The sequence below is a fragment of the Oceanobacillus luteolus genome, assembly GCF_042678205.1.
Classification (GTDB): domain Bacteria; phylum Bacillota; class Bacilli; order Bacillales; family Amphibacillaceae; genus Oceanobacillus; species Oceanobacillus luteolus.
In genome coordinates, this window is sequence record NZ_JBHUDE010000034.1 from 1 (window position 1) to 57,671 (window position 57,671).

Annotated in this window: 63 protein-coding genes, 1 pseudogene and 1 riboswitch (1 of these 65 running past the window's edge); of the genes and pseudogenes, 52 read left to right on the forward strand and 12 right to left on the reverse strand. The window is 38.1% G+C overall.

Annotated elements, in window-relative coordinates; genetic code table 11:
- Positions 1–85 precede the first annotated feature (85 nt).
- Together ACFSBH_RS06455 and ACFSBH_RS06465 are read right to left on the reverse strand one after the other, a co-directional pair.
- Positions 86–307, reverse strand: coding sequence for a hypothetical protein (locus ACFSBH_RS06455; protein WP_251517720.1), 222 nt, complete (start codon positions 305–307; stop codon positions 86–88).
- A gap of 1,388 nt (positions 308–1,695) precedes the next feature.
- On the reverse strand, positions 1,696–2,262 hold the full coding sequence (locus ACFSBH_RS06465; RefSeq protein WP_379596634.1) for a TetR-like C-terminal domain-containing protein: 567 nt from the start codon (positions 2,260–2,262) through the stop codon (positions 1,696–1,698).
- Between the two features lie 374 nt (positions 2,263–2,636).
- On the opposite strand from ACFSBH_RS06465, the gene ACFSBH_RS06470 reads away from it, so the two are divergent.
- Together ACFSBH_RS06470 and ACFSBH_RS06475 are read left to right on the forward strand one after the other, a co-directional pair.
- Positions 2,637–4,580, forward strand: coding sequence for an efflux RND transporter permease subunit (locus tag ACFSBH_RS06470; RefSeq protein WP_379596697.1), 1,944 nt, complete (start codon positions 2,637–2,639; stop codon positions 4,578–4,580).
- Positions 4,580–6,394 carry a YhgE/Pip domain-containing protein gene (locus tag ACFSBH_RS06475; RefSeq protein ID WP_379596636.1) on the forward strand — a complete coding sequence of 605 codons (1,815 nt, stop codon included), beginning with the start codon at positions 4,580–4,582 and terminating at the stop codon, positions 6,392–6,394. Before ACFSBH_RS06470 ends, ACFSBH_RS06475 begins: the two co-directional genes overlap by 1 nt.
- An 83-nt stretch (positions 6,395–6,477) precedes the next feature.
- Here ACFSBH_RS06475 and ACFSBH_RS06480 read toward each other — a convergent pair whose 3' ends face one another.
- Positions 6,478–7,335 (reverse strand): metallophosphoesterase, encoded by an 858-nt coding sequence (locus tag ACFSBH_RS06480; protein WP_379596638.1) that lies wholly within the window; start codon positions 7,333–7,335, stop codon positions 6,478–6,480.
- Between the two features lie 90 nt (positions 7,336–7,425).
- Positions 7,426–7,989: a YkoP family protein gene (locus ACFSBH_RS06485; protein ID WP_251513167.1), complete on the reverse strand. Its 564-nt coding sequence runs from the start codon at positions 7,987–7,989 to the stop codon at positions 7,426–7,428.
- Between the two features lie 321 nt (positions 7,990–8,310).
- Between ACFSBH_RS06485 and ACFSBH_RS06490 the strand changes: the two genes are divergently transcribed.
- The 8 genes and pseudogenes from ACFSBH_RS06490 to ACFSBH_RS06525 all read left to right on the forward strand — a co-directional run bounded on the left by ACFSBH_RS06490 (position 8,311) and on the right by ACFSBH_RS06525 (position 14,494).
- Positions 8,311–8,859 carry an NADPH-dependent FMN reductase gene (locus ACFSBH_RS06490; RefSeq protein ID WP_251513165.1) on the forward strand — a complete coding sequence of 183 codons (549 nt, stop codon included), beginning with the start codon at positions 8,311–8,313 and terminating at the stop codon, positions 8,857–8,859.
- A gap of 159 nt (positions 8,860–9,018) precedes the next feature.
- Positions 9,019–9,501, forward strand: a complete 483-nt coding sequence (locus ACFSBH_RS06495) for a YbaN family protein (protein ID WP_251513163.1) — start codon at positions 9,019–9,021, stop codon at positions 9,499–9,501.
- Positions 9,502–9,662: 161 nt separating this feature from the next.
- Positions 9,663–10,419, forward strand: a pseudogene (locus ACFSBH_RS06500) (methionine ABC transporter ATP-binding protein).
- Positions 10,412–11,074 carry a methionine ABC transporter permease gene (locus ACFSBH_RS06505; RefSeq protein WP_251513159.1) on the forward strand — a complete coding sequence of 221 codons (663 nt, stop codon included), beginning with the start codon at positions 10,412–10,414 and terminating at the stop codon, positions 11,072–11,074. The pseudogene ACFSBH_RS06500 and the gene ACFSBH_RS06505 overlap by 8 nt, the downstream one beginning before the upstream one ends.
- Before the next feature lie 23 nt (positions 11,075–11,097).
- On the forward strand, positions 11,098–11,937 hold the full coding sequence (locus ACFSBH_RS06510) for a MetQ/NlpA family ABC transporter substrate-binding protein (protein WP_251513156.1): 840 nt from the start codon (positions 11,098–11,100) through the stop codon (positions 11,935–11,937).
- Positions 11,938–12,195: 258 nt separating this feature from the next.
- Complete coding sequence (locus ACFSBH_RS06515; RefSeq protein WP_251513155.1) at positions 12,196–12,342, forward strand: hypothetical protein; 147 nt, start codon at positions 12,196–12,198, stop codon at positions 12,340–12,342.
- 54 nt (positions 12,343–12,396) lie between these two features.
- On the forward strand, positions 12,397–13,578 hold the full coding sequence (locus ACFSBH_RS06520; protein WP_251513152.1) for an acetyl-CoA C-acetyltransferase: 1,182 nt from the start codon (positions 12,397–12,399) through the stop codon (positions 13,576–13,578).
- A 100-nt stretch (positions 13,579–13,678) separates the two neighbouring features.
- Positions 13,679–14,494 carry a metallophosphoesterase gene (locus ACFSBH_RS06525; RefSeq protein ID WP_251513150.1) on the forward strand — a complete coding sequence of 272 codons (816 nt, stop codon included), beginning with the start codon at positions 13,679–13,681 and terminating at the stop codon, positions 14,492–14,494.
- Between the two features lie 19 nt (positions 14,495–14,513).
- On the opposite strand, the gene ACFSBH_RS06530 is transcribed toward ACFSBH_RS06525, so the two are convergent.
- On the reverse strand, positions 14,514–14,651 hold the full coding sequence (locus ACFSBH_RS06530) for a hypothetical protein (protein ID WP_251513182.1): 138 nt from the start codon (positions 14,649–14,651) through the stop codon (positions 14,514–14,516).
- A 109-nt stretch (positions 14,652–14,760) separates the two neighbouring features.
- A complete protein-coding gene (locus ACFSBH_RS06535) occupies positions 14,761–15,213 on the reverse strand; it encodes a flavodoxin (RefSeq protein ID WP_379596643.1) in 453 nt (150 codons plus the stop codon).
- Between the two features lie 381 nt (positions 15,214–15,594).
- Here ACFSBH_RS06535 and ACFSBH_RS06540 point away from each other — a divergent pair, with 381 nt between their 5' ends.
- From ACFSBH_RS06540 to ACFSBH_RS06550, 3 genes are read left to right on the forward strand one after another with little or no spacing between them, the layout of a single operon-like run.
- A complete protein-coding gene (locus ACFSBH_RS06540) occupies positions 15,595–17,619 on the forward strand; it encodes a methyl-accepting chemotaxis protein (protein ID WP_251513146.1) in 2,025 nt (674 codons plus the stop codon).
- 27 nt (positions 17,620–17,646) lie between these two features.
- Complete coding sequence (locus ACFSBH_RS06545) at positions 17,647–19,656, forward strand: chemotaxis protein CheW (protein WP_379596645.1); 2,010 nt, start codon at positions 17,647–17,649, stop codon at positions 19,654–19,656.
- Between the two features lie 13 nt (positions 19,657–19,669).
- On the forward strand, positions 19,670–20,134 hold the full coding sequence (locus ACFSBH_RS06550) for a chemotaxis protein CheW (RefSeq protein ID WP_251513142.1): 465 nt from the start codon (positions 19,670–19,672) through the stop codon (positions 20,132–20,134).
- A 40-nt stretch (positions 20,135–20,174) separates the two neighbouring features.
- On the opposite strand, the gene ACFSBH_RS06555 is transcribed toward ACFSBH_RS06550, so the two are convergent.
- On the reverse strand, positions 20,175–20,669 hold the full coding sequence (locus tag ACFSBH_RS06555; protein ID WP_251513180.1) for a DUF1572 family protein: 495 nt from the start codon (positions 20,667–20,669) through the stop codon (positions 20,175–20,177).
- Between the two features lie 95 nt (positions 20,670–20,764).
- Positions 20,765–22,102 (reverse strand): gluconate:H+ symporter, encoded by a 1,338-nt coding sequence (locus ACFSBH_RS06560; RefSeq protein ID WP_251513140.1) that lies wholly within the window; start codon positions 22,100–22,102, stop codon positions 20,765–20,767.
- Positions 22,103–22,453: 351 nt separating this feature from the next.
- Here ACFSBH_RS06560 and ACFSBH_RS06565 point away from each other — a divergent pair, with 351 nt between their 5' ends.
- The 5 genes from ACFSBH_RS06565 to ACFSBH_RS06585 all read left to right on the forward strand — a co-directional run bounded on the left by ACFSBH_RS06565 (position 22,454) and on the right by ACFSBH_RS06585 (position 26,789).
- Positions 22,454–23,635: an MDR family MFS transporter gene (locus ACFSBH_RS06565; RefSeq protein ID WP_251513137.1), complete on the forward strand. Its 1,182-nt coding sequence runs from the start codon at positions 22,454–22,456 to the stop codon at positions 23,633–23,635.
- The gene (locus ACFSBH_RS06570; protein ID WP_251513135.1) at positions 23,632–24,369 is read left to right on the forward strand and encodes a Cof-type HAD-IIB family hydrolase; all 738 of its coding nucleotides are present in this window, start codon (positions 23,632–23,634) and stop codon (positions 24,367–24,369) included. Before ACFSBH_RS06565 ends, ACFSBH_RS06570 begins: the two co-directional genes overlap by 4 nt.
- A gap of 175 nt (positions 24,370–24,544) precedes the next feature.
- Positions 24,545–25,072: a folate family ECF transporter S component gene (locus tag ACFSBH_RS06575; RefSeq protein WP_251513132.1), complete on the forward strand. Its 528-nt coding sequence runs from the start codon at positions 24,545–24,547 to the stop codon at positions 25,070–25,072.
- A gap of 83 nt (positions 25,073–25,155) precedes the next feature.
- On the forward strand, positions 25,156–26,100 hold the full coding sequence (locus ACFSBH_RS06580) for a hypothetical protein (protein ID WP_251513130.1): 945 nt from the start codon (positions 25,156–25,158) through the stop codon (positions 26,098–26,100).
- A 212-nt stretch (positions 26,101–26,312) separates the two neighbouring features.
- Entirely contained in the window at positions 26,313–26,789 is a 477-nt protein-coding gene (locus ACFSBH_RS06585; protein ID WP_251513128.1) for an IDEAL domain-containing protein, read from the forward strand.
- Positions 26,790–26,817: 28 nt separating this feature from the next.
- On the opposite strand, the gene ACFSBH_RS06590 is transcribed toward ACFSBH_RS06585, so the two are convergent.
- On the reverse strand, positions 26,818–28,851 hold the full coding sequence (locus ACFSBH_RS06590; protein ID WP_251513126.1) for a penicillin-binding transpeptidase domain-containing protein: 2,034 nt from the start codon (positions 28,849–28,851) through the stop codon (positions 26,818–26,820).
- Between the two features lie 215 nt (positions 28,852–29,066).
- On the opposite strand from ACFSBH_RS06590, the gene ACFSBH_RS06595 reads away from it, so the two are divergent.
- Both ACFSBH_RS06595 and ACFSBH_RS06600 read left to right on the forward strand, forming a co-directional pair.
- Entirely contained in the window at positions 29,067–29,339 is a 273-nt protein-coding gene (locus ACFSBH_RS06595) for a 2TM domain-containing protein (RefSeq protein WP_251513124.1), read from the forward strand.
- A 99-nt stretch (positions 29,340–29,438) separates the two neighbouring features.
- Entirely contained in the window at positions 29,439–29,735 is a 297-nt protein-coding gene (locus ACFSBH_RS06600; RefSeq protein ID WP_251513122.1) for a hypothetical protein, read from the forward strand.
- Positions 29,736–29,803: 68 nt separating this feature from the next.
- On the opposite strand, the gene ACFSBH_RS06605 is transcribed toward ACFSBH_RS06600, so the two are convergent.
- Positions 29,804–30,736, reverse strand: a complete 933-nt coding sequence (locus tag ACFSBH_RS06605) for an LCP family glycopolymer transferase (RefSeq protein ID WP_251513120.1) — start codon at positions 30,734–30,736, stop codon at positions 29,804–29,806.
- Positions 30,737–30,924: 188 nt separating this feature from the next.
- A complete protein-coding gene (locus ACFSBH_RS06610) occupies positions 30,925–31,524 on the reverse strand; it encodes a class D sortase (RefSeq protein ID WP_251513118.1) in 600 nt (199 codons plus the stop codon).
- 434 nt (positions 31,525–31,958) lie between these two features.
- Here ACFSBH_RS06610 and ACFSBH_RS06615 point away from each other — a divergent pair, with 434 nt between their 5' ends.
- The 9 genes from ACFSBH_RS06615 (at position 31,959) to ACFSBH_RS06655 (ending at position 37,096) form a co-directional block, all read left to right on the forward strand.
- The gene (locus ACFSBH_RS06615; RefSeq protein ID WP_251513116.1) at positions 31,959–32,591 is read left to right on the forward strand and encodes a CalY family protein; all 633 of its coding nucleotides are present in this window, start codon (positions 31,959–31,961) and stop codon (positions 32,589–32,591) included.
- A gap of 118 nt (positions 32,592–32,709) precedes the next feature.
- Positions 32,710–33,294, forward strand: coding sequence for a TasA family protein (locus ACFSBH_RS06620; RefSeq protein ID WP_251513113.1), 585 nt, complete (start codon positions 32,710–32,712; stop codon positions 33,292–33,294).
- A 103-nt stretch (positions 33,295–33,397) separates the two neighbouring features.
- Complete coding sequence (gene tapA, locus ACFSBH_RS06625) at positions 33,398–34,213, forward strand: amyloid fiber anchoring/assembly protein TapA (RefSeq protein WP_251513111.1); 816 nt, start codon at positions 33,398–33,400, stop codon at positions 34,211–34,213.
- Positions 34,210–34,791 (forward strand): signal peptidase I SipW, encoded by a 582-nt coding sequence (gene sipW / locus ACFSBH_RS06630; RefSeq protein WP_251513109.1) that lies wholly within the window; start codon positions 34,210–34,212, stop codon positions 34,789–34,791. Before tapA ends, sipW begins: the two co-directional genes overlap by 4 nt.
- 14 nt (positions 34,792–34,805) lie before the next feature.
- Positions 34,806–35,459, forward strand: coding sequence for a CalY family protein (locus ACFSBH_RS06635; RefSeq protein ID WP_251513107.1), 654 nt, complete (start codon positions 34,806–34,808; stop codon positions 35,457–35,459).
- A gap of 97 nt (positions 35,460–35,556) precedes the next feature.
- Positions 35,557–35,642, forward strand: a riboswitch (cyclic di-GMP riboswitch).
- A 24-nt stretch (positions 35,643–35,666) separates the two neighbouring features.
- The gene (locus ACFSBH_RS06640) at positions 35,667–35,795 is read left to right on the forward strand and encodes an anti-repressor SinI family protein (protein WP_251513104.1); all 129 of its coding nucleotides are present in this window, start codon (positions 35,667–35,669) and stop codon (positions 35,793–35,795) included.
- Positions 35,796–35,875: 80 nt separating this feature from the next.
- Entirely contained in the window at positions 35,876–36,208 is a 333-nt protein-coding gene (locus ACFSBH_RS06645; RefSeq protein ID WP_251513101.1) for a helix-turn-helix domain-containing protein, read from the forward strand.
- A 91-nt stretch (positions 36,209–36,299) separates the two neighbouring features.
- Positions 36,300–36,788 carry a VanZ family protein gene (locus ACFSBH_RS06650; RefSeq protein ID WP_251513099.1) on the forward strand — a complete coding sequence of 163 codons (489 nt, stop codon included), beginning with the start codon at positions 36,300–36,302 and terminating at the stop codon, positions 36,786–36,788.
- Positions 36,789–36,940: 152 nt separating this feature from the next.
- The gene (locus ACFSBH_RS06655; protein ID WP_251513098.1) at positions 36,941–37,096 is read left to right on the forward strand and encodes a hypothetical protein; all 156 of its coding nucleotides are present in this window, start codon (positions 36,941–36,943) and stop codon (positions 37,094–37,096) included.
- 69 nt (positions 37,097–37,165) lie between these two features.
- On the opposite strand, the gene ACFSBH_RS06660 is transcribed toward ACFSBH_RS06655, so the two are convergent.
- The gene (locus ACFSBH_RS06660; protein WP_251513097.1) at positions 37,166–37,813 is read right to left on the reverse strand and encodes a YigZ family protein; all 648 of its coding nucleotides are present in this window, start codon (positions 37,811–37,813) and stop codon (positions 37,166–37,168) included.
- Between the two features lie 169 nt (positions 37,814–37,982).
- Between ACFSBH_RS06660 and ACFSBH_RS06665 the strand changes: the two genes are divergently transcribed.
- From ACFSBH_RS06665 to ftsE, 23 genes are all read left to right on the forward strand, one after another.
- Positions 37,983–39,125, forward strand: a complete 1,143-nt coding sequence (locus ACFSBH_RS06665; protein ID WP_285853635.1) for a sensor histidine kinase — start codon at positions 37,983–37,985, stop codon at positions 39,123–39,125.
- Between the two features lie 58 nt (positions 39,126–39,183).
- Positions 39,184–39,879: a response regulator gene (locus tag ACFSBH_RS06670; protein WP_379596655.1), complete on the forward strand. Its 696-nt coding sequence runs from the start codon at positions 39,184–39,186 to the stop codon at positions 39,877–39,879.
- A gap of 200 nt (positions 39,880–40,079) precedes the next feature.
- Positions 40,080–40,922, forward strand: a complete 843-nt coding sequence (locus tag ACFSBH_RS06675) for a DegV family protein (RefSeq protein WP_251513095.1) — start codon at positions 40,080–40,082, stop codon at positions 40,920–40,922.
- Positions 40,923–41,106: 184 nt separating this feature from the next.
- A complete protein-coding gene (locus ACFSBH_RS06680; RefSeq protein ID WP_251513094.1) occupies positions 41,107–41,484 on the forward strand; it encodes a hotdog domain-containing protein in 378 nt (125 codons plus the stop codon).
- A 17-nt stretch (positions 41,485–41,501) separates the two neighbouring features.
- Entirely contained in the window at positions 41,502–42,908 is a 1,407-nt protein-coding gene (locus ACFSBH_RS06685) for an ATP-dependent helicase ComFA (protein WP_251513093.1), read from the forward strand.
- Positions 42,909–43,055: 147 nt separating this feature from the next.
- Complete coding sequence (locus tag ACFSBH_RS06690) at positions 43,056–43,589, forward strand: ComF family protein (protein WP_379596658.1); 534 nt, start codon at positions 43,056–43,058, stop codon at positions 43,587–43,589.
- A gap of 47 nt (positions 43,590–43,636) precedes the next feature.
- Positions 43,637–44,050 (forward strand): TIGR03826 family flagellar region protein, encoded by a 414-nt coding sequence (locus ACFSBH_RS06695; RefSeq protein WP_251513089.1) that lies wholly within the window; start codon positions 43,637–43,639, stop codon positions 44,048–44,050.
- 95 nt (positions 44,051–44,145) lie between these two features.
- Entirely contained in the window at positions 44,146–44,406 is a 261-nt protein-coding gene (gene flgM, locus ACFSBH_RS06700) for a flagellar biosynthesis anti-sigma factor FlgM (RefSeq protein WP_251513087.1), read from the forward strand.
- A gap of 45 nt (positions 44,407–44,451) precedes the next feature.
- Positions 44,452–44,940, forward strand: coding sequence for a flagellar protein FlgN (locus ACFSBH_RS06705; RefSeq protein ID WP_251513085.1), 489 nt, complete (start codon positions 44,452–44,454; stop codon positions 44,938–44,940).
- 64 nt (positions 44,941–45,004) lie between these two features.
- The gene (flgK, locus tag ACFSBH_RS06710; protein WP_251513083.1) at positions 45,005–46,480 is read left to right on the forward strand and encodes a flagellar hook-associated protein FlgK; all 1,476 of its coding nucleotides are present in this window, start codon (positions 45,005–45,007) and stop codon (positions 46,478–46,480) included.
- 9 nt (positions 46,481–46,489) lie between these two features.
- A complete protein-coding gene (gene flgL / locus ACFSBH_RS06715; RefSeq protein WP_379596661.1) occupies positions 46,490–47,377 on the forward strand; it encodes a flagellar hook-associated protein FlgL in 888 nt (295 codons plus the stop codon).
- Positions 47,378–47,468: 91 nt separating this feature from the next.
- A complete protein-coding gene (locus ACFSBH_RS06720) occupies positions 47,469–48,026 on the forward strand; it encodes a DUF6470 family protein (RefSeq protein WP_251513078.1) in 558 nt (185 codons plus the stop codon).
- A gap of 25 nt (positions 48,027–48,051) precedes the next feature.
- A complete protein-coding gene (gene fliW, locus ACFSBH_RS06725) occupies positions 48,052–48,498 on the forward strand; it encodes a flagellar assembly protein FliW (protein ID WP_251513076.1) in 447 nt (148 codons plus the stop codon).
- The gene (gene csrA, locus ACFSBH_RS06730) at positions 48,492–48,722 is read left to right on the forward strand and encodes a carbon storage regulator CsrA (protein ID WP_251513073.1); all 231 of its coding nucleotides are present in this window, start codon (positions 48,492–48,494) and stop codon (positions 48,720–48,722) included. Before fliW ends, csrA begins: the two co-directional genes overlap by 7 nt.
- Positions 48,723–48,785: 63 nt before the next feature.
- Positions 48,786–49,157: a flagellar protein FlaG gene (flaG, locus tag ACFSBH_RS06735; RefSeq protein ID WP_251513071.1), complete on the forward strand. Its 372-nt coding sequence runs from the start codon at positions 48,786–48,788 to the stop codon at positions 49,155–49,157.
- 12 nt (positions 49,158–49,169) lie between these two features.
- Positions 49,170–50,657, forward strand: coding sequence for a flagellar filament capping protein FliD (fliD, locus tag ACFSBH_RS06740; RefSeq protein WP_379596665.1), 1,488 nt, complete (start codon positions 49,170–49,172; stop codon positions 50,655–50,657).
- Between the two features lie 20 nt (positions 50,658–50,677).
- Complete coding sequence (gene fliS, locus ACFSBH_RS06745) at positions 50,678–51,073, forward strand: flagellar export chaperone FliS (protein ID WP_379596667.1); 396 nt, start codon at positions 50,678–50,680, stop codon at positions 51,071–51,073.
- Complete coding sequence (gene fliT, locus ACFSBH_RS06750) at positions 51,070–51,426, forward strand: flagellar protein FliT (protein ID WP_251513065.1); 357 nt, start codon at positions 51,070–51,072, stop codon at positions 51,424–51,426. Before fliS ends, fliT begins: the two co-directional genes overlap by 4 nt.
- A gap of 270 nt (positions 51,427–51,696) precedes the next feature.
- Positions 51,697–52,251 carry a ribosome hibernation-promoting factor, HPF/YfiA family gene (gene hpf / locus ACFSBH_RS06755; protein WP_251513062.1) on the forward strand — a complete coding sequence of 185 codons (555 nt, stop codon included), beginning with the start codon at positions 51,697–51,699 and terminating at the stop codon, positions 52,249–52,251.
- 321 nt (positions 52,252–52,572) lie between these two features.
- Positions 52,573–55,092 (forward strand): preprotein translocase subunit SecA, encoded by a 2,520-nt coding sequence (gene secA / locus ACFSBH_RS06760; protein ID WP_379596670.1) that lies wholly within the window; start codon positions 52,573–52,575, stop codon positions 55,090–55,092.
- Between the two features lie 260 nt (positions 55,093–55,352).
- A protein-coding gene (gene prfB, locus ACFSBH_RS06765; RefSeq protein WP_251513176.1) for a peptide chain release factor 2 occupies positions 55,353–56,454 on the forward strand; the annotation gives its coding sequence in 2 pieces (ribosomal slippage) (positions 55,353–55,424 and positions 55,426–56,454; 1,101 coding nt in all).
- A gap of 155 nt (positions 56,455–56,609) precedes the next feature.
- A complete protein-coding gene (cccB, locus tag ACFSBH_RS06770) occupies positions 56,610–56,972 on the forward strand; it encodes a cytochrome c551 (RefSeq protein ID WP_251513058.1) in 363 nt (120 codons plus the stop codon).
- Positions 56,973–57,234: 262 nt separating this feature from the next.
- Positions 57,235–57,671, forward strand: the 5' portion of a protein-coding gene (gene ftsE / locus ACFSBH_RS06775) for a cell division ATP-binding protein FtsE (RefSeq protein ID WP_379596672.1). 250 nt of this gene lie beyond the right edge of the window; only the first 437 of its 687 coding nucleotides appear in the window; it begins with the start codon at positions 57,235–57,237; its stop codon lies beyond the right edge, outside the window.

The following is a 57,671-nucleotide window of genomic DNA, read 5'->3' on the forward strand; positions in this document are numbered from 1 at the left end:
GTGGTGCAGAAGGGAAACCCATTCAGTGGGCCTTTTAGGCCGAGGCCGGTAATAGAGGCTTTCAGCCGCAGAGCAAACCACCAGTTCACACTGGTGGTTTTGATTCATTTTTATGGAATAGAGGGCTGAATAATAAGTAAACAAGTGTTATCGCTATGCAAATTAAAATTGTGTGACTCACTATCGTTGGTTCTCCCACTATAGCTGCGATGATATCGCTTAAAGAAAAAGGAAGAATAAGTGGTACGATAAATAGACCGATGAGCAATCCGGATAATGCATAAAAAAGATATTGTTTTTTACTCAAACGCCTTCACCCCTATTATCTTTGATTGGTTTCAAGCTTAAGTAGATACAGTATTTCGTTAAATAAACATTAACTCATTTTTAGTAAAATTACAACAATATAATGATTTCTTTCTATTAAGTAGGTTCAGATAATAACTAGTGTGATAATAAATTTAGAAAATAAATAGAAAAAGGCCACTATCCAACCGTTGGATAGTGGNTCGGGTCCAGCTGATTCATCTTACAAAAGTGTAGAAAGAAATCTTCTGCAAGCTGTCGTTCTTCGGCATCACTTTTCAAGTCAATTATATCTTTTAAGATTTGGGCTGCCCATAAATTATCAAAGTAGCGATACTTACCGGTATTCCAAGTCATTCGATGTGGGTATTTTTCATTAATATAATAATTCCAGAATAGCATCTTTTCGGATTCTTCTTCTGTCAGTTTTATTTTAAATTTGGAGTGGGCAGGAACCATACCATCTTCAGCAGTCTTTCCGACAAATGTTTCACCTACCATGTATAATCCTTCAATCGTGCGTTTTTCCTCATTTTCTTTCGGGTCACGTTTGGTAAGCAGAACAATACTGTTTTGGTGCAGACGAACAGGCTTATTTGGCTGTCCTTTATTTTTTCCGCTTTTAATTTCACCAGAGTAGATTTCCCAATCAGTAAATACTTGCTCATCTTCCGATTCGTCGAGCCAAAAGACGAGTTGGGAACTTTCATGGAGTTTATGGTTTTTTAACATTTTTTTAAGTTCATTTACGCGTTGTTGCTCTAAATGTCGTTGTGCTTGTTCCTCTTCCCGTTTCTTTTCTAATATTTCTTGTTTTTCTTCGAGCTTGATGATCGTTTGTTTCAACGTAGCGTTCGCTGATTCATCTTTGAGCTTTAAAAATTTACCAAAGGCATCAGGAAAAACAAACTTCTTCGTTTCCTTATTAAAATCAATCGTAACAAATTTTTCGTCTTGGTCGACAATATTCCCTTCACCAAAACTCTTGTGCATAACTTCTTTGTCAATCAGATTCATTTTTCCACTCCTTTGATTTTCACATGACTTTTTCTTGGCGACCTTCAAATAGAGTAAGTATCGTTATAGCCAATATCTTATGGAATAAAAAAACCGCACCAAATTTGATCTGCAAAGAAGATGCGCCAGAAAGAATTATAGTCATAAAATTATTACATCTATATTATATCATTATTTTCCAAAACACACAAGTTATCTATTGACTCCATTAAATAACCTATTGTATAATATAAAATTTACATAAATGTAATCTTATGAATGCGCTCACGGAAGTTATTTTCAAGGCATTTTTCATATAAGGCAGGTGACTTTCTTTATGTATAAATTGTTCTATTGTAAATCTTTTCTCGCTTAAAAAGTAGGCCAGTTATTCTATGCTTGTCCATAAATTCCGTGATTAATCAAGTTGTTGATTAGCTCCGCCATTTCTTTTGGTGATTCCGAACGTCCCTCAGATAACCAAATTTTTAAGACTTCAATACTCCCGCTAATAATAAACTTTGAAACATATTCAGGGAGATGGGTGTTCTTTTCCTCTGAAGTCATTTTATTCATCATAAATTGCTCCGCGACATGTCTTACTTTCCGTTCAAAGGATAATTCTCCACTTTTATTTAATAAGATTTGCAACTCCTCGTGTTTTGCTGAAAAGTATTGAATTAATTTTTCCGTCATCCGCAAAGCATCTTCTTTTTCCTGTAAATTGTAGGTGTGGAGATATTTCCTCATGTCTGCGATGATCTCATCTTCTATCGTCTCCAATAGTTGAAATGGGTCCTGATAATGTGCATAAAAAGTAGAGCGATTTATATCGGCTAGCTCGCAGATTTCCTTGACGGTGATTGAGGAAAATGTTTTCTGTTTTAACAGTTTCAGTAAACTGTCTTTTAAAACCATCCGTGTATATTTTTTTCTTCTATCTAATTTTTCAGATGTCATGATTTTGTCACCTTTCTTTTATAGGATATCCAACAGTTTAAAAAATTATGTTGATTAATGAACATATGTTAATAAACTGTCTGTTGATTATCCAACACCGTGTTTTATATAATGTTATCGTGATGTTTTTTAGTTGTAAAGATTCTTATGTATAAGCGAGCAGTAATTCCTCAAGACTATCAAACTTGCGGAGGGATTAATCCGTACATGCTTGATTGCCTCAACTAATATTCATTTACTATCTTAAGAGAGGATGAGACACAATCAATATTGCATCTTGGATTATTGAAAAAAGAAAAGCAATTGTCATTACGTTTGTCAGTATCGCTGTGATTAGTGTCTTTCTCCAATTCTTCGTATCTGTCAATTATAATATGGTGGATTATTTACCGGACAATGCTCAATCGACTGAAGCGTTAGAAGTCATGAAAGAAGAATTCGACGGTGCGATACCTAACACAAGTGTATTGATTTATGATGTTTCGATACAGGAGGCATTGGTATATAAAGAAGAGCTGGCAGCGATAGATGGAGTTACAGATATCGTTTGGCTGGACGACGTAATCGATATAAAGACTCCGATAGAAATGGCTGATCAAAGCTTAGTAGAGAGCTATTATCATGATAACCATGCTCTATTTTCTTTTGTAGTTGAAGATGGGGAAGAAGTACGTGTTACGAATGAGATATACGAGCTTATCGGTGAGGAAAATGCTATGGCAGGGGAAGCTGTTGATACAGCCACTCAGCAGAACATGGCATTCACGGAAACAATGTATGCAGCAGCATTGCTTATCCCGATTATTATCATTATTCTCGTCCTATCGACGACATCTTGGGTAGAGCCACTATTTTTCTTAACGGCTATAGGAATCTCTGTCCTTATTAATCTCGGAACCAATATATTTATTGGAGAAATTTCCTTTGTGACCCAATCGGTTGCACCAATCCTTCAATTAGCAGTATCACTGGACTATGCGATATTCCTGTTACATAGTTTTTCAGATTATCGGGAGAAGGTGTCTGATCCGAAGGAAGCGATGCGGCTTGCAATTAAACGTTCCTTTCCGGCGATTGCTGCCAGTGCATCAACAACGTTTTTTGGTTTTATCGCCTTAAGTTTCATGAACTTTGAAATTGGTTCAGACCTTGGATTTAATCTTGTTAAGGGAATAGTTTTCAGTTTTATCAGTGTCATGGTCTTCTTGCCGGCGTTGACAATCATCTGCTATAGATGGATTGATAAAACGCAGCATCGTCCGTTCATTCCAAAACTGAATAAAATTGGGAATGGAGTTTTGAAATTAAGGATTCCAGTCACGATAATTGTATTTATTTTAATCGTGCCTGCATTCCTCGCTCAAAGCGAAACCAATTTCATTTATGGTATAGGTGACCAGCCAGAGACAACAAGACAAGGTACTGATATTAAAAAAATTGAGGAAGAATTTGGAACAAACAATCAAATTGTTGTCTTGCTGCCTCGAGAGGATCTTGGGAAGGAAGAATTGCTCGCACAAGAATTGGCTGACCATCCAGAAGTGAAAAGTGTGGTTAGCTACGTGACAACTGTCAGTGCCGCAGTCCCGCCTGAATATTTAGAGGAAGAAATAACTCAACAATTTTATTCGGACAGCTATAGTCGATTTATTTTAAATACAACGACGGAAGTGGAGGGGGAACAGGCCTTTGCGTTCATAGAGGATGTCAGCGATACGGTTGGAAACTATTATGATGATTACTACATGCTTGGTGAAAGTGTGACATTGTATGATATGAAGAATGTCGTTCAAGAAGATAATACATTCGTAAATACAATGACAATCGTAACCATCGGACTGGCATTACTCATCGCCCTGAAGTCCTTATCTTTACCGATTGTACTTCTGCTCACGATTCAAGCTGCGGTTTGGATAAATCTTGCTATACCATATTTCACAGAATCACCATTTGTTTTCGTCGGTTATTTAATCGTAAGTACGGTACAGCTTGCAGCGACAATCGATTATGCTATTTTACTTACGGAGGATTATACAATTAAACGTAAAGAGATGCCGGCATTGCAAGCAGTCAAACAATCATTGAATGATAAATTTTTCTCAATTATCATTTCGGCCTCCATCTTATCAAGTGTTGGATTCATTCTCTGGCTTACATCAACAAACCCAATTGTATCATCCATTGGACTTCTATTAGGAAGAGGCGCACTGTTGGCATTTATCCTAGTTATTGTGTTCCTGCCAGCATTGCTCGTATTTTTAGATAAGATAATTGAAAAAACAACGTGGAAAGCGAACTTTTATAAGGAGGAGAGATGATGCGAAATTTGAAAAAGAGCTTCATAGTTTTTATATGCTTGCTTCTCTTCTTGCCGACTGTAACTCCTGTGACTGCTTCGCCGAATGAAGAGGAGAACACGGAAAAGACAGGGAGAGTGAAAGGAAAGGAAGAAGTCGTGTATGCGACACTTAGTCCTGTTGGTGAAGAAATAGAGTTATATGTAGTCAACAGTCTCGAGGTTTCGGAAGCAGGACGTATCATTGATTACGGTAATTATGGGGCTTTAAAGAATCTCACTGATTTATCGGAACTGAATCAATCGGGTGATGCTGTTGAAATGACAGCTTCTGAAGGGAAATTCTATTATCAAGGAAATTTAGATGATGCCGAATTGCCTTGGGATATCGGAATCACTTACTTATTGGATGGAAAGGAAATAGATCCTAAGGAACTTCCTGGTAAGGATGGCGAATTCGAAATAAAAATTGAAACAAACGCTAATGAGACAGTAAATCCTGTGTTTTTCGATAACTACCTATTGCAGATTTCCTTTGCATTTGATGGGGAGAAAACGAAAAACGTCGAGACGGAAGAGGGGGTGTTAGCCAATGCTGGTAAAGATATCCTCGTAACGTTTACTGTCATGCCAGAAGAGGAAGCAGTCCTCTCTGCCGCAGCTGATGTAACTGATTTTGAGCTCAGCAGTATTGATATTAACGCTATACCACAAAGTATGTCTATTGAAGCCCCGGATACAGATGAATTCACGGAAGATATCGTAACTTTGGCTGATGCGCTTGAAAGTATTGATGAAGGTGTGGTGGAATTAAGAAACGGTACGGCAGACCTGTATGATGGCACAAAAGCGCTTCGTCAAGGATCAGCTGAATATAAAAAAGGTATTACTGCACTGGATAACGGTTCTAATGAACTAGTTACCGGTTCATCAGCAATCAACGAGGCACTTGCAACGATCCATCAATCACTTTCAAAGGCGGAAGATATGGACCTCGGTGAAATCAATCAAGTGGTGGAAGGATTATCAGAGCTTGCAAATGCATTAAGAGAAATTGAAAGTGGCTTGGTTGTGTTAAAGGATAACTACGGAAAAGCTTACAAAGCACTAGATGGAGCAATCGAAGGAATTCCAGCCCATCATTTAGCTGAAGATGAAATAGGTGCATTGCTTCAAAGTGATGCCAACCAGGAAACGGTAGGTAAATTGCTTGAAGTGTATGAAGCAGCTTTGACTGCAAAAGGTACGTATGATCAAATCAAACAGGCTTTTGAAGCGGTTAATGGCACTTTGAGTACGGTGACGGATTCCCTTTCAACCATGGCCGATTCTATGGAAGAAATGGTGGATGGATTTAGTGGCTTACTAGAAGGGATGGATTTTTCTAGTGGAATGAAGGAATTGCAAGAAGGGATTTCTACTTTATCAACAAATTATAAAGAGTTCCACAAAGGTCTTGTTGCCTATACAGATGGGGTGAATGAATTATCGACAGGTTATGAGGAGTTGGATAAAGGAATCGTTGAATTAAATGAAGGAAGCGGACAGTTGGCAGGTGGAGTATCTGAGCTCCAGGCCGGCACTTCTGAACTGGCGGATGCAACAAGAAATATGCCAGACCAAGTGACTGAGGAAATTGACAAACTCCTAGACCAGTATGATAAATCAGATTTTGAACCGATGTCGTTCGTTTCAGAAAAGAATGAAGAAGTGAATTCTGTTCAGTTTGTATTGAAGACTGAGCCGATTGAGAAAGAAGAAGCAGTTGAAGTGGAAGAAGTGAAAGAAGAGAAAAGCTTCTGGCAAAAATTATTAGATTTATTTTCTTTTTCATGAATCACATGTCCCCTTTTTAAAGGGGACATTTTTTTCTTTATTCATAGAAATACCCGACCTTATTATAGGTCGGGTATAATAGTTTAACCTGCAATAGTAGCTTCGCCAGCTTCCTTTTTCACTACGTCATCTAACAGAATGTCGTGATACGTAATTTCCGGCTGACTCCCAAAACGAATATTAATCCCGGTTTGTCCTAGACCTTCACTAATATAAAAAGGCGCACCTCTAAAGTGATGGAGACCTTTCACCATCTTCATCCGGGCGAGTTTTCCCATTTTCACGAGGTGGTACGGTTTAGGCCAATGGATTTGTCCGCCATGGAAATGTCCAGATAAGAGATAATCAAATCGGTGTTCTGCCATATGAAGCACGATATTTGGATCATGAGTTAAAACTAAATGATAGCCTTCCCCAACATTCTGATAGGATTTTACAAGGTCACTACGACCAGTGCTAAAATCATCGATTCCGATTATATTGACTGCTTTTCCATTTACCTCAATCATTTCACGTTCATTTTGCAGTGTCTTAAATCCGTGTTCATGAAATACTTCTTTTAACTTTTTAAAGTTGCGTTCCCTTAAGACATAATCATGATTACCGAACACTACATAAGCGCCGTAAGTTGGCTGGAGTTTCTTTAATATATTCAAATAAGGAATGAGTTTTGGAATTGTCCATTTTCTATCAAGAAAATCACCAGTCAGCGCAATGAGGTCTACTTGCTTGTCGGAAATTTTTTTATATAATTGATCAGGTGTAATCGATATATTTTCTAAATGCATATCCGAAACATGAAGAATACGTATTGTGGGAGAGTGGGAGGATGGGTTTCCTAGTTTCGTATAATTGACCGCTACGTCTTGCGTGTTTTTGTAGCCTTTATATAAGATATAGCTGATGATAACGATAAACATAATTAAAAGTCCATAAAACATATTTCTCCACCTCCATACCATTCATTATAATAAAAAAGTCAGCCACTTTTTAGTTGTAATATATGGAATAAAGAGGGGGAGAAATGGATTTTAAAGGTTACCCAGATATCTGTTTAGTAATACTTCTTTCGACATAAATAAGTATTTTGGTTCTGGAACGGTGATGGAGCATTTCTTACTGGATAATAGATGAATCGAAAAAAAGGCTACTTGTTTAAAAAGCTTATAAAAACGGTTTTGAATCGTGAATGATTCGAATCCAAGTTTTGCACCTTTGTTTAATACAGAGATTCCAATCAACCCTTTAATCTTGTCACTATATTGTTTCCCTTGAATATAGTGAGCGATGGCTGGTAGGGAATCTTGAACACTTTTGTAAATTATATATGCTTTTCGAACGTCACTATCGTAGTTTTGAATTTGCTTTAAGATTTTAATATTATGCAGATGAATCTTTAATAAACAGTCATTCTTATGAATTACAGTGCCATCGGACAATGTAATGCTCCTGCCCTTATACTTGGTTAATCGTACGCGCATAATGGTACGTTCCCCGAAATCATCTGGTACATAGTCAAGGCGGGTAATACGGAAGTAAATCGGATCCATCAAGTCCCATAGCAAAAGGCTATTTTTTTTGAGTATTGTCCACACTGTTTTAACTCCTTTCGGAAGAAGATACTCTCAATAGTATTTATGTCCATATTTTTCTTTGCCATTCGAAAATTCATCGGTCTTGATCTCTTATTAAGGATACATGAAAGGGTGCTATACAGTGATTCAAATTGTTATTTGTTATTGGATTTTCAGAACTTCCAGTAATCCATAATGAGGTGGTGGTTTGGAAAAAACAAATAGTGAGTGGATGTTGAATTAATAAAGTATAAAATAAAAGGTCACATTAATTGACTTGTTATTATAAGTAACCTAATATTATATTGTAATTAAAATTATTCAGAAAAGGATGATAGCGAAATGACAAAAGTTGGTATCGTTGTAGGAAGTATTCGTAACAATTCTTTCTCAGAGGCTCTAGCGAAGAATATTGTGGAGCTTTTCCCGGAAGGATATGAAGCAGAGTTTATCGAGATTGCTAATCTGCCTTTATATAACCAAGACTCGGATGAGAATATTCCGGAAGTGTACACTAATTTCCGCAACAAAGTAAAAGCTCTGGACGCAGTTGTATTTGTTACTCCAGAACATAACCGTTCTATCCCGGCTGCACTAAAGAATGCTCTCGACGTTGGTTCTCGTCCATATGGTTCAAACGTATGGGATGGCAAACCTGCACTAATCGTGAGCCAATCACCAAGTAACTTAAGTGGATTCGGTGCAAACCATCACTTGCGTCAAGTGCTTGCATTCTTGAACATGCCAGTTGTCCAACAACCAGAAGTTTACATTGCTAACGTACACGAATTATTGGGTGAAGATGGTAAGATCACAAATGAAGATACCGTAGGCTTCCTACAATCTGTTGTAGACGCTTATGTAGATTTTGTAAAGCGTCACCAAGCTTAAGAAGATAATATCATAAACCATCCCATATTAAAGGAAATGGCCTGCAGACCATTTCCTTCTTTTTTTAATTAACCACATACTTGTTCGGTGATATTCATAAACATGTCATAAAAGAGTGTACTTGAACCTATCAATATATTTTATAATGGAGATGGGCAGTTGAATAGGTTGGTATATATGACTTCAGCCCATTTATATGGTAAAATAGATATGAATTTCTATAGAAATAAGGTGATTGCAATTAGTAATATTAGACGAGCAATATATATTATGCTAGGACTTATTTCATTTGGTGTCGGAGTCGCTGGTACAATATTACCGGTATTGCCGGGCGGTCCATTCTTCCTTTTTGCTTCCTATTGTTTTGCGAAGAGCTCTCCACGCTTGGAAAGATGGTTTAAAACGACATCCTTTTATAAACAATATGTCGATCGTTATTTTATAAAAAAATATATGACAAGATGGGAAAAAATTCGTATTAATATAATAGCTGACTTTTTTATTATTCTTTCCGTCATATTGGTTGATATTCTCATTGTACGGATTATCATGATTGTTTTAGCGCTTATTAAACACTGGTATTTTATTACTCAAATTAAGACAATTAAACCGGAAGAAATTGAACTTGTCACGACAAAATAAAAAGTGGGACATTCAGGAATTCATAACCTGGTTGTTCCACTTTTTGTTGTTCTTTGGAATAGTTCATTACTACCAAATAGACCTTTTATAAAGAAAAGTATTTGATTTTTCATTATAATGGTTGTAGTTCTGTGTATTTTTTGCTGGAAGGTGTGAGAGCAATGATTGAATTAACAAATGTTACGAAGACCTATACCCAAAATAATATGCCATTCCATGCGGTTGACTCTGTTTCCATCTCTGTTGGCAGCGGGGATATTTATGGGATCATCGGTAGAAGTGGGGCAGGAAAGTCCACGTTATTACGAATGATTAATTTATTGGAAGTACCGACAAGCGGTTCTGTACTTGTAGATGGTCATGATTTAACTAAATTATCAACAAAGAAATTACGTCTTGCAAGACAGTCTATCGGGATGGTCTTCCAACATTTTTAATCTTGTATCTAATAAAACAATTTTGGATAATGTACTTGTTGCATTGGAACTGGCCAACTATTCGAAGAAAGACAGAAATGAGCGTGCAATGGAGACATTACGCTTTGTTGGATTAGAAGAACATGCAACAAAGTATCCCGGTCAACTAAGTGGCGGGCAGAAACAGCGGGTAGGAATCGCTAGAGCTCTTGCCAATAAGCCAAAGATATTATTATGTGATGAGCCGACCTCAGCTCTCGATCCAAATACAACCCGTGAAATACTTGGTGTACTTCAGAAAATCAATAAACAGCTTGGTGTAACGATCGTTATTGTCTGTCATGAAATGGATGTAATAAAAAGCATTTGTAGCATGGTGACCATCATGGATGAGGGAAAAGTGTATGAGACAATAGCACTTAAACCTCAAGGAATCGTTGACTCCGATCACACACCAGAATGGTTCTTACATCAGTTGAGAGAGGATGGAAGTCATGCCTGAAGTTTTAGTTCAATATCAAGCAGAAATATGGCAATCTATTGGAGAAACATTTATGATGGTTGGTGTGTCTTTGCTGTTTGCCGTAGGCTTAGGATTGCCTGTCGGGACCTTGCTATTCCTGACGAGGAAAGGACAACTGATGGAGAATCAAGTCGTGTTCCAAGTGTTGAACTTATTCGTCAACATTGTTCGTTCATTTCCGTTTTTGCTATTTGTTGTATTTCTTATTCCCTTTACAAGATGGGTTGTTGGAACTGCGATTGGCACAGCGGCGGCAACTGTACCTTTAGCCATTATGGCAATCGCTTACTACTCCAGACTGGTGGAACAGTCGTTGGTCGATGTGCCAAAAGGTGTGATTGAAGCGGCAGTGTCTATGGGGGCTTCAATACCCGAAATTATTTTTAAATTCTTATTAGTGGAAGCGCGTTCTGGACTCGTATTGGGACTGACTACTTCAACAATCAGTTTTATCTCTTATTCAACGATTGTTGGTGTGGTCGGTGGTGGGGGAATTGGAGATTTTGCGATCCGTTACGGTTATCAGCAGTTTGAAACAGAGCTTATGGTTTACATGATTATCATTATGATCATTTTTGTACAAGCTATTCAATATACCGGCACAACGATTTCCAAGGCAATTGATAGAAGATAATACATATTTGGAGGTTACTACCGATGAAAAAACTATTTACATTATTAACAGCGGTTATCCTTTTAATTTTAGCAGGTTGCGGCAATGATAATGCTGAAGAAAATGAAGGTGCACAAGAAGAAGCGGATACTCCTCAAGAAGAGGTGGAGTTGAAAGTTGCCTCCATCAATCCTCCGATGACTGAAATACTAGAAGTGGCTCAGCCATTATTGAAGGAAGAGGGAATTAATTTAGAAATTGTTATCGTAAGTGATAACATCCAGCCCAATAATGCAGTTGTAGAAGGTGAAGTTGATGCTAACTTTTTCGGTCATGGGCTTTGGATGGAAACGTACAATGAAAATAATGATTCGGACTTAGTTGTTGTGAAACCGATTTATCATGCAACACTAGGCCTGTATTCTAAAAATTATAATTCGATAGAAGAATTGCCTGAAGGAGCTACTATTGCCATTCCAAATGATCCAACGAATCGTGGACGCGCATTAGCTTTCCTTGATGATAAAGAGGTTATTACGTTGACAGAAGGTACAGGTATTTACGGAACGTTGCAAGACATCGAAGACAATCCGAATAATTTTGAATTTAAAGAAGTAGATTTGCTCATGCTTGCAAGAATGTATGATGATGCGGATGCTTCCGTCATGTATCCTTCCTATGCAGCTCCGCTTGATTTACTTCCGAGCCGAGATGCACTTCTTACAGAGAATCCTATTGAAGACTTTGCTATTTCATTAGTGGCAAGGGAGGATAATGTGGATTCTGAGCCAATTCAAAAATTAGCAGAAGCAATGACAAGTGAAGAAGTAAAAGAATTCTTAGAGGAAAACTATCCGGAAGCAGCACTTCCGGCATTTGAATAATTCAAATACGATCGACAGATTAAACGTAACCATAGCATTTGTTAAATTAAGCTGTTCAGACACACGTAAAGCTTCAATCGGCAGGGATAGAAAATCATCCTTTGCTGATTGGAGCTTTATTGTTTAAAAAATGCTTAAAAGTCAAGAGTATCGTATTTCCAACTTGTGTTTCTCTAGGAAGAATAGTACAATTTTTTTAAAGTACATAATTTTTAATTAATAAAATTTTATTTTTCTTACAAGAATGGAGGCAATATGATGAAAAAATGGATGAAGAAAATTCATGCCAATCATCTTGTAAGGGCTTTCGTTAAATTCATTCTTATTTTATTAGCAATTGGAATGGTACTACTCGGAATGATTGGCGGTTACTTATTAATTGCCGACTTTTTATACAATAACTAAACAGGGCATTCAGGAATATCTGAGTGATTCATTCTTAAACAAGGGGGAAGTAGAATGACAAAAGTATATTTGATTGATGGGGCGAGAACCGCATTTACTTCGTTTGGTGGTTCGTTCGCAACTGTCACGGCAACAGAGCTGGGAAGTGTTACGGCAAAGGAAGCATTAATTCGTTCTCAAGTCGACCCGGAACAAATTGATCATGTGATTTATGGAAATGTAATCCAGTCGGAAACCAACGCAGCTTACATCGCAAGACATATTGGGCTTGAAGTCGGCGTACCAAAAGAAGTTCCTGCATATGTGCTGAACAGATTATGTGGTTCCGGCTTACAATCCATCGTTTCTGGTGCACAGGAAATCTTGGTCAATGACGCGGACATTACTCTCGTCGGCGGTGTAGAAAATATGTCGCAAGCACCATACTCTAATTTTGAAAAACGTTTTGGCGGTGCAAAATTAGGAGAATTGAAATTCCATGATATGTTGCTTGCGACATTATTTGATGAGTATACAGGCTATGGCATGGGGGTAACTGCCGAGAATTTAGCGGAGAAATACGATCTTTCTCGTGAACAACAAGACGATTATGCCGTAACATCTCACCAACGGGCAGCGAAAGCAAGGGAATCAGGCAGGTTTGGTGAAGAGATCGTTGCTGTAGAAGTAGCATCCCGGAAAGGGACAATCTCTATAGACAAGGATGAACATATCAAGCCGGATACAACAACGGAGAAAATCAGTAGTTTACGGCCGTCTTTCAAAAAAGATGGCAGCGTTACTGCAGCAAATGCATCTGGAATAAATGATGGGGCAGCGAGTGTGATTGTTGCTTCTGAACGGGCAGTAAAGCAAAATGGCTTAAAACCACTTGCGGAAATAGTTTCTTGGGCGGTTGCGGGAGTTGATCCAACCATTATGGGGTTCGGTCCAGTTCCTGCAATTAAAAAAGCATTAGAAAAAGCTAATTTGACCCTAGAAGACATGGATATTGTGGAAGTGAATGAAGCTTTTGCAGCTCAATATTTAGCTGTTGAGAAAGCATTGGAACTTGATAGGGAGAAAACAAATGTAAATGGTGGAGCGATTGCTCTTGGTCATCCGGTCGGGGTGAGTGGCACTCGCTTAGCGTTGTCAGCTGCCTATGAATTAAGAAACCGTGATAAAGAGTATGCGCTTGTTAGTCTCTGTATCGGTGGCGGTCAAGGAATCGCTATGATCATCAGAAGGGGCTAATTTCTGAAGGACAATACGGGTTCATCCCTTATTGTCCTATTTTTTAACCTGCTATCGTGGTAAAATATGGATAGTTTTGATAAGGAGCAGGTGAAGACTGGTGAAGTTTTTAAGTAAATTGGCGGTTGGTATACTTGGTATGCTTTCTATATATACTTTTTGCAATAGTAATGTATTTAAAATAAATCGAGTCCGTGTCCAGACAAGAAAGTTTCCGTTGAATGGGAAAGTGCAAATCTTGCAAATCAGTGATATGCATAATAAAAGGGCGTGGGGATTACATAAGCGGTTACTTTATAAAATTGATAAACTGCATCCGGACATGATTGTACTTACCGGTGATCTGGTCGACCGTAAAACAAAGGATTTCCGTAAAATATTTACTTTTATTGATATGCTCGCTGCAACTAAAATCCCCATCTTCTTCGTGACTGGCAATCACGAATGGGGAAATTCGAAAAATAAACAATTTTTAACAGGACTTGAAAATCGGGGAGTAATCATTTTAAGTAATAAGGCAGTTGAACTTGAATTGAATTCCGTAAAGGTAACGCTGGTGGGGATTGATGATACATCAACCGAACACGAAAATATTCCTGAAGCATTCCGGCATGTAAAAAATGATGCGTATATGATTTTACTATCTCATTCACCTTATGTCATAAAAAAATATCCATATCTACCCGTTGATCTTGTGTTAAGTGGTCATACCCATGGTGGGCAAATACGTTTTCCAATAATCGGTGCCGTCATATCTCCAGGTGGAGGGCTATTTCCTGAACTGGATAAAGGACTTTTCCAATGGGGGAGAGATAAGTATATTTATGTGGACAGCGGTTTAGGTACGAGTACTATTCCAATCCGGTTTCTGAATCAAAGTCAAATGAGTCTTATCCAAATAGAGAGGGACAATTAGGAGTGGCCTCCAATTGTCCCTATTCTTGTGCTTCTTCCGCAAGTTTACTAGCAATCCAGCGTTCAGCGACTTCCTTTTCGACCTCGTAGACTTTTCCAGCTCGAAGTAATTCGCCATGATAAGAAGTTTGTACATTCATTTTTACTTTTATTTTCAATAATCGCACCTCCTGTTTCATTATATATGATTAAGATGGAAGCGGCAGGAGAGAAATGTTGGCCTCCTGCCGACTTTATCGCGAGAGCTTATTTGTACTCACTTATTAACTACTTATTAACCATCTGTAGTGCACTTTCTGCAAATTGTTCGATACGCTCGATGTCTTCGTTGGATGGTGTAAGGTCTACTTTCATACGTTCTGGAACAACATTAGCCCCGAGATGTACAAGTTTATCACCCATGAGATCTACGGATAAACAAAATTCATCGTATGCTGTATCTCCTGAACCGAATACCCCGAAGACCCGGCCTCCGATGTCAGCCTCATCCAATTCCTCATAAAAGTCTTCTGCCTCAAATGGAATTTCTCCATCATCAGATGAGTGGGTTCCAATAAATACAACATCATAATCTAGCAATTCTTCAACATCTATCGGATCAAAATCAAAAGTCTTGATATCAACAAGATGATCTTTATATTCAAGATAGCCAGCGATTGCTTCAGCCATCATTTCTGTATTTCCAGTCATAGAAATATATAGTATAAGTACGTTTGCCATTCCTTTCCTCCTTTTGAGTTCTTTGATGTTTCCAGGATATCATACTCACTTCGTACTATTTTACCGTAATAGGAGAATGATTTTCAATGAAAGGGTATAAAGATGTCTACTATAAACAAAAAGACACATGAGGCTCTTTAAAATTAGTGGAGAAATCTTTCTTAATATACTATATTGAAAAAGCGCGGATAACTAGGACATTAATCCCCAACTCATACGTGAAATAGAGTACAATACTAATAGATAAATGATTTTTATAGGCATTTAACCCTAAGTGATGCGTAATAATTACTTTAATAAAGTTGGGAAACTGCCGATATAAAATAAGCTACTAAAAAATCTAATGTACAACAATCAAATAGTGGGAGTGGGGGATTATTGGTGAGGAAGAAAGCTGCTTTAAACAAAAATAAAAAACAGCTACGTCCATCTGGATTGCGGGTACAATTAACGATACCTTTTGTTATTTTAATTGTACTTGCCATCGGAATAGTAGCATTTGTCAGCTATAATTTCAGTGTCCGTACAACAACGAATGAACTTTCGAAAAACGTCGAACAGCAAATGACGAGTGTCAATCATACGTTCGAAATGTATTTCGAGAATATGGAAAACGCGCTTACCCGGATGGCAAACCATAATTATTTAAGAGCGTATAACGGCAATAATTTCAGTGATCTTTTTACATATTTACAAGAAACAAGTACAGCAAGTGACGACATCAAAGCCGCGTATGCAGGTTATGACAGTCGGGAGGAAATCGTTTATTATCCTTATAATGAAGAAGTTAACAAAATTAATCCGAAAGAACGGGTTTGGTACCAGCAAGCTGTTGAGGAAGAAGGGGAAATAGTTTGGACTGAACCATATAGTGATGCACTTTCCGGTGAGATTGTCGTTACTGCTGCAAAGGCATTTTATCAATACAATGAACTCGTCGGTACGGCTGGAATAGATGTCAGTACAACCTCCTTGTTGGAATTGATGAATGATATTCAAATTGGTGATAACGGTTATGCGGTTGTCATAGATGAATCAGGAAACTTTATTACACATCCGGATCAATCAAAGTTGAGTGAGAGTATTTCTGAACAAGCATATTATCAGGATATCATGGCAGCTGGTGAACAAGGATTAATTCGGTCATCGGTGAATGGCGAAGATATGATAATTGGATTTGTAAAAAATCCAACCACAGACTGGATTATCGCTGGATTCATCCATGAAGCTGAATTTGCCAGCAAGGCTAGCGTTATTATGGTTCCAATTTTAATCACGCTTGGAATTGTTTTGATTGTTGCAATAATCGCTGCAGTTCTAGTAGCGAATCGATTAATCAAACCGATCAAAAAATTACAAAGCTCTATGCAAAAGGTGGAAGCCGGTGATTTAACAGCGACAATCATTCTTAATCGAGAAGATGAAATCGGTCAGCTTAGTAAAAGTTTTAATCACATGGTAAGCGAAATGAGGAAAGTCATTGATCGAATTTCCTTTAGTTCCAACAAAGTATCCGATGCAGCACAAAACTTGGTTGCAAGTTCTGAGGAGAATTCAGCTTCTGCGTATGAAGTGGCTCGAACCATGGAAGAGATTGCAGCAGGTGCCAGCAACCAAGCTGACTTGACGGAGCAAAACGCAAAGGCCTTTGGTGAATTATCGCAAATGATAAATGAAATAAAAGATAAAAATGAGCAGATGTATGAAAAGGCTCGTGATATGGATAGGCTCTCCAGTTCTGGAATTGAAACCATCCAATCATTGGCGGCGAGATCGGCGGAAACATCGCAAGTTTCTGAAGAAGTTGTCGGTGCGATTGAACAGCTTAATGAAAAGTCAACGAACATTCATAGTATTGTAGATAAAATCTCAACTATTGCTAGTCAGACGAATTTGCTGGCATTGAATGCATCAATTGAAGCAGCTCGGGCAGGAGAACATGGGCATGGTTTTGCTGTGGTAGCGAACGAAGTAGGAAAGCTGGCTGAACAAACGACGAATGCATTAAAAGATGTTGCTGCAATCATTAGCGAAATGCAGGAGATGACGAAGGAATCAGTTGAGCTGGTAAAACATACGATGCAACTATTTGAACAGCAAACAGAAAGTGTCGGTGATACAGGACAAGCATTCCTTGCCATTTCTAATTCCGTTAAGGAAAATAATGATATGACGGAACAGATTGTAAAATTAACAAATGCCATTGTTGACATGGAAAAAGCACTTGTAGCCAACACGAAAGATTATGCCTCCATCAGTGAGGAAACTGCAGCAGGAACGGAAGAAATATCTGCTTCTGTTGAACAGCAAACTGCATCGATGGAACAGTTGACCAACCTTGCAACAGAACTTGAAAGTATTGCAAATACGATGCAGAAAGAGATAAATAACTTCAAAATCAATTAATGCCTACCTTTAGAAAGGAAGTACGACATGGAAACCAATCAATATTTGGATGTCTTTCTGGATGAAAGTCGAGAGCATCTTCAAGCAATTAATGATCATACATTAACATTAGAAAAAGAACCCCAAAATCTGGAGATTGTAAATGAGATTTTCCGTTCTGCACATACATTGAAAGGCATGGCGGCAACGATGGGGTATCAAGACATAACTTCACTGACACATAAGATGGAAAATGTTCTCGATATGATCCGTGACAATAAACTTAACGCGACAACCGAAGTAATTGATATCATTTTTGCATCTGTTGATTACTTGGAAGATATGGTAGAGGACATCAGCAATGGTAATGATGGTAAAAAGGATGTCCGCCAACTTGTAGAGCGGCTGGATCGGTTTGAAAAGGGAGAAGCTGCAGTAACACTCGAACCTGAAGTAGAAAAAACAGTGCAAGATATTGTGGAGGTTTCTGTGGATCTCGATGAATTTCAAACGACAATCGTGCAGCAAGCAGAGGAGCAAGGAATATTAGCATATCAGATGGTCGTCAAACTTTCTGAGGACTCCATATTAAAAGGTGCACGTGCTTATATGGTCTTTGAAACGTTGGAAGGGAAAGGAGATATCATTAAATCCATTCCTGAAACGGAAGATATTGAAGAAGGTAACTTTGATTCTAGTTTTGAACTTATCTATCTATCTAATGAAGACCCTGAAGAAATCAAAAAAGAGATTCTGAAAATATCAGAGATTAATAATGTTGATATTCAGGCCGTCAGCTTCAAATCAGTGGATGATATTCAGGAAGAAGTTGTGCAGAATGAAGATTTGACTGAATCTAAAGTAGAGGAAAAAGTAAGTGATACAGCTGTTGCTAATCAACAGACTTCCACATCTAAAACTATCCGGGTGAATCTCGAGCGGATTGATGATTTACTTAATCTATTTGAAGAGGTTGTCATCGATCAGAGCAGATTGAATGTCTTATCCGATGGAATTGGAAATCAGGAGCTGACGGAAACAGTGGAACATATGAATCGCGTTTCCTCTGACATGCAAAGTTTGATTTTGGCAATGCGTATGGTGCCGGTTGAACAAGTATTTAACCGATTCCCACGTATGGTTCGCGGATTAGCCAGAGATCTGAATAAAAAAATCAACCTCGAGATCCTTGGAGCGGATACAGAATTGGATCGTACAGTAATAGATGAAATCGGAGATCCGCTTGTCCACCTTATTCGAAACTCGGTTGATCATGGAATTGAGCTGCCTGAAGTGAGGAAGGCGGCAGGCAAGCCTGAAGAGGGGAACATCATTCTTCGTGCCTTCCATAGTGGCAACCATGTGTTTATCGAGATTGAGGATGATGGAGCAGGCATAAATATCGAGAAAGTGCGTAATAAAGCAGTACAGAATGGATTACTGACAAAATCCGAAGCAGCTAAACTATCAGATGATGAAGTGTCCCAGCTCATTCTCGAATCTGGATTCAGTACCGCTGAAAAAGTTTCGAGTATATCCGGTCGTGGAGTTGGAATGGATGTTGTGAAAAGCAAAATTGAATCACTCGGCGGTTCTATTTCCATTGTTTCTAGACAAGGTCAGGGAAGTATATTCTCTATCCAACTACCATTGACTTTATCCATCATCTCAACATTACTTGTGAAAAGCCAAGAAGAAACTTATGCGATTCCGTTGTCGTCCATCATTGAGACGGTATTGCTGAACGAGGATCAGATTATGACAGCTCACGGTCAAAAGGTAATGGATTTCCGTGGCCAGACCGTACCGCTTCTTGACCTGCAGGAAATCCTTGAGATTCCTGATGCTGGTCAAACAGAGAAGCAAAATGCTGTGGTCGTATTGAAAAAAGGAGACAAGTTAACGGGTCTGATTGTCGATACCTTTATCGGCCAGCAAGAGCTTGTTTTAAAATCACTAGGAGACTACCTAGGTGATGTATTCGCCATTTCAGGTGCGACCATTTTAGGTGATGGACAAGTTGCTTTAATTATTGATCCGAATGCATTAATAAAGTAAGGGTGTGAAAGTAATGGCCGAGCTGAACAAATATATATTATTCCAAATGAACGAACAGACTTTTGCGATAGATGTAGACCAGGTGATTTCCATTGAAAGAATGCAGATGGTTACTGCAGTTCCTAGAACAAGAGAGTTTATAAAAGGTGTTACGGAAATCAGAAGTGAAACGACTGCCATTCTTGATTTAAGGGAATTTCTCGGAATAAGAGTAAAAGAATATACGGATAATACAAGGATTTTAGTTGTTTCTATCGATAGCATGCAAGTTGGACTGATTGTTGATGGAGCATCAGAGGTCAGGGACATCGAAGCTGAAAATGTACAACCTGCTCCTAAAATTGTTACAGGCATACGTGATGACTTTTTAAAAGGTGTTGCAAAAATGGATGATGAGCTGATCCTCCTTCTTAACCTAGAGAGAATTCTAGATTTTGAGGATAAGAATGAATTAAAAGATGTATTACATGATGCTTGATAGAGGAGAGCCCAAATGGATTTTTCCATCTGGGCTCTTGTTATTTTCTTTTTGGAATACTGATTGTTTTCCAGTTCTCATTCTTGATGTATTTCACAATATAAATGATTTGGCCTACATGTGATGCGTAATGGGCGATTTGTCTCTCAATGGCTTCAATGACTGTATGTTTTTCTCCCCGTATTGTCAGTTCTTTTAATACATCATCTGATCTGAGTTGGTTTATGGTTGTAAATAGAATTTCCCAACCTTCTTCCCAAAGTAAAAGAACATCTCTTTTTGACTGAAAATCATCAACAAATTCATCGTCTCTATTTCTATCTGACTTTTCTCCGTCGGTTGTTAAAAAATCCGTCCAGCGTGATTTCATATTTCCGTTCATATGCTTGATGATGATGCAGATATTATTGGAGTTTTCATTTGGTCGCCAGAAGAACTCTTCATCTGACAGCTGTTCAAGTGTTTTGTCACCTTGTGTCTTTATCGCCAAAAACTGCTTACGTATGACTTTTAAATATTCATTAGCAACATCCATCATGCTTACCTCTCTTCCACTTATGATTTACATATATAATATTATGAAGATAAAAAAATAACACATCAACTTGTGATGTGTTATTTTCTACTATTCTACATAAATAAGTCTAATATTAGTACGACACCGAGTCCGACTATGGATGTGATAAAGAGTAGGACACCCCATGTTTTAAATGTATCTTTAATGGAAAGATTGAAGTATTCCTTAAATAACCAGAAAGATGCATCATTTACGTGAGTAATTGTGTTACTTCCTGCAGCGGTAGCAAGTACCATCAGTACAGGATTCACATCAAATGTCGTCATGAGCGGTCCAACGATACCAGCAGCAGTTATTGCTGAAACTACCCCTGTACCAGTAGCGATACGAATCATGGCAGTGATGAACCATGCCATAATGAGTGGATTGATCGTTGTATTTGCCATCATGCCAGCAATGTAATCACCAACACCTGAATCAAGAATAATTTCTTTAAATGCACCACCAGAACCTACGATGAAGATAATCATGGCAATTCCTTTAATTGCGCTTTCAAAAGATCCCATAACTTCTTTCATATTGCGTCCAGTACGGATACCGAATACATAAATAGCAATTAATACAGCAAGTAATAAACTCATTTCTGCGCTTCCGAAGAAGTTCACCAATTGATATAGGAATGTATCTTCACCAATAAACATGTTAACAATTGTTGCGGTAGAAATCATAATTGCAGGGATTAGTGGGATGAGTAAACTAATCCCGAATCCCGGCATTTCTTCATCTTTAAATTCCTTAGGCTTTTCCAATAAAGGAGGTACAGGACGATCTTTATCCTTATAAAATTTAGGGAAGATAATTCCAGCCGCAATAACACCTGGAATAAAGACTACAATACCTAATAGATATACAAGCCCCATATCTGCTCCATATGCTTCTACTAAAGCAGTTGGTCCGGGTTGAGGTGGAAAGAGACTATGGGAAAGTGTTGTTGCTGCAACCATGGTAATCCCTAGTTTCATATATGGAACTTTTGCTTCAATAGCAATTGAAATGACTAGTGGAGCAAGTATTATAAATGCAACTTCATAGAAAACTGAAATACCAAAAATCGCACCGACAATAATAAGCGCCCATTGAACGTTTTTTATACCGAATTTTTCAAGCAGGGTAGATGCAATTCGTTGAGCTGCACCTGAATCAACCATTAACTTACCTAGAACTGCCCCCAAACCTATGATTAGAGCAAGGCTTCCTAATGTTGATCCCAGTCCGTTTTTAATTGTTGTAACGATACTTGTGAGTTCCATTCCATTAAGAAGTCCAACAAAGATCGCTGCAAGAATAAGAGCTATTACACTATTCAACTTAACTTTCATATTTAAATAAAGTAGTAGTGCAACACCGAGAACGAGTGATATGATAGGCATATTCGCCATGAACCAATCCATATTTTTTCCTCCTTACAGATAAAAAGTTATCCGTTTACATTTTGATTTTTAATTCTGTATTGGTAACAAAAAATAGCGCTTTCTTTTGTTTGTTTAGCAAACCAACTTATTATAGTTTATTTTAAAAAAATTAATACGTCAATGACATAATGTAAAATAAAAATTTTCAGAACCGGAATATGGCTCAATATTAAATTGCTGGGAGAAGGAAAGTCCTTTACAATAGGGAAGGGAAAGTTTGAGGTAGAAATGATTTACTATAAGTTTGCTAATCTGAATATGATTAGCTTTCAGTAATAATCATAGAGATGTCTTGTGAATGGGGTTATTTATTAAAGGTGGAATGCAGGAATGCCAAAAGCAATTTGGCTATTAGTTATTGCAACAACAATTAACGTAACAGGAGGGTCATTCTTATGGCCTTTAAATACAATCTATATGCACAACGAACTAGGGCAGAGTTTAGCTTTTGCAGGATTCATTTTGATGATGAATCAGGCTGCAGCAGTTGTAGGAAATTTAATTGGAGGTGCTTTGTATGATCGTTCGAGTGCCTATCGCTCGATATTAATTGCTACTTCCATCTCTCTTATAGCAGCATTGGTTATGTCTTTCTATCATTCCATTGTCCCTTATGCGATCTTACTCATTGTTATTGGGTTTGCTAATGGAATTACTTGGCCAATTATGTTTGCGATGGCAGGTTCGCTTTGGCCAGAGGGTGGAAGGAAGGCGTTTAATGCCGTCTATGTCGCACAGAATTTAGGTGTTGCTCTAGGTGCGACTCTTAGTGGTTACGTCGCGAGTATTTCCTTCGATTATATTTTTACAGCGAATGCCTGTTTTATTGCTATCTTCTTTTTACTTGTTTTATTTACGTTCAAACGCCTGGATGCTGCTCAAAATAGACAAATGCATACTTCAGTCATTGAACAAGGAAAAAAATTTAAGGTTAGTCCAGCACTAATTTCATTATTATTGCTATGTAGTGGATTTTTATTTATACACATCAGCTATTCGCAATGGATGACGACAATTGCTTCCTATACGCAGGATATTGGAATTCCTGTCGAACAGTATAGCACGATTTGGGCGATAAACGGTTTCCTTATCCTTTTATTACAACCTTTGGTACAATGGTTTACGAACCGGGTTACAAATGGAAAACATCATATTTATATAGGAACGACAATCATGATATTATCTTTCCTTGTAGCGATGAACGCTGGAAACTTTACGATGTTTGCAGTGGCGATGGCGATTTTAACAATTGGCGAGGTGTTGATGTGGCCCGCATTTCCGACGCTTGCTAATCAGTTGGCGCCAAAGGGGAGAGAGGGGTTTTATCAAGGGCTGGTAAACAGTATTGCTACAATTGGCCGTATGGTTGGCCCGTTGGCTGGAGGATTTATAGTTGATTATTATAATATTGAAGTTTTATTCTTCTGTTTACTTGGCCTGCTCATGATCCCTTATATTACAACGTTCCTTTATGACAGAAATGTAAAAGTAAACCAAGGAGGACAAACATGAAAGATATTAAATTGATAGCCCTTGATATGGATGGTACGTTGCTGAATGATGACCATGAAGTTTCTGAGAGAAATAGAAAAGCGATAGAGAAAGCACTAGAGATGGATGTACATGTTGTTCTAAGTACTGGACGCGGGTTTGCTACATGTTATCCATATGCGGTTGATTTAAAATTACCTTCATATCTGATCTCTGCTAACGGAGCGGAGATTTGGACGATGGAGAAAGAATTGCTGCGAAGAAATGGTTTGAAGGCTGAAATGATGGAAAAGCTATATAACATAGCGAGCCAAGTCGGTGTAGGTATGTGGATGATAGCCACAGAAGGGGCTTTCCGTGAAGAGATTCCTACTGACTTTGACAACTACGAATGGTTGAAGTTTGGCTGTTATACGGAAGATCAACAGAAGCTTGATATCTTAGTTAAAGAGTTCTCAAAATATGAAGAGCTTGAGTTATCGAATTCCCTGCCTACGAACATTGAGGTAAATGCCAAGGGAGTCAGCAAAGCCCAAGCGTTACACTTCTTATGTGACCGGATTGGCATTACGATGGAGAATGTCATGGCTTGCGGGGATAGTTTGAACGATATTAAAATGATTCAAGAAGCGGGCATTGGTGTCGCTATGGGTAACGCTCAAGAAGCGATTAAAAAAGTTGCAGATTATATGACGGTCACCAATAATGAAGGTGGAGTAGGGGAAGCAATCGAGAAATTTGTTTTATCCCGGTAAGTGGTCAGCTGGCTTTATGGATAAGTAGTAACCAACTGAATAAAGTTTCCATATGATACAAACGCGATTCTTCTTTAACAAGGAGAGTCGCTTTTTATATAATCAGTTGGCGATTTTTGCAATATAGGATATGATACGAGAAAAGATATGAATTACGTAATAGAAGGGTGATTTTATGAGTCTTACAAAAGGAGCGTCCAAAGTACATACAAAAAATCCGACAAAGATGCTGACGTTTACTGCAGCATTAGTCGGCATCAATCTAGTGTTAAACCAATTTACCTTGTCACTTGGCCCGTTATTGGAGATAGGCTTTGCTTTCTTGCCAATTGCGGTACTCGCCTATTTATACGGACCGATCAACGCTGGAATTGCTTCGGCTGTCGCAGACATAATTGGATTTGTCCTGAGGCCAGCAGGGTTCTTTTTCCCTGGATTTACTTTTAATGCTTTGCTGATTGGGATTATATTCGGCTGGTTTTTCTATAAAAAAGAAATCACCCTAACCCGTGTGGCGATTGCAAATTTGGTAGTCACAATCTTGATCACATTGATCTTAACACCAATCTGGCTCAACATCATGTTCGGCAGTCCGCTATTCGCTGCACCACGTATGGTGAAGGCTGTACTATTATATCCTATAGAGGTTGGCTTGTTATACGGTCTGTTGAAAAGTATCAACAAAGCGAATTTGAGACTATAAGTGAGAAATTTGCAGATAATTATCACCGGTGGAAGTTGATAGCATAAACTAAAGACATAAACCTAGTAAAGGATGGTTCTTTGATGCTAAAAAATTATTATGTTAGAGGAAATACATCGGACGGTCTCGTTAACCATTTACAATCCAATCTGCATGGAATCCAGGAGACAATCCGACTTGAAGATACTTCTTATAAGCTGAATACAGAAATTTTAAACGCACTAATTGAAGCTAATAAAGAAGAGACTTCGGTTGAAGTACTTAAAAGTCCAATCAGTAAGGACTATTTAGATGGAGTCATATTCCGGGGAAAGCAAATCGCCGTGTTAGCTCATCACGATGAACCTTTTACAAATAAGGCATATGAATATTTTCAAAAAGGTTTAGCGGTTCATGATGATTTGGAAAAAGTTTATATTCAGGAAATGGACTTTGAGAAAGCTGATGCTCTCGCGAAGAATTTCATCCAAAATCTGTTGAGTGATAAACCGAAGCAGAGTAGAACTCCTTACGTATACCACAGATTGTTCGGGACGAATACAGTGGACGGAATTGTGAATGAAGTACCTAACCTGATAGCTGACCTTGATTACATTTATCACATTAAAGGTCGTGCTGGTACTGGAAAGTCCACATTCATGAAAAAGGTTGCCAATGCTTGTGTCGACCATGGACTCGATGTGGAAATATACCATTGCAGTTTCGATCCAAATAGTATCGATATGGTGCTTATGCCTGAATTGCGCATTTGTCTTTTTGATAGTACGGATCCACATGAATTTGAACCAGCAGACAAGACAAGAGAGGAAATTATCGATTTATATGAAGAAGCTGTCACACCTGGAACAGATGAAAAATATGCAAAAGAAATCGCTGAGTTGAATCAGGAATATAAGAGTTATATGAAAAAGGGCTTAGAAGTATTAAAAGATGAAGGGAAGAAGATTCTAGCGGCTGAAAACGGCAGGAACTTCTCTCAAATAGAAATCGATCAAATTGTAAGTCAGATTCAAACAAAAATGAACTAAAGGGACAGAGAGTCGATGACTCTTTGTCCCGTTTTTAATTCTTCAAAATACCTTAAAAGAAAAAACACATCTGCTGAGGATTCATATAATACGTATAATAATATCAGTATTTTTAATATTTTTATAATATTCCACTTGTAATTTTTGGTGAAATCGGTTACAATTAATTAACTGAAAATCAGGATGAAACAGTAAAAAAGGGTGGTGAAGTTATGGTAACGTTAAAAATGCTGAAGCCTTATTACATTAAAGCTGAGAAAAATTTTGTAAGGATTATTTTGGCTTATCAATATTTTTCTGTCATGATGAACAACAAAGTATTTCAATTTATTCCTGTCGAGTCGAATGAAATCCGTGTTAATCGCCGTACGGAAAAGATTGAAAATATCGATGCGGTCTTTGCATTTCAAAATGGAAAGGAAATTGTAAATGTCCCTATGGTGAAGCTGATTACACTGCCAGAATTTCTTGAACAAATCGAGAAAATCGCAAAACCATATTACTTCAGTACCCAAGACGGCAGTGATTTGAATGATAAGGAAACAATCGATTCTTTTATGAAAGAGTTGGAAAGAAAGAACATCTTGCGGCTCATAGATAAAGCATTGGACGAAAGAGATGAAACAAGATTCATAGAATTGACAGACGTATTAGCATCAATGGATAAAGAACAAGAAAACTCCCCTTAAAACTAAAGGGGAGTTTTTCAATCCAATCTTATTCATCATTTTTTTCTGGGTAAAGCTGATTAATCACTTCAACAAACTTACCAATCGCAAGTCCGCTTTCTTTATCTTCGGTTTCCTCGACGAGCATTGCCATTAAAATGTCAGGTGACTCATGAGGGTAAGCTACAAACCAGCTATTCTCTGCTCCACCGGTCTCTGCCGATAACTTCAATTCAACCGTTCCGGTTTTTCCAGCAATCGGCACATTTGATTCTTCCTCCGCTCGTTTTGCAGTCCCATCTGTTACAACTGCCCGTAGGATACTCTGCATCCGTTTCACTTCTTCTTCTGACAGTAAATCCTCTTTCCAAATCTGGCCTGTATCTTCACTTAAGAGTAGGGTTGGCTTTAGCATGTCTCCACCGTTTAAAAATACAGTATAAGCCGTTGCTAAGTGGAGAGCGCTCATCTCAAGTTCTCCTTGACCATAACTGGAGTTCGCAAGCAGCACTTCATCGTTTATCTCTCCCGTACTCGAAATGGTGGATGCTGGTATCGGATACTCATATGGAAAGTCTTCCTCAAATCCAAACTGTTTAAATTCTTCGATAAAGGCTTCACTGCCCATTTCCAAAGCCTGCATCGCAAAGTAAATATTATCGGATCGGACGAGGGCATCTTTCAAATCAACTGGACCATTGGATAAGGAAACCCTTGTGACTTGGTAATCACCCCAACCTTTACCCTTGCTCCAATGTTTTCCTTCGATTTCAAACCCTTCTTCAGGATCTAATGTTCCGATGTTTATCCCAGCTGCTGCAGTTATTGGTTTTAAAACAGAGCCTGGCGCGAATGTCGCTGCAAAGCGATTTAGACTAGGGTCTTGGTCGTTTGGGTCATCCCATGCATCTCCTGACGTCCCGTACAACACTTCATTCGGATCGAATGCGGGAGCACTAACAAGAGCTAAGGTCTCACCAGTTTTAGGATCGATTGCAGCAGTTGTACCTGAATCGTCTTTATAACTGTTGTAAATTTTTTCTTGGATGTTGATATCAATCGTCAGTTGAATCGTCTCTCCATTTTCCACGGGTTTTTCGGCTATAACGACATCTTCACTATCTTCTTTCTTAATGAATATTTTTACGCCCCGTTTACCTTTAAGTCGTTCCTCATACCAACTTTCCAAACCACGGATGCCGATTTTATCATTCGGTCCGTATTCGTCACTCTCTAATTCTTCCAATTTTTCAGCAGTGATGTCGCCGATATAGCCGACTAAATGAGCTGTCGCTTCTTCACCCGGGTAAATCCGTCCGGTCATTTCTTTGCGTTGAACTCCTGGAATTGCCATCACCTGTTCATATGCTTCATCAGTTGGTAAAATTGTCGCAATTGGTACGAATAGATCATCCTGGACCCAACCTGCACTTAAAGCATCATCAATTTTTTCTTTCTTTATATTAAGTATATCGGCGATTTGCTGTTTCGCTTGTTCTGGATTGACCAAGTCCTCAGGCTTAATCCCGATTTGATAAACTGTGTCATTGATGGCCAGCGGTATCTGATTACGGTCAAGAATTTCACCGCGTACCGGCTCGATCGTTTCAATTCCGATTTCTCCACCATCTACAAGTTCTGGGTGAATAAAGCCGGCATCCCAGTTTACGAACCAATTATATTCATCCTCTTCTTCATTAACGAGTTCTTGAACTAGAGTAGCTTCATATTCGAAGCTGATCGGCCCTGCAAACGAATCCATTTCCACTGTGAAAGGAAGGGTGACACTCGGATTTTCTTCTTTTTTCAATTCATCCAGTTCCTCTTCCGTCAGTTCATCAAATGAAATATGTACGTTTTCGATGCTCAAATCATTATAAATCTTTTCATATCGCTGTATAGATTCTTCTTCTGTTATTTTTTCTTTTGTTTCTGTACTGAACATATTAAACATTTGATCAAACTCTTGTTTACTCCATATCGAAGCAAATTCCTTGAAACGTTCATTTGGAGTAACCTGTTCCTTTTCTGAACATGCAGCTAAAAGCAAAAGCGCGACAAGCAAAAAAATTACTCGCTTCATTTTCTAATATCTCCCCCCGTAAGACTTTCTACAAATATTATATCATCTTGTAAGTGGAGTATATAGCAATTAATTTGAAGAATTTAGGTAATTATATTGGTTACTTCCGTAGATAAATTTGATAATATACAGTAAAGAAGATTCTGATTATGGACGAAGATTGTTTTAATGATTCAGGATGGACCGGTAGATCAGAAACAAAAGGAGGGTGGAAAATGGATGGTGAAGAAAGGTATGAACGGGCTCGAAAAAGAGTTCGGGAGTTGCGGGATTTTTATCAGCATTTAATCATATATGTCATTGTCAATAGTTTCTTATTCTTGCTTAATTTCTTTACATCAACGGAACACTGGTGGTTTATTTATCCCTTGCTAGGATGGGGGATTGGCTTGGTAGCTCATGCGCTCTCGGTTTTTTCTGGTGGAATCTTTGGTGCTGAATGGGAAGAACGGAAAATAAAAGAGTATATGGATAAAGATAAATGGTGAATGAAAGGAGCGGATGAATCTGCTCCTTTTTATCTTGTATATAATGCATATTTAGGATACAGTGTAAAAAGTACATTTCGTTGATAAGGGGAAATATTGATGAATATAAAATTAATTGTTTTTGTGACGTCCGTTACAAATAATCAGAAACAAGGAGAGGCATTTACAAAAGAGTTTGAATCGGATTTTCGTCCTGTTAAGGGAGATATTATCCATGATTCAGGGTTCCATTCTAAATACCATAACGGATATGAAGTTGTAAAAGTGACGGTAGACTATGAGCGGAATGAGTGCTATGTATCTTTGAGTCCATTAATGTTGGAATTAGAGGATATACCTTTTGAAGAATATGTCAATCATTTACTTGCTAATGGTTGGAGAAGATTATCAAAGTAAACTTACGGCAGTTAACATTTGCTCTAAGCAAAAATTAACACCCAAGGATCTGCTCCTCGGGCGTTGAATTAACCTTGCATATGATTTGTAATTTCTGTATGGATTCGATTGAATTCTGAATCAGGTACTACATAATACCATACACCATTTATCGTGGAACCTGAACCTTCCAATTCAAGCGTTTGGATGTTATGTCTTGTTCCGAGGTAGCCTGTGAAAAGTGTTTGTATCTTATCCATGTCCAAGTCCGTTTGGACATTTCCGCCTAAAATATCAAGGATTTCACCAAACTTCGTAATGCTGGAGAAGCTGGCTCCTTTTTCCATTGCTGCTGTAATCACTGCACGCTGTCTCTCATTACGTCCCATATCACCACGCGGATCTTTTTTTCTCATTCGGATATAATCGAGAGCTTGTTCACCATCCAGATGAATCGGACCTTCAGCGAAAGTGGAACCACCTTGAGAGAAGCTTTGGGTATTATTTACTGTAACCCCGCCAAGTGCATCAATACCTTGTTTGAATCCTTCCATATTCACGCGGGAATAGATGTGGACCGGGATATCGAAAGTCTTCTCCACCGTCTCCACTGCCAACTCTACTCCCCCGAAAGCGTACGCATGGTTAATTTTATCCATGCCACGTCCTGGAATATTCACGTAAGTATCACGGGGAATACTCAACATGATCATGGAATTTGTTTTCGGGTTTAAAGACATGAGAATCATCGTATCCGAGCGTCCTTTGTCTCCTGGGCGTTCATCCACCCCAAGTAACAGAACGTTCAATGAATCTTTTGAATCAAAAATTTGTTTGATTTGCTTTTGACGTTCGGGATCTTCATCACGGGCAAGAGGGGTATGCATCGTATCTACCGCGCTGCCGAGCTGACTATAGACGTAAAACCCAATTCCACCTACTGCCAGAATGATAGCTAATAAGATTCCCCCAACCCAGTATGGCCATTTACGTTTCTTTTTTCTTTGCATTCTCGATACCAATTGAATTTCTCCTCTTATGTGTAATCTTCTCGTATTCCATTACCTTCAGACGACTTTACTGTATAAAATTATATCCGATATAGTCAATTTAGTCCATTTAAATTTGCATGGTTTATGGTAAAAAATGTAGAATTTTAGCTAATTAACTGCAAAGGTACTATAAATAACCAAAAAAAATCAAGATGAATCTAATCATCTTGATTTTCTACCGGATAGGCATAAATGATGTAACGATCTGGTGCATACCCAATGAAGTTGAATGGATAACAAGTTGTAAGAGTAAGAACTTCCTCATGATGTGGAACAATGATTGTACGATCATCTGCGCTTACTATTTTCGTTTCTGTTATTTCATAAGTGAAATCACCATATTCCATTTGCACAACTAAATGATCACCAATTTCCAACTCACCCATTTCACGAAAGACTGTATCCCGATGTCCTGAAAGGACGATTTGTTCATTTTGAAGAGGGTAGGCAGTTCCTTGGTAATGGCCAACACCGCGTTCCAATTCATCTTCATGTGTACCTTCAATAATCGGTAAATCAGCCTCTAGCTTCGGAATATGTAGAATACCGGCCGTTTCTCCCATTTCGGGGTTAAAGTTTTTTGCAGCTTCCAATGGATCAAAATCATCCTCGGCGCTAATCGCATTCCGTTCAGCGATTAGTGCTTGCGCCTCTGAAGCAGCTTCGCTCTGGGCACTTGTAGTCATATACCATTGGTATCCTCCAAAGGCTAGGAAGCCGACCCCGACAATCATTAATACGTATGATATAAATTTCATCCATGTCACCTCATTAGTAACGTTAGCTTTAGTATATACCTTTTAAATGGAATAGAAAAGGGACTAGTTTCAATGTTTCCTTACTAGTTTAAAGATTCCCCGTCTAGAGTATACTATTTAGGTTTATGATAAAGAACAGAAGATGTAAAAAATATTAAAAACTTAGTAATTTAAAGAAAATAAAAGAAAACAAGAGATAATTGTTCAATATATAGAACAAACGGCTGTTTTTGAGGTTTTCCTATTTTGAGAAAGTGCAATATACTACGACTAAGTTGTTCGTTATAAAGCACTGAGGTTATCTCGAAAAAGAACAACCGCGTTAATACATAAGGAGGGGGGACAAAGAAACAAGCAACATAGATGAGACAAAGAAGAAAGTGCTTTATGGGGAAGAAATAATAAAATTATACTAATTGGGGAGGAATTTTATAATGAGTCTAAAGAAAAAATTAATGTCAGGTGTAGGAACAGCGCTAATCGGGATGGCTTTAATCGGTGGAGGAACATTTGCTTATTTCAGTGATACAGAAGTTTCGAACAATACATTTGCTGCAGGTACGTTGGATTTAGCAGTTAACCCATCTGTAGTAATTGATGTGGATAATTTAAAACCGGGAGATACTATGGTTCGTGAGTTTGTTCTAGAGAATAACGGTTCATTGGATATTTCTACAATTGACCTTGCTACTGCATACAACGTAATTGATGCAAAAGGTGACAATGTTGATGATTTCGGTAAACATATCAAAGTATTGTTCCTAGAGAACGCAGATAAGACAGGTAATGGTTGGGTTATTGGAGATTACAATGATGTTATTTCTGAAACTACCCTGTATGACCTTCAAAACATGACACCTGATGCAGTAGAAAATCTTCAACACTGGATCACACACCTACTTGGTTTGAGTGGTGAAGGGGATGGTTTAGCAGCTGGAACAAGCGACCAAATGTACGTAGCATTTGAATTTGTCGATAACGGTGCAGACCAAAACGAGTTCCAAGGCGATGCACTTGAGCTAGAGTGGACATTCACTGCACACCAAACTCCAGGTGAATCTAGATAACGCTTTAAATACAAATAGAGAAGAGGTATGAACCTCTTCTCTTCCTACATATAGTAATCCATTAATATCAAAACATAGAAAAAATATTAATAAATCGAAATCAATCAGGAGGGGTCCCGTGAGTATTAAGAAAAATATCATATTGGGAATGGTAACCGGATTAGTGGGGATGTCGTTGATCAGTGGAGGTACTGTTGCATATTTTAGTGATGATGTTAGTACTCAAAATCAAATCATGTCAGGGACAATTGATCTTGGAATCAAGAATACATCAGATTCTGAGGGGTTCTATTTCAATTTTAAAGATAAAAAGCCTGGAGATATTTTTGAAAAATATACTTTTCAATTAGTAAATGACGGGACATTAAATATCGGGAAGCTTTTTCTTAATTCCGCGTATGAATCTTTCGACAAAGATGATAAACCAAATGATTTCGGCAGTCAGATTAAAATTAAAGAGTTGAAAGTAAATGGTGTAATAAATACTCAATTAACTGATAGAACTCTACATCAAATTGATGCGATTAAAAATAAAGCGAATTCACCTGCATTATTAATTACTGATATTAAACCAAACAATAATGTAGAAATTGAAGTGATATTTGAGTTTATAGAAACAGAAAATCAAAACAAATATCAAGGCAACAGGCTGGATTTAAATTGGACATTTGAAGCGGTGCAAGAAGTAGAAGAAAGCAAATGATAATCGCACGGACTGCATTGTGTGCAGTCCTAAGTATGTTAGATTAATATTTTTAGGACTACACATAAGAATGTAAAAGTCATTTAAAGGACGGAGATCTTTTATGAGGCAAAGCCGTTTACGAAAATTCAGATCAAAATACCGGGGTTTTTGGTTTACGACGAAAATTATTTTAATTTGGTATCTGCTACTGTTCTCTATTATGCATTTTACATCCAATACTTCTGCTGTCTTTTCTGATGCAACCAGTCCTGCAGGAAAGATAGAGTCTGGGTATTGGCCTGTAGACTATCAATTGGTATTTACGGAAAAAGGGAACTCTAATTTTGATGCATGTGGCCCTTTTGAGGTAAAGAGAACGATTAAAAATAAAGGTAAAGAAGATATGAACGATGCAGCATCTTACGAGGTTTATTACCATAAAGCTAATCCTAAAAAACACGGAGAAAAAGTTGGTGAAGGAAGTATTCCAGCACTTAAAAAGAATCAGACAGAGGAATTGAAATTTACGGCGGAAGAGCCAGGTAGATATGCATTTGTGGCTAAGTATGAAACAGTAGATGGCGAAATGGAGACGTGGAGTTTTGAAATTAAAGTAGATTGTGGATCCGGCCAAAAAACAGACAATGTGAAAGAGAAATCAAATGAGGACCACAAATCTGCACCGGAACAAAGCACTGAAGATGCTGAAAAGAACGAGCCAAACCAAGAAAAAGTGAAAGAACAAGATACTAGTGAAAATAAAGAAGACAACAATACAGAGGTTGAACAGGGGCAGCAGCCAGAAGAAAAGAAGGAAAGCGAAGCAGAAATAACGGAGTCTGGAAAAGATACAGTTCCGCCTGCAGAGCAAGAAGATAGTGAAGTCTTATCAGGCGATGAAACGAAAGATGAAGTTAAGGAGGGGGAAGAGAAATGAAAAAAAGAACATTATTTAAATGGGTGAATCGAATCGTATCTACTGTATTAATGGTCGCTCTAATTGCAGTTTTAGTCTTAGTTGTGATCAACAAAGCCTCAGGTGGAGAGCCAGAAGTTTTTGGTTATCAATTAAAAACAGTCCTATCTGGTTCCATGGAGCCTGACATCCAAACAGGTTCAATTATTGCAGTTAAACCAATTGATGGTGAAACAAAATATAATCTGAAAAAAGATGATGTTATTACGTTCATGGAATCCGAAGACAAATTAGTAACTCATAGAATCATCGAAGTTTCTGGCAGTGGTGAGAATATTACTTACACGACAAAAGGGGATAATAACAACGCACCTGATACAAGCCCAGTACTTGCCGAGAATGTAATCGCTGTATATGAAGGGTTTACTATCCCTTATATCGGTTATATTTCTTCCTTTGCACAATCACCAAAGGGTGCTATAGCATTCCTTATTATTCCTGGATTTTTAATGTTGGCATATTCCATTTTTACAATATGGAGAGCGATTAGACAGTTGGATGATCAAAAGAAGATTTCAACGGATGCAACAAATTCCTAAAAAGGAAGATGCATATGAATATTAGAAGTTATAAATCCTATCTATTAATTTTTATTGTTCTATTTAGTATGTTGTTACATGCAAATTCCGTCTCAGCTGAAGAAAGGTTATCCATAGACGTGTTGCCAGCAGATAAATTATTTGACATCAGCAATATGAAACCAGGGGATTGGGCGCCGAGAACAACGACCATAAAGAACAGTGGAAATATTGAATTTGAGTATTCAACTTCAGTTAAATCTGAAAGCGAGGATACAAAACTGTACAACGAATTGTTATTAGAAGTATGGGATGATGATACAGAACTGTACAATGGCAAACTTTCAGAGTTCGCCGGATTTTCACCTCGCATCCTATCACCTAATGAAGAAGATGAATTAGAATACATTGTCCGTTTTCCACATCATCTCGGTAATGATTTTCAAGGATTAGACGCCCAATTCACTATTTACTATACTGCAGAAGCTGTTGACAGCAATGAAAGTAAGACCGAGGGGATTACAGGAACCATTGACAGTGGTGGGGATGGTAGTGGAGGAGTTTTACCGAAAACTGCTACAAATATGTTCTCCTTCATCGTATTTGGTGCTTTGCTGATTGCGGTAGGAGGCATTATAAGCTTGCTCATACAATTAAGGCTCAAGGTGAGAAGCGCAAGAAAAATGTAGAATTTTTATTCCTCAAAACTAGAATCAATACGACAAAACAAGTCATCCAAATTAAGTAGAATTTATAGTATGATAGTCTTAGTTAGTAAAATGAATCCTCAGAAAATGGCAAACCTACTGAAAGGTAGGGGCGCAAAGTCACAGGTCTAAAGCAAAAAAAGCTAAGACGGCTGGATTACCTGAGATTGTAAATGGGGGAAGAACGAATTGGAGAAATTGTCTGTTGAGCTGAAACTGGATTATGACTGGGTTGTACTAATCAAAGAAGCAAAAAAAATAGGAATGACAGTTGAGGAGATTCGTTTGTTTTTACAATCATCTAAGGAAGGGGCATAAATTGTTTAATAATTTGTACTATATATAGAACTACTCACCTAGAATATGATATAATTTTTCTAAAAAGTAGGTGAGTGGGTTTGCTTGGTGAACGAATTAAAACAATACGGAAAGATCAAAAAATGTCCATAACGGAACTAGCCGAAAAAGCAGGAGTAGCAAAATCTTATTTAAGCTCGATTGAGCGGAATAAGCAAACAAACCCATCCATTCAGTTCATTGAGAAAGTAAGTGAGGCATTAGAAGTTTCGGTGAACGATCTTCTCTATGATGGAGAGGAAGTAAACATAGAAGACCTGGATACCGAATGGTTGGAGATGGTTAGAGAAGCCATGCAATCGGGAGTTTCCAAAAAAGATTTTAAAGATTACTTGGAATTTTATAGATGGCGAAAAGAACAGGAAATGGGTTGAATAGCCATTTCCTTCCTTATTGGATGGGAGATTTTGAAACCATAGTATAAGATACTGTGGTTTTTTACTTTGTATATAGGAGACGTGAGTCATGCGTAAACCGTATTTATATTGGCTGCTGCCAATAATCTGGATGGGAATTATATTTTACTCATCTGCTACTCCATACGACAACCAGGACATGAAGCCACTTCTGGGTGATCTGATTAATTTTTCATTTATAGAACCATACTTGGAAGGTATTTACTTTACATATAATGGATCGCCAGTCAGTTTGGAAACCCATGGCGCTGCAGGGTTGGTGGAATTTTTTATTAGAAAATCAGCTCATGTATTAGTTTTTCTCATCCTTACTTTATTATTTAAATATGCTCTGGGTAAAACAACCGATATACTATGGTACAAGCAGATAATACTTTCCTTTTTCCTTACAGCTGCATATGCTATTATGGACGAAATTCATCAAGGGTTTACACCGAATCGAACTCCATATGCTGGAGATGTGGTGCTTGATTGTCTTGGGGCGCTAGGTGCGATAGGGATTTTGTCGATTTTTAAATTTTTTCGTGAAAATAGATGATTTTCTATGAATCTCGTTGTATAATGTCCTTTAGGAAATAATAGAAATATAGACTGCGTTATTTGTAACGTAAGCTTCCACATTTTCTCTACTACCTACTAGAAAGCTTACAAACACTAGAACGGAAAGTATGAAAAGGCGGGAATAGAGTTATGGGTGAGCAAGAACGGTACAAGAATATGTTGAAAAAAGTAATTGATGCAACTGAAAATGAAAAAATTCAAACATCAGAAGACTTGATTCGCACATTAGTGAATGAACTTACCAATAATATTGGTGTGAAACCACAACAGCGTTTGGTGAAATAAATAAAAACTACATTCTAGTTATCTAGAATGTAGTTTTTTTATTATAGAGATACCAAAGTTCTTTTCTGCTTACTCACTTGTACTTTCTACATCAATTTCCACATACTTCTGGTCGATTAATTGGATGGTGGCCTGGCCATTCGTTAAATCGACGATCCAGTCATTGAAATTATCTGCCTCGTCCACTTCAACGTATACAACAAATTCGACGTTTTCCAGATAGTTAATGGTCTCTAATATATGGTCTGATTGCCGGAGGACATTTTCCAATTTGCCAAGTAATCCATAATCAACAGTTACAGAAAAGCCTTGCATGAGTACTCGTTTTACGATTCCTGTTGTTTTGATTGCCTGGCTTGTCGTGTTGCCATAGGCACGTATCAAACCTCCTGCGCCTAGTTTAATGCCTCCAAAGTAACGGGTGACTACAACGGCAGTATCCTTCAGATTTTGTTTCTTCAGTACTTCCAGCATAGGAACACCAGCAGTACCGCTCGGTTCACCATCGTCATTTGCCTTTTGGATTTGATCATGCTCCCCAATCATATAACAGGAACAGTTATGAGTTGCGTCATGATGTTTTTTCTTTATCTCCTGGATGAAGGCGAGTGCTTCTTCTTCGGTTTCAACACGGCGGACGTAACCGATAAATCTAGACTTCTGAATAATGATTTCATCTTGTCCTTCTTGTTTTACAGTATAATAATATGGTAGCATTAAATCACTCCTATAAATGAACTAGTTAGGGCGAGTTTTTTCTTTTGTGGTACTCAAGATACTGGTATAAATCAGGATAAATTCAGGTGAATTATACCAAAATAGGGAATAGACCCCATGAAAATTGAAATGGGTCTCGTATATTATAGCATATAGGGTGGTGGTAGCGTTGACTCTGAAGACGGGGGAAAAAGCAATCGATTATATTATCGATGAAATGGTACGCGTCGTCAAAAGCAGCAAAAACGAAATCTTCAACATAAGTGAGCATGCTCGCCACGAGTATGATACCCTACAAATCGAGTTGGAGGAAACAAAGCGGCTCGTTTTACAATACATAAATGAGGGAGACAGCTTAGAAAGGAAAGTACGTGCCTCCAGGAAGCGTCTTGCCGAAGTGAGTAAAGAGTTTGAAAGATACACAGAACGTGATATTCATCAAGTATATGAAGACACACATAATCTACAGACAGAGCTCATTATGTTGAGGGAAAAGGAAGAAAATTTAAGAAAGAAACGCGATGATATCGAACGGCGGCTTATTAGTTTATATGATACAATTAATCGAGCAGAGGGAATTACAAGTAAAATTTCCGTCATCGAGAATTATCTTGAAGAAGATTTCAGCCAGGTCAATGAACTCATTGAATCAGCGAAAGAGAAACAAGCATTTGGTCTGAAAATCATTGAAGCTCAAGAAGAGGAGCGAAGAAGATTATCTCGGGAAATCCATGACGGTCCTGCTCAAATGCTTGCTAATATCCTCCTCCGTTCAGAAATCATTGAACGCTCGCTAAATCAAGAATCCGTTGAGGCGGCAGTAGCAGAGATCCACAGTGTTCGAAAAATGATCAGGACCTCCCTATACGAGGTTAGAAAGATTATTTATGACCTGCGTCCGATGGCTCTTGATGATTTAGGACTAATACCAACAATCCGTAAATATATAGGGAATCTAATAGATTACCATGATATTGAAATTGATTTTGTCGTTATTGGGGAAGAAAAAAGATTGCATCACAAGTATGAGGTAGCACTATTTCGTTTGATGCAGGAATCTGTACAAAATGCAATTAAACATGCAGATCCAAAACTTATTCAAATTAAATTACAGATCCAAAGAGAAAATGTTGTTATGATTGTTAAAGATAATGGAAAAGGGTTCGATGTAAATATAAAGAAAGAGGACTCTTTTGGACTTGTTGGCATGAAAGAAAGAGTAGACATGCTCAGTGGTGATATAGACATAAAATCTGAACTTAATGCGGGCACTACCATCATCATTCGAGTTCCCTATATCATCACAGACTAATAGTGCACTTATTAAACAGGGGAAATTAGAAGTATTTGATTATCGGGAGGAAGAACAGATGACAAATGAGAAAGTAATCAAAGTAGTACTAATTGATGATCATAAGCTATTTCGCGAGGGAGTTAAAAGAATATTAGAATTCGAACCATCTTTTGAAGTAGTAGCAGAAGGTGACGATGGTACAGATGCAGCAAAATTGGTGAAAGAAAACAATCCAGATGTTGTTTTGATGGACATAAATATGCCGAACATCAACGGAATTGAAGCAACTGGTGATCTTGTTCGCTATTTCCCAGAAACAAGAATTATCATTCTGTCTATCCATGACGATGAAAATTACGTAACGCATGCATTGAAAACAGGTGCACAAGGATATCTGTTAAAAGAGATGGATTCGGATTCCTTGATTGAAGCGATTCGTGTAGTAAGTGAAGGTGGTTCTTACCTACACCCTAAAGTTACTCATAATCTAGTGAAGGAATACCGTCGTCTTTCATCAGAAAGTGTGGCGTCTGGCTCATCAGATCGAGTGGTTGAATATCGTAAGCCGCTTCATCTATTAACGAAAAGGGAATGCCAAGTTCTCCAGCTTCTTGCAGATGGGAAGAGCAACCGTGCTGTAGCAGAAACATTATATATCAGTGAAAAAACAGTGAAAAACCATGTTAGTAATATTTTACAGAAAATGAACGTGAATGACCGTACCCAAGCTGTTGTAACAGCGATAAAAAATGGCTGGGTAGAAGTATTGTAATATTACAGATAACCCCCCTCAATATTGATGGGGGTTATTTATTTTTTTAGTACAGTTCATACAAACCTCCTGCAATTATTTTCGTGATGAATAATGCTTTATTTATAGATTTCAGGTAAAATATATGTCATACGTCCGAACGTAATGCTACCAACAGGTGATTGGAAGGAATAAATGAATGTATAAGGAGAAGGTTAATAATGAGAATTGCTGTAATGACTGATAGTACGGCGTATATACCTGAGAAAATCCGCGAAGAGCTGAACATACATATGGTACCTTTAAGTGTTGTGTTTGATGATGAATCCTACCGTGAAGAACTGGATATCACTTCAAAAGAATTTTATCAAAAGTTGAAGGAGCATAAGGAACTGCCTACGACTTCACAACCATCCATCGGTTATGTAGCACAGAAGTTGGAGCAGTTGGCCGAGGATTATGATGCAGTTATTTCTGTCCATCTTTCCAGTGGAATCAGTGGAACGTACCAAGCTGTGGTCAGTGCTGGTCAAATGGTCGATGATATTAAACTATATGCCTATGACTCTGAAGCAAGCTGCATAGTCCAAGCTTTCTATTGCTATGAAGCGGTAAAACTGGCAAAGCAAAATAAAACACCAGAAGAAATCATTGCTCGTTTAGATGAAATGAAACAATCGATGCGGGCATATTTCATGGTCGATGATTTGACAAACCTAACCCGTGGCGGAAGATTATCCAATGCTCAAGCGGTTGTTGGGAGTCTGTTGCAAGTGAAACCAATCCTCCATTTTGTCGATAAACAAATTGTCGCATTTGAGAAGATCCGTACACGAAAAAAAGCAATAAATCGTATTATGAGTATGTTGGAAGAGGATGCTCAGCAAGGGAAAGATTTGAAAGTATCCTTTATTCATGCAAATGATGAACAAGCGGCAATCAATCTGGAAGCCGAGTTTAAAGCAAAATATCCAGACATTGAGACATCCATTTCTTATTTTGGTCCAGTTATTGGCACGCACCTTGGTGAAGGAGCCATTGGTGTAGGTTGGTACGAGAAATAATTTAATCGATATTGGTCTAATTTTTATTTTAATATAAGCCTAATAAAACAGCTTAACGATTATCGTTAGGCTGTTTGTTGTTTGTAGGTAACATTTCATTCCAATTCTCACTTTACGATTTACTTCCTCTTTTGTATGCGTTATCATATTCTTACCAAATTATTCTGTTGTCAGGAGGGATACAGTGCTGCGAGTAGGAGAAGTTATTACATTTGAAAGACAATTTACAAAAAGGGATGTCGAACGTTTTACGGAGATTTCACAGGATGAAGGGAAACATCACATATCAGAAGACAACCAAGGCAGATTGGTTGTTCAAGGATTGTTGACCGCCACATTACCAACAAAGATTGGAGGCGATCATGATGTGCTTGCCAGTAATATGAATTTTAATTTCTTACGACCTGTGTATACTGGAGATACAATAACTTGCATGGTTAAGATTGAAAGATACGAGAGAGTGAAAACGAATCGTATGGCTATACGTGCGACGTTCACATGTGACAACCAACATTCAAAAACGGTGTTGACAGGTGAGTTTTCCGGTGTCGTATTAGAATAGAAAGGATGATACCGTTCATGCAGCAAAACATAATGGAAAACTTTAGCGAGCTTGCCACCGTGTTAGATGGCAAGTTGCTTCGTATTGAAGAAATTCCCTTCAAATCCACGATGATTGAATTACTTCTTTCAAAGAAACTCCTCGATACAAAACCTGCTATTACCAAAACTTTACTTACCACTACATGCAAGCGCTGTGGCAATAAGGATAACCGCTATTTTGCTGAAATTCCCTGTAAAAAATGTTCCCGTACCCACCTATACTGCAGAAAATGTATTGAAATGGGGCGGGTGATGGAATGTGAATCTCTATACTATTGGATTGGTCCTCCAGCTATATGGCCGACACATCAAAATCCCAGTTCTTGGGAGGGGACATTAACAACGGCACAAGAAAAAGCTGCCAACCGTATCAAGACTGCGATTATCAATCAAGAAAAGGAAATTCTCGTATGGGCTGTATGTGGTGCAGGAAAGACGGAGATGCTTTTTCCGGGAATATCGAAAGCTTTAGAAAGAGGAATGCGTGTCTGCCTTGCTACTCCAAGGGCAGATGTTGTCAGAGAACTAAAACCGAGACTACTCCAAGCTTTCGAGGGAGTGTCCATTCAAGCTTTGTATGGTGGGAATGAAGATAAAGGGAAAGATGCACAATTTGTCATCGCCACAACCCATCAGCTACTTAGGTATCAATCGGCTTTCGATGTCATGATCGTTGATGAAGTCGATGCATTTCCATTTCATGCAGATCCTTCCTTGCCTTTTGCCCAAAAGCGTGCTGCCAAACAAAATGGTACTACCATCTATCTCACCGCAACCCCGAGACAAAACTTAAAGAAAGCCATCAACAGGAAAAAACTTCCTCATGTATTCGTACCTGTCCGTTACCATGGCCACCCCCTGCCAATTCCGACATTAAAGATGTGTTATTCCTTACAGAAGGATTTAGCAGCTTCCAGAGCTCCAAGTCGCTTCCTCCCTTGGCTGCTGAAACGAACCAACCCCGAAAGACAATTGCTCATATTTGTGCCTACCATTGATCTTGTGAATCGATTAAAAACTCCATTATTAGATTTGTTCATTGCCCACCGATTGATTAACAATGAAACCGAATTGGATGCTGTCCATGCCTCTGATGAGAAAAGGGAAGAAAAAGTAATGGCATTTCGCCAGAAAAAGTTGAAGGTTATTTTAACGACTACAATCCTCGAGCGGGGAGTCACGTTCCCATCGGTGGATGTTGCAATTTTTCATGCAGGACATGACGTATTCGATGAAGCTGCTCTTGTTCAAATAGCGGGTCGGGCTGGTAGAAATGCGAATGATCCGAATGGAGAAGTGGTGTTTTTTCATGATGGGAAAACAGAAGCAATGCTTGAAGCGATTTATCAAATCAAACAGATGAACAAAAGAGGGGGTTTTTAGTTGAACTGTTTATGGTGCATGGAAGATAGAAACAATAATCTTGGCTGGAGTGACTTTTTCATATTGAATAAACAGAATGGATTTTGTGAATCTTGCCTCTCTGGTTTACAACAATTGTCTGGGAAGCGGTGTTCGTTGTGTAGCCGTATGACTGAGTTTGAGCAATGCTCCGATTGTGAATGGTGGAGAAATCAATTTAAGAGTGATCCGCTGGAATATAACTATTCCGTCTTTCAGTATAATTCTTTCATTCAAGAAATCATTGCCAAATGGAAATATCGTGGAGATTATGTCTTGGGTGAAGTATTTCGTCCATATGTATACGCTGCCTTTATTGAAAAGTTCACGACACAGAAGAAAAACTTGATTGCAGTCCCTATCCCGTTAAGTGAAGAGAGAATAACGGAACGGGGCTTCAATCAAGCAGAGATGCTTGCGGGTTTTCTTCCGATAAGACAAGAGCTGCTACTACAAAGAGTAGATGGAGAAAAACAGTCTAAAAAGTCACGAAAAGATCGAATCACAACTAAAAATCCATTTTCTCTTGAGAAAATGGTTAAAAATCCGGTGTTATTAGTCGATGATATATATACAACTGGAACAACTTTAAGACATGCTGCCAGATTATTGATAGAGAGTGGTTGTCCTGAAGTTTATGCTTTAACTTTAATCCGTGGTTAATATATTTGATATAATATAAGAATAAGGTTAAAAGAGGAGAAATAATTATGGCGGAATTAGCAAACTGTAGCCGTTGTGGTACAGTATTCGCAAAAACTATTCGTGATATATGTAAAAATTGCTATGACGAAGAAGAGAAAGCATTTCATACCGTATATGACTTTTTACGAGTTCGTGAAAATAGACTAGCTACAATGTTAGAGATTATAGAGGCAACTGGTGTCAAAGAAGAATATATCATTAAATTCGTGAGAGAAAAACGGCTCTTGCCAAAAGATGTCCCTAACCTTGCATATCCATGCGAACGCTGTGGAAGGGATATATCAGCAGGACATATTTGTGAATCTTGTCAGAAAGAATTGAAAAATGACCTCGCTACATTTGAGAAGGAAGAACAAAATAAAGAAGATCGTAAAAAAATCCAGAGTACGTACATTGCAGTAGATAAACATAAATATTAATCCTTCACAAATCGGTGAACATGCCGATATTAATAGTAATATAAAAAAATCATATTGATGATATATATTCATGATCGTGTTGGGAGGTTAGCTTTATGAAAATAAACGGACCGAATCATTTAAATTTAAATCCATATAGACAACAGATGCAAAAACAGATGGACGTGAAAAAAGCAGAAAACAGATCTGATGAACTGCAGATTTCCAAAGAAGCTTTTAAGCTTCAAGGCAAAGATAAACCGCATGAGAAGCGTGCAGCGGTTGTCCAAGAAATAAAACAACAAATAGCAACTGGAGAATACAAGGTTGATGTTGAAAAAACAGCTCAAAAAATGATGGATTTCTGGAGCAAGTAGTCAAATCTAAGTGATGTTTCGATTTAAAGGAGGACCTCGTTGTCCATGGAGAAAATTATACAAGCTTTAAATGAATTAGTAAGTTTGCATCAGGAACTTTTGAAACTTTCCAAGCAAAAGACGGAAGTTATTAAAGAGGGAGAAGTTGAGAAGCTGCAAAGTGTTCTAGTGAGTGAAAGGAAACTTGTACGGAAACTGGAACAAGCGGAAACAAGACGGATGCAACTGGTAGGAGAATGGGTTGAAAAAGAAGGGTTAACAGGAGCGGACCCAACAATCACGTTGATTTTAGAGCGAATTACAAATGAAGAAGAGCGGACAAAGCTCGAAAAAGTTACGATTGAACTGACAAAGGCAATGACAGATTTAAAAGCTCAAGAGAATTTGAACCTTGCTTTGATTGACCAATCGATGCAATTTGTCCAATTGTCCTTGGATTTATTAAGTCCATCCCTTAAGAATATGAATTATTCGAATAACAATAAGCCGAATATGGAATCGCCAACTCGGTCCATTTTTGATTCTAAAGCATAACAAATGCTGGATGGTCTTAAAGCTAGAAAACTAGAAAAGGTTTATGATAAAGGAGTTACAGCATATGAGTACATTTCACGGATTGGAAATGGCAAAGCAAGCATTGTTCACCCAGCAATCTGCTTTATATACAACAGGTCATAATATCGCAAATGCAAACACGGAAGGATACTCACGTCAACGAGTAAATTTTCAAGCCGATACGGCTATGCCGGCTGCTGCGAAAAACCGCATGGGAATCCCAGGTCAAATCGGCACGGGTGTGAAAGCTGGATCAATTGAAAGAATTAGAAACCAGTTTCTTGATACACAATTCCGAGGAGAGAATAGTTTAGCAAGTTATTGGGAAAAGCGTGCAGACGCATTAGGTCGTGTAGAAGATGTATTGAACGACCTTCAAGAAACTGGTCTTTCCAGTGTGATGGATCAATTTTGGAGTTCTTTGCAGGATCTGGCGGTAAACCCTACAAATGACGGTGCCCGTTCAGTAGTTGCGCAGCGGGGTATTGCATTAAGTGATACATTTAATTATTTAAATCATTCACTAACACAGATTCGAACAGATTTAAAAGAAGAAATTACCCAAACAGTCAATACTGCAAATATCATAACGAATCAAATCCAAAGCATAAACGAGCAAATCAAAGCTTTGGAAGTAAATGGATATGTAACGAATGATTTATATGACAGACGTGATACTTTAATTGATCAATTATCAGGTATTCTACCAATTGAAGTGGAATATGTGGATTCTAGAAAGAATGACCATGATGACAATGTTCCGCAAAATACTAATAATGCCCAGAACGGTGTCGCTATCATTAAGTCTAACGGAATTACTCTCGTAGATGGTGTGACTGGAGAAACTCCAGCTCAGATTTCTGTAAGTTTTAGCGATGATAAAAGTGAACTCGTCAACTCTATTACAATTGGTTCTGAATCGCTTTCTGTACAATCAGAACTTGAAACAAAAGGGACTTTGAATTCGCTTATTCAGGCTTATGGCTTTGGTGATGGAGAAGGAGACATCTTCCAAACTCAACAAGAGTTGTTGCAGATTAGGGATCATTTTATAGATGAATTTAATAAGGTTCACCGTGAAGGTGCAGATGCTGGAGAGGGAATTGATTTCTTCGATGTTTCAGAAACAGGAGAAATGTTCGTGAATCCAGCTATTATCGGTAATACTGATTTAATCGCAGCTTCCTCCCCGGCGACTGGAGCAGGGGCAGGGGATGGCAGTAATGCTCTTAGACTTGCGGCTGTATTTGAAGAAGCGGGGATTAAAGGTGACTATTCCAAGTTGATTGGAACGTTGGCTGTACAAGTGGAAGATGCAGAACGTATGCAAAGAAACACTGGTATATTAATAGCGCAAATAGATGGTAATCGCCAAGCTGTCAGTTCTGTGTCACTTGACGAAGAAATGACTAACTTGATTCGATTCCAACATGCTTACAATGCAGCAGCCCGCACCATGACGGCGACAGATGAAATATTGGATCGGATCATTAACAATATGGGACTTGTAGGAAGGTAGGATAAATAAATGCGTGTAACACAAAGTATGCTTTCAAACAATTTACTACGAAATTTAAACCAAAGTTATGCTGAAATGGATAAGTACTTTAATCAGCTTAATACTGGTAAAAAATTTAACCGCCCTTCTGATGATCCTGTAGCTGCAATGAAAGGTATCGGGTTTCGTACAGAACTTCATCAAGTGAAACAATATCAACGGAATACAAATGAAGTACATAACTGGCTCGATAATTTAGATTCGGCATTGGACCAAGTCAATAGTGGATTGCAAAGAATTCGCTACTTGGCAGTACAGGCGAGTAATGGGACGTATGGAGAATCTGAACTTAAAAGTATAGCTGCAGAAGTGGAGCAAATAAAAGCGGATTTAATTGAAACAGCAAATATGAAAGTAAATGATAAATATATCTTTAATGGAACAAATACGAATATACCTCCTGTAAATGTAGATGCAGAGCCGATAGTTGTCGAATTTGATGATAGTCAAGTGATCATCAAAGTAGCGACGAATTCGGAGCTTGCGGCAAACGTTGATGGAAACAAAGTGTTTATGAACGGTGAAGAGAGTTTGTTTGATACGATTGATCATTTCATCGCCAAATTAAATGGTGAAATTGACGAAGATATGGATGAAAGCATCGCAGATATGGATATTTTCATCGATAATGTTATCAATTCCCGAGCAGATTTAGGTGCAAAAATGAATCGTTTGGAACTGATTGAAAATCGCCTTGCAAAACAGGAGATTGTCGCTACATCAACATTATCGAAAAATGAAGATATAAATTATGCTGAAACCATTACAAATCTAATCACTCAGGAAAGTATCCATCGTGCCGCGTTATCAAGTGGCGCTCGGATCATGCAGCCTACATTATTAGATTTTCTAAGATAAGAGATGAATCCAACCCTTAGCCCTTATGATAGGGGTTCTAAGGGTTTTTCTTACAGATGATATTTACTGATTAAGCTAGGGGGCGGCAAGCGTGAAAATCCCACAACTACAAATGGAATCTCAATTTGCAAGAATAGCAATCAATCGGACGGATGCAAAGTTGGAGATAAAACAAGAGCTTCCAAAAGTTCATATGGAACAACGACCAGCAGATGTTACCATTCGTACAGTTCCTGGAAAGCTTACAATTGATCAAACGCAAGCCTTTGCGGATATGAACCTGATGTCCATTTTTGAAAGGAATGACCGATTCAGTCGGGAGGGTCTGCAAGCTGTCCAAGAAGGAACTGCTAGAAGAGCTAGGGAAGGAAAAGAACTTATGCAAATTGAACATGGTGGAAATGTTATAGCCGCACAGGCGAAGAGGAATACACATCCTCCAATGAAAGCACTTGGCATTACCTTTATTCCTTCCAATTTTTCTGTGAAATTAGATTATCAACCTGCTGAAGTGCAGATTGATGTGACCACCCATCGACCAAAAATTCAAGCCGAAACGAATTCTCCCCAATTTACGTACCATCCTGGGGATGTAGAAACGAGTCTTGTACAAAAAAATGATTTGAAAATAACGGTAATCGAACCGTAACTAATCTTGAGAGGAAGAATAATGCATGCAATTAGCAACAAAGTATTTAGGAAATGTCGAAGTGGATCAAAGGAAGATTATTCAATTTCCAAATGGGCTTCCAGGCTTCCCGGATGAAAATGAATTTATTATTTTAGATTTGCCCAACAACGCTGCTTTTCAATTATTGCAGTCTATAAAGACGAGCGATCTTGCTTTTGTTATAACGAATCCACATTTAATATATAAAAACTATGAAATAAAACTGGAAAAAGAGCTATTAACTACATTGCAAATTAATAAAGAAAAAGATGTTGCTGTTTATGCAATTGTGACTCTAAACAAGCCTTTCTCAAATAGTACACTTAATTTACGTGCACCAGTGATCATCAATACAGAACAACTGATGGGGAAACAATATATTTTAAACGATGATACATATTCTTCAAAAGCTAGCTTGACTCCTGATAAAAGGGAGGTCGAATCATGCTAGTATTGACTCGAAAGAAAAATGAAGCAATCCAAATCGGCGATGATATTGAAATTAAGATACTAGGTATTGAAGGGGATCAAATTAAATTGGGGATTGCTGCTCCTAAATCCGTTGATATTTACCGAAAAGAAATTTATCTTGATATTCAAGAGCAGAATAATGCTGCTGCAAATCTATCGCTCGACTTATTGGATTTAATGAAAGATACGCATACTGATAAGTAATATACAATTTTGTCTTGAATTCTATCAAAATTGACCGATAGTAATAGTAGGTATAGGAAGGGAATGGTTGGGATGGCAATCGATAAAATTGGATCTCAGGCTTTCGCACCAAGTGACATACTACATCAAGTACAGACATCAGAAAGATCCACAATGACTTATAATGCAAAAGAAAAAACTAATGAAAAACTGGATGGCTTTGGGATGCTAAAAACAGAGTCGGTAGAAGAAGCTGTTGATAAACTGAATAATTTTTTAGAACCGGTCCGTCGTAATTTAAAATTTGAATTACATGATAAACTCGACAAATATTATGTGACCGTCGTTGATTCAAACACAGATGAAGTGATCAAAGAAATTCCACCCAAGAAAATCCTCGATATGTACGCGGCAATGGCGGAATTTATGGGACTACTTGTAGATAGAAAAGTTTAAGGAAGTGAGAGAATGCGTATAGGTGGGCTAGCTAGTGGAATTGATACGGATAATATCATCAAGGAACTGATGAATGCCGAACGAATTCCATTAAATAAGCTGGAACAACAAAAAACAAAAATGGAATGGCAACGTGACGCCTTCCGAGATGTCAACAAACAGATATTTGAACTGGAACGTTTGATTGAAAACAGAAGGTTAAATATAGGCGGTAGTACAGTTAATCCAAAAATTGTTTCGTCTTCAAATGAAAGTGCGATAACTGCGTCAGGATCATCCTCTGCTGGGAATGGGGCTTATAGGATTTCTGTTGAGCAGCTTGCTTCCCGCGAGATGCATGTGATTGATTTATCGGGACAAGATTTTACCATTCCAACTGGAGAATTTATCTTCATGACATACGATGAAGCAAGTAAGGAGAATGATTTTCAGGCAGGGATGTATGAAAAATCAATCACAATTGAAGAGGGGGATACTCTTCAAACAATCGCTAAAAAAATCTCTGATGCAGATAAAAATGTTCAGGCTTTTTATGATGAAAAATCTGAAACATTTGTCATTGAAACGACAAGGTCGGGAATTCATAATTTAAATGAAAATGAGGATGAAATTGTTTTTAGCGGCGGTAATGATGATTTCTTTACACAACTCTTTTCAGCTGGTACTTATGAAAAGGTTGATGCAAAAAATGCTAAGTTTACATATAACGATGTAGTAGAATTGGAATCTAATGAAAATAAGTATACATTAAATGGGATCACCTTCAATTTCCATGACGTAACAAAGGATGAAAATGTCACACTTACTGTAGCACATGACACTGACAAAGCCGTTGAGAATATTAAAGAGATCGTTGATAAGTTCAATGAATTGGTTGAGACTTTGAATGATTTACAAAATGAACCTGTATATCGGGATTTTCCTCCATTGACAAAAGAACAAATGGAAGAAATGTCGGAAAAAGAAATCGAACTGTGGGAGGAAAAAGCTAAAAGTGGCTTGTTACGGAGAGATCCAATCCTTTCTTCCTCTCTGACAAATTATCGTTCTGTCTGGTCATCTTCCATGTCGGAGGCGGGACCAATAAGTTTGCTTGCTGATATCGGAATCACCACTACAGAAAATTATCTCGATGGTGGAAAACTTGAAATTGATGAGGAAAAGTTAAGGAAGCAACTTGAAGAAAATGGTGAAAATGTAAACAGCTTACTGTTTGGTACTGGAGAGGGGACTTCTCGTGGATTGTTCACGCGTCTTGAAGATTCCCTGCAAAATACAATTAATCAAATAGACAAGCGTGCTGGAAAAGGTTCTTCAACAAGCCAATCCTACACGATGGGACGCCAACTCGAATCAATCGAAGACCGTATCAAAGCATTTGAAGATCGCTTAAAACAAGTGGAAGACAGATATTGGCGCCAGTTTACTGCAATGGAACGAGCAATATCCATGATGAATAACCAATCGGCTATGTTAATGAGCTTTGGCGGAAATATGTAGCGGTAAAGGAGTGAGACGATATGAATAAAGCCTATCAAACGTATAAAAATAACTCAGTCAATACGGCATCTGGCGGAGAACTTACGTTAATGTTATATAATGGTTGTATTAAGTTCATTAAGCAAGCGATGAAAGATGTAGAAGACAATGATTATGAAGCTAAAAACAGAAACATCCAAAAAGCACAAAACATTATTCGAGAACTATTGATTACATTGGATCCAAAAGTAGAGATCTCTAAACAGTTTCAACCTTTATACGAATTCATGCTTAGTGAGTTGACAGCTGCCAATATTGAGAACAGCCGTGAGAAATTGGAAAATGTCTTAGAGTTAGTGACGGAATTCAGAGATACTTGGAAGCAGGTGCTATTGCAGCACCGGAAGCAAAAATTTTCTCAAAGGCCTAGCATATGATAGATGATTTGAAAAAGGTTCACGAACTTACCCTACAGTTACAGAAGCTGCTGGAGGACCCGATATCTTCTGGTGAACGCGAAGTTGTCATTGAACAACTAAATGAGCTGATCGAAGAACGTGGGAAATATATGGAGCATATTTCCCCTCCGTATACGGATGAAGAAAAGCATTTAGGAGAGAGGATTTTTCGAATGAACGTTGACATTCAAGCGAAGATGCAACATATATTCTCAGATTTGAAGCTTGAGATGAAACGAATGAAAAAACAGAAGAAGACTCAACAATCTTATATAAATCCATATAAGAATGTATCCTCTTCAGATGGCTCTTTCCTGGATAAAAAGAAATGATTGATAAACAGTGTGCTGACGGCACACTGTTTTTATATTGCCTGGGAAATCGCATAAACAGCGTCGTATCGATGTAAAAGATTATAAATCGACAAAATTTTATTAGACAATAGAAAATTTATTAATATATTGTAAACTCTTTAAAGCTTGTCATATCAAGGTTTTCGGTGGTCTCTTTTGAAAGCCTTTACTTTTTCTTAACGTTTCGGGAGGTAAAGTTGCGGGGAAAGTAGTATAATATATATATAAAGAATAAAGGAGGACACTTTTATGAGATTTAACATTCGTGGTGAGAATATTGAGGTTACTGGAGCGATCAAAGAGTATGTAGAAAAGAAGATCAGCAAGCTCGAACGGTACTTTGAAACAACTCCATCAACCGATGTTCATGTAAATTTAAGTGTCTATAATGATGAGCAGCGCATTGAAGTAACAATTCCTATGACTAACCTGCTTCTAAGAGGTGAAGTTACACATGATGATTTATACGCAGCTGTGGACTTGGTAGTGGACAAACTAGAACGACAAATCCGTAAATATAAAACGAAGATCAATCGTAAAACACGTCAAAATGGTGCTCCAAAGCATGTGTTTGCAGAAATGGAGAAAGAAATTCAAAATGAAGAATATGATGACTCCAATGAATTTGAAATTGTACGGACAAAACGTTTTAATCTAAAGCCAATGGACTCTCAGGAAGCGATACTTCAAATGGATATGCTAGGTCACTCCTTCTTTGTCTTTACTAATGATGAATCAGGTGATACGAATGTAGTGTATCGCCGAAATGATGGCAAATACGGTTTAATCGAGCCGCATGCCTGATCTATCTGGTTAATATGAACAAGTTATCGAGAGATCACTCGATAGGTTAATTATTATAATAGCGTGGTGCTTCTATCTTTGATGGAAGTATCACGCTTTTCCTTTAGAGAAGGTAGGGCTTGTATTCCTCTCCATATGATTTACATTAAGATGAACGGATTATTCTTTTTGTTCTTCCATTCGAGGATAAATGTTGGGATGCAAACTTGTTTGAATGCTTGAGGGAATTACGATATCGGCCTTTGTTTAGGTTGTCATCAACAATTGGATAGTGTTATTATTGTTTATAAAGGCATTGATTATATTGAGGAGCGTATATAAATGGCAGGATTGTTAACTAGGATTTTTGGTGATGGTAATAAAAAACAACTTAAACGTATAGAGAAAACAGTAAATGAAATCGAAGCTCTTGAGCCAGAGGTGGAAAAGCTATCAGATAACGATTTAAAGAACAAAACAAATGAGTTTAAAGATAGAATAGCAAATGGTGAATCATTGGATGACCTTCTTGTCGAAGCTTATGCAGTTGTCCGAGAAGCGTCAAGACGTGTTTTAGGTATGCGTCCTTTCCGCTCTCAGCTGATGGGTGCAACAGCCTTGCATGGTGGAAATATCGCTGAAATGAAGACAGGGGAAGGTAAAACCCTCGCTTCCACTATGCCTGCTTATCTGAATGCGTTAGAAGGTAAGGGTGTACATGTCATTACCGTAAACGAATATTTGGCAGAACGTGATTCACGTGAAATGGGAGAGCTTTATGAATTCCTTGGTTTAACTGTTGGTTTAAATATTAACAGTATGACAAAGGAACAAAAACGTGAGGCGTACCAACGAGATATAACTTATGGAACGAACAATGAGTTTGGCTTTGACTATTTGAGAGATAATATGGTCCTATACAAAGAACAAATGGTGCAACGTAACTTGAATTTTGCAATCATTGACGAGGTTGACTCGATTCTGATTGACGAAGCGAGGACCCCATTGATCATTTCCGGCTCAGCAAAAAAATCTGCATCGCTTTATACACAGGCGAATGGTTTTGTTATGACGCTGAATAAAGAAAGTGATTATACGTACGATGAGAAGACAAAAGGTGTACAGCTTACAGAAGAAGGGATCAACAAAGCCGAAAAATACTTTAATATCGAGAACTTATTCGATCTTGATCATGTTTCTTTAACTCATCATATTAACCAAGCATTAAAAGCCCATGTAGCTATGCACCGTGATGATGACTACATGGTAGAGGAAGGACAAGTTGTTATTATTGACCAATTCACCGGACGGAAAATGAAAGGCCGCCGTTACAGTGATGGGCTTCACCAGGCAATTGAAGCAAAAGAAGGTCTGCAAATTCAAAATGAAAGTATGACACTTGCTTCTATTACCTTCCAGAACTATTTCCGGATGTATAATAAATTATCTGGAATGACAGGTACAGCAAAAACAGAGGAAGAAGAATTCCGTAACATATATAACATGGATGTAATCGTAATTCCTACGAATAAACCGATTATCCGTGATGACCGCCCAGATTTGATTTACAAATCGATGGAAGCAAAGTTCCGTGCCGTAGTGGAAGAAATTAAAGAACGTAACCAAGCGGGCCAACCAGTTCTTGTAGGTACAGTAGCCGTAGAAACTTCCGAACTGATATCGAAAATGCTCAAAAAGGCTGGTATTCGTCACGAAGTCTTAAATGCGAAAAACCATTACAGAGAAGCGGAAATCATTGAAAATGCCGGGCAAAAAGGTTCTGTGACAATTGCTACTAATATGGCAGGTCGTGGGACAGACATCAAGCTTGGAGAAGGTGTTCTTGAACTTGGGGGACTTGCTGTTATTGGGACAGAGCGACATGAGTCCCGTCGTATTGATAACCAGCTGCGAGGTCGTTCCGGCCGTCAGGGTGATCCAGGGGTCACTCAGTTCTATCTTTCAATGGAAGATGAATTGATGCGTCGTTTCGGGTCCGATAATCTACGGAACATGATGGACCGCTTTGGAATGGAAGATGATCAGCCATTAGAAAGTAAAATGATTTCAAAAGCAGTTGAATCCGCACAGAAGCGTGTGGAAGGAAATAACTTTGATGCTCGTAAAACAATCCTTGCTTATGATGATGTTCTTCGAGAACAACGTGAAATCATCTACAAACAACGTTTCGAAGTAATTGACTCAAAAGATGGTTTAACTGAAATCATCATGAACATGATTCGTTCGTCTGTGGAGCGGGTAGTTGGTTCTCATACACAGGACGACGATGAAGAACTTTGGAATTTAGAAGCGATTATCGAACATGTTCATGCGAATTTACTCAATAAGGAAGATATTGAAGTTAATGACTTGAAGGGCAAAGATCCGGAAGAGATGATAGATCTCATTATGGAGAAGGTTCAGAAAGCATACGACACCAAACGGGAAGAATTGGAACCTGAACAATTCCAAGAGTTTGAAAAGGTCATTCTTTTACGTACGGTTGATTCCAAATGGATGGATCATATCGACCAAATGGAGCAGTTGCGTCAGGGGATCTATCTTCGTGCTTATGGGCAAACAGACCCATTGCGCGAGTATCAAATGGAAGGATTCCAAATGTTTGAAGCTATGGTCCAGTCGATTGAAGACGAAGTTGCGAAGTTTGTAATGAAAGCTCAGATTCGTGATAATTTGCAACGACAAGAAGTAGTGAAGGACACAACTGCAGCACATGGTGGGCAAGATGGTAAGAAAAAAGTCCGTAAACCAATCGTCAAAGACAACCGAGTTGGACGTAACGATCCATGCCCATGCGGCAGTGGTAAAAAATATAAAAACTGTCATGGTAAGAATCAATAGAAGGTTAACAGAACAGCCTAAAGACAATAGCGTATATAAGTTTCTGACTGTGGCTTAAAATTCTACTAATTCACATGTCAATCCGCGCCCAAGCGAATATCGGAATTTCTGGAATTCATCAGTGGTAAGTAAGCCACGGTCATATTCACCGTGATTTCTTATCCCTGTGAAACAGTCTAACCGTAAATCGCTTAAGGGCGCTTCCGCTTTTGTGCTATTAAACAGTTTTTATCATTCAAATTTTTATGAGGTGATGTATGATGGATTTAGCAGAAATCAGAAATGAATTAGACAAAATAACTTCACGTGTTGAAGACTTTAGGGGGTCTCTTTGACTTAGATAATAAGCGGGCGCGGATTAACGAATTAGAGCAAGAGATGGCTAACCCAACTTTCTGGGATGATCAGCAGAGCGCACAAAAAGTTATCAACGAGTCAAATGGACTGAAGCACCAAGTCGAATCACTGGAGAATATAGAAGAAACCTTGGAGGACTTAGAGGTTTCCTATGAGTTAGTTAAAGAAGAAGCAGATGAAGAATTGTTCAAAGATTTAAATGATCAACTTGAAGAATTCTTAGTGAAGATCAGTGACTTTGAACTTGAAATGCTTTTGAGTGAACCTTATGATGCTAAAAATGCGATTCTTGAGCTCCATCCTGGTGCAGGAGGGACGGAATCACAAGATTTTGCAGAAATGCTTTTAAGAATGTATCAGCGGTGGGCTGAACAAAAAGGTTTTCAACTTGAAACATTGGACTATCAACCAGGTGATGAAGCCGGAGTAAAAAGTGTCACCCTGTTAATTAAAGGTCATAATGCTTATGGATATTTGAAAACAGAAAAAGGTGTACATCGTCTCGTTCGTATATCACCATTTGATTCATCAGGAAGACGTCATACATCTTTTGTATCATGTGATGTAACTCCAGAAATGGATGAAGATGTGGAAATAGAAGTGCGTGATGAAGATATAAAAATCGATACGTACCGTGCGAGTGGTGCTGGTGGTCAGCATGTCAACAAAACGGACTCAGCAGTACGACTGACTCATTTACCAACAAATATTGTCGTAACGTGTCAAAACGAACGCTCGCAAATCAAGAACCGTGAATCTGCAATGAAAATGCTGAAGTCGAAGCTCTATCAACTGGAAGTAGAGAAACAGGAGCAAGAATTAGCGAAACTACGCGGTGAACAAAAGGAAATTGGTTGGGGAAGTCAAATCCGTTCATATGTTTTCCACCCTTATTCGATGGTGAAAGATCATCGGACGAATGAAGAGGTAGGTAATACCCAAGCGGTCATGGACGGTGGAATTGACGTCTTCATCGATGCTTATTTACGTTCGCAAATGCAATAAAATAAAAAAATATTGTATCCTTCCAATACTCGCATAGTCAGGAATTTGTTGGTAATTGTTCACATACTATGTCGTTATCTGTGTTTTATATTAGAGTAATTAGGATATAATATTATTGATGTTCAAATTACTCAATTGGAATGGGGGATTTTTGCATGAAGAAATGGTTATTAGCAGTATTATTCGGAGCAGTTCTTGTACTTGGTGCTTGTGGTGGAGGAGACGACACGACAGAGGAGCCTGCTGATTCAGGTGATACAGGTACGGAAGAATCAACGGATGACGGCGCTGCAGTAGATACTGCAGCTGGTGAAGAAGTTTACCAAGCGAACTGTGCAATGTGTCACGGTGCAGATTTATCTGGTGGAGCAGGACCAAGCCTAGAATCAGTTGGTAGTGACTACTCTCCAGAAGAAATTGAAGACATTATTGTAAATGGTAAAGGTTCTATGCCAGCACAAAATGTTTCAGGTGATGATCTTGATGCACTAGTATCATGGTTGTCAGAACAAAAATAAGTTATGGATGAAATAAGTCTAGCTTACAATGTGAGCTGGACTTTTTATTTTGCTGAAATTTTTCATTGGAACATCCTTCCAACGACATAATCCCCTTAATTAACAAGGAAGATTACATGAAATTATCATTGAAATATAAATGTAATAATTTTATGTCTAAAAAACTCGCATATTGATGTTATAATAACTAGAGTAATCTACTAATGTTCAAGCAGCATTCAATCAGAAGAAAAAAATATAAAATTATAAAGGTGATACATATATGATTTTGATGGAAGATGTTTATAAAACATATCCAAATGGAGTCTCGGCTCTTAATGGAATTAATGTTGAGATAAAACAAGGTGAATTTGTGTATATCGTAGGTCAAAGTGGAGCTGGGAAATCCACATTTATAAAGCTCATGTACCGGGAAGAAAAGCCTACTAGCGGGAAGATTGTCATTAATGATATGGAATTAGATAAAATCAAAGAAAAACGTGTTCCGTTTCTAAGAAGGGATATCGGTGTTGTTTTCCAAGACTTTAAACTTTTACCGAAGTTGACAGTCTATGAAAATATCGCTTATGCACTTGAAGTTATTGAAGAATCTCCTAAATCAATCCGTACACGTGTACTCGAAGTACTGGATGAAGTCGGCTTAAAAAATAAAGCACGTTTCCTTCCAGCAGAGCTTTCTGGGGGAGAGCAGCAACGTGT

Bases quoted from the DNA above. Each gene is read 5' to 3' on its own strand.
- ACFSBH_RS06465 (WP_379596634.1), bottom strand. From the start codon at position 2,262: ATGACATCTGAAAAATTAGATAGAAGAAAAAAATATACACGGATGGTT.
- ACFSBH_RS06470 (WP_379596697.1), top strand. From the start codon at position 2,637: ATGGTGGATTATTTACCGGACAATGCTCAATCGACTGAAGCGTTAGAA.
- ACFSBH_RS06475 (WP_379596636.1), top strand. From the start codon at position 4,580: ATGCGAAATTTGAAAAAGAGCTTCATAGTTTTTATATGCTTGCTTCTC.
- ACFSBH_RS06480 (WP_379596638.1), bottom strand. From the start codon at position 7,335: ATGTTTTATGGACTTTTAATTATGTTTATCGTTATCATCAGCTATATC.
- ACFSBH_RS06490 (WP_251513165.1), top strand. From the start codon at position 8,311: ATGACAAAAGTTGGTATCGTTGTAGGAAGTATTCGTAACAATTCTTTC.
- ACFSBH_RS06505 (WP_251513159.1), top strand. From the start codon at position 10,412: ATGCCTGAAGTTTTAGTTCAATATCAAGCAGAAATATGGCAATCTATT.
- ACFSBH_RS06510 (WP_251513156.1), top strand. From the start codon at position 11,098: ATGAAAAAACTATTTACATTATTAACAGCGGTTATCCTTTTAATTTTA.
- ACFSBH_RS06515 (WP_251513155.1), top strand. From the start codon at position 12,196: ATGAAAAAATGGATGAAGAAAATTCATGCCAATCATCTTGTAAGGGCT.
- ACFSBH_RS06520 (WP_251513152.1), top strand. From the start codon at position 12,397: ATGACAAAAGTATATTTGATTGATGGGGCGAGAACCGCATTTACTTCG.
- ACFSBH_RS06535 (WP_379596643.1), bottom strand. From the start codon at position 15,213: ATGGCAAACGTACTTATACTATATATTTCTATGACTGGAAATACAGAA.
- ACFSBH_RS06545 (WP_379596645.1), top strand. From the start codon at position 17,647: ATGGAAACCAATCAATATTTGGATGTCTTTCTGGATGAAAGTCGAGAG.
- ACFSBH_RS06550 (WP_251513142.1), top strand. From the start codon at position 19,670: ATGGCCGAGCTGAACAAATATATATTATTCCAAATGAACGAACAGACT.
- ACFSBH_RS06555 (WP_251513180.1), bottom strand. From the start codon at position 20,669: ATGGATGTTGCTAATGAATATTTAAAAGTCATACGTAAGCAGTTTTTG.
- ACFSBH_RS06560 (WP_251513140.1), bottom strand. From the start codon at position 22,102: ATGGATTGGTTCATGGCGAATATGCCTATCATATCACTCGTTCTCGGT.
- ACFSBH_RS06565 (WP_251513137.1), top strand. From the start codon at position 22,454: ATGCCAAAAGCAATTTGGCTATTAGTTATTGCAACAACAATTAACGTA.
- ACFSBH_RS06570 (WP_251513135.1), top strand. From the start codon at position 23,632: ATGAAAGATATTAAATTGATAGCCCTTGATATGGATGGTACGTTGCTG.
- ACFSBH_RS06575 (WP_251513132.1), top strand. From the start codon at position 24,545: ATGAGTCTTACAAAAGGAGCGTCCAAAGTACATACAAAAAATCCGACA.
- ACFSBH_RS06580 (WP_251513130.1), top strand. From the start codon at position 25,156: ATGCTAAAAAATTATTATGTTAGAGGAAATACATCGGACGGTCTCGTT.
- ACFSBH_RS06585 (WP_251513128.1), top strand. From the start codon at position 26,313: ATGGTAACGTTAAAAATGCTGAAGCCTTATTACATTAAAGCTGAGAAA.
- ACFSBH_RS06590 (WP_251513126.1), bottom strand. From the start codon at position 28,851: ATGAAGCGAGTAATTTTTTTGCTTGTCGCGCTTTTGCTTTTAGCTGCA.
- ACFSBH_RS06595 (WP_251513124.1), top strand. From the start codon at position 29,067: ATGGATGGTGAAGAAAGGTATGAACGGGCTCGAAAAAGAGTTCGGGAG.
- ACFSBH_RS06600 (WP_251513122.1), top strand. From the start codon at position 29,439: ATGAATATAAAATTAATTGTTTTTGTGACGTCCGTTACAAATAATCAG.
- ACFSBH_RS06610 (WP_251513118.1), bottom strand. From the start codon at position 31,524: ATGAAATTTATATCATACGTATTAATGATTGTCGGGGTCGGCTTCCTA.
- ACFSBH_RS06615 (WP_251513116.1), top strand. From the start codon at position 31,959: ATGAGTCTAAAGAAAAAATTAATGTCAGGTGTAGGAACAGCGCTAATC.
- tapA (WP_251513111.1), top strand. From the start codon at position 33,398: ATGAGGCAAAGCCGTTTACGAAAATTCAGATCAAAATACCGGGGTTTT.
- sipW (WP_251513109.1), top strand. From the start codon at position 34,210: ATGAAAAAAAGAACATTATTTAAATGGGTGAATCGAATCGTATCTACT.
- ACFSBH_RS06635 (WP_251513107.1), top strand. From the start codon at position 34,806: ATGAATATTAGAAGTTATAAATCCTATCTATTAATTTTTATTGTTCTA.
- ACFSBH_RS06650 (WP_251513099.1), top strand. From the start codon at position 36,300: ATGCGTAAACCGTATTTATATTGGCTGCTGCCAATAATCTGGATGGGA.
- ACFSBH_RS06655 (WP_251513098.1), top strand. From the start codon at position 36,941: ATGGGTGAGCAAGAACGGTACAAGAATATGTTGAAAAAAGTAATTGAT.
- ACFSBH_RS06660 (WP_251513097.1), bottom strand. From the start codon at position 37,813: ATGCTACCATATTATTATACTGTAAAACAAGAAGGACAAGATGAAATC.
- ACFSBH_RS06670 (WP_379596655.1), top strand. From the start codon at position 39,184: ATGACAAATGAGAAAGTAATCAAAGTAGTACTAATTGATGATCATAAG.
- ACFSBH_RS06675 (WP_251513095.1), top strand. From the start codon at position 40,080: ATGAGAATTGCTGTAATGACTGATAGTACGGCGTATATACCTGAGAAA.
- ACFSBH_RS06685 (WP_251513093.1), top strand. From the start codon at position 41,502: ATGCAGCAAAACATAATGGAAAACTTTAGCGAGCTTGCCACCGTGTTA.
- ACFSBH_RS06690 (WP_379596658.1), top strand. From the start codon at position 43,056: ATGACTGAGTTTGAGCAATGCTCCGATTGTGAATGGTGGAGAAATCAA.
- ACFSBH_RS06695 (WP_251513089.1), top strand. From the start codon at position 43,637: ATGGCGGAATTAGCAAACTGTAGCCGTTGTGGTACAGTATTCGCAAAA.
- flgM (WP_251513087.1), top strand. From the start codon at position 44,146: ATGAAAATAAACGGACCGAATCATTTAAATTTAAATCCATATAGACAA.
- ACFSBH_RS06705 (WP_251513085.1), top strand. From the start codon at position 44,452: ATGGAGAAAATTATACAAGCTTTAAATGAATTAGTAAGTTTGCATCAG.
- flgK (WP_251513083.1), top strand. From the start codon at position 45,005: ATGAGTACATTTCACGGATTGGAAATGGCAAAGCAAGCATTGTTCACC.
- flgL (WP_379596661.1), top strand. From the start codon at position 46,490: ATGCGTGTAACACAAAGTATGCTTTCAAACAATTTACTACGAAATTTA.
- fliW (WP_251513076.1), top strand. From the start codon at position 48,052: ATGCAATTAGCAACAAAGTATTTAGGAAATGTCGAAGTGGATCAAAGG.
- csrA (WP_251513073.1), top strand. From the start codon at position 48,492: ATGCTAGTATTGACTCGAAAGAAAAATGAAGCAATCCAAATCGGCGAT.
- flaG (WP_251513071.1), top strand. From the start codon at position 48,786: ATGGTTGGGATGGCAATCGATAAAATTGGATCTCAGGCTTTCGCACCA.
- fliD (WP_379596665.1), top strand. From the start codon at position 49,170: ATGCGTATAGGTGGGCTAGCTAGTGGAATTGATACGGATAATATCATC.
- fliS (WP_379596667.1), top strand. From the start codon at position 50,678: ATGAATAAAGCCTATCAAACGTATAAAAATAACTCAGTCAATACGGCA.
- fliT (WP_251513065.1), top strand. From the start codon at position 51,070: ATGATAGATGATTTGAAAAAGGTTCACGAACTTACCCTACAGTTACAG.
- hpf (WP_251513062.1), top strand. From the start codon at position 51,697: ATGAGATTTAACATTCGTGGTGAGAATATTGAGGTTACTGGAGCGATC.
- secA (WP_379596670.1), top strand. From the start codon at position 52,573: ATGGCAGGATTGTTAACTAGGATTTTTGGTGATGGTAATAAAAAACAA.
- cccB (WP_251513058.1), top strand. From the start codon at position 56,610: ATGAAGAAATGGTTATTAGCAGTATTATTCGGAGCAGTTCTTGTACTT.